Source organism: Pseudomonas sp. LLC-1 (genome assembly GCF_002992185.1).
GTDB lineage: Bacteria > Pseudomonadota > Gammaproteobacteria > Pseudomonadales > Pseudomonadaceae > Aquipseudomonas > Aquipseudomonas monteilii.
This window is the reverse complement of sequence record NZ_LUVY01000029.1, coordinates 1-57,671: the sequence shown is the minus strand read 5'-3', so window position 1 is coordinate 57,671 and position 57,671 is coordinate 1. Positions and strand designations below refer to the sequence as shown.

Genomic DNA, 57,671 nt, shown 5'->3' with positions numbered 1-57,671 from the left:
CGTTCCTGCGCTTCCGGGTAGGCGAAATTCTTGATGAGCTGTGCCAGGGCACCTTGCGCCCCGTGCTGCTCAACACCATCCTCGACCGCACGACCGGCGGCATGCTGATTACCCCGATCGGCCTGGATGACGTGAGCCAGGCCGAGGACATGGTCAAGTTCACCACCGCCTGTGCACACCTGATCGGCCGTTCCAACTACGACGCCATGAGTGGGCAGTTCTATGCGCGCTTCGTGGTGGTCAACAGTGACAACTCCGACAGCTACCTGCGCCAGCCGCACCGGGTCATGGAGCTGCACAACGACGGCACCTTCGTGAACCAGATCACCGACTACGTGCTGATGCTGAAGATCGACGAAAAGAACATGGAAGGTGGCAACTCGCTGCTGCTGCACCTGGACGACTGGGAGCAGTGCGAGGAATTCTTCCGCCACCCGATGGCACGCCGCGAAATGCGCTGGACTGCGCCACCCAGCAAAAAGGTTGCCGAGGATGTGTTCCACTCGGTGTTCGACACCGATGGCGAAGGCCGCCCGACCATGCGCTACATTGACCAGTTCGTGCAGCCGGAAAACTACGAGGAAGGTATCTGGCTGAACGCCTTGTCCGACTCGCTGGAAGGCAGCGAGAAGAAGGTGTCGGTACCGGTAGGTGTAGGCAGCTTCCTGCTGATCAACAACCTGTTCTGGCTGCATGGCCGCGACCGCTTCACCCCGCACGAGGGCCTGCGCCGTGAGCTGATGCGTCAGCGTGGTTACGTCGCCTTCCCCAAACCGCTGTACCAGCGCGGGCAATAATCAAGGGTGCCGGGCGGGCGCCCGCCCATGCGCTTTTGCAAAAAAACGATGCCACCAAGGCCCGCGCGGGCCTTGGTGAGCCAGCCAGGCAATGCCTGCGTGTGAGGTAAGGCTGTGTACGATTTCATCATTATTGGCGGTGGCATTGTGGGCATGTCCACGGCCATGCACCTGATCAAGGTCTACCCGGACGCGAAGATTCTCCTGCTGGAGAAGGAGTCCGGCCCGGCTCGCCATCAGACCGGCCACAACAGCGGCGTGATTCACGCCGGCGTGTATTACACCCCCGGCAGCCTCAAGGCGCGTTTCTGCCTGGAAGGCAACAAGGCCACCAAGGCCTTCTGCACCCAGCACGGCATCCGCTTCGATGAGTGTGGCAAGTTGCTGGTGGCTACCAACGACCTGGAAATGCAGCGCATGAAGGCGCTGTGGGAGCGTACGGAAGCCAACGGCCTGGAACGCTACTGGCTGTCAGCAGACGAGTTGCGCGAGCGCGAGCCAAATATCGTAGGTATGGGTGGCATCTTCGTGCCGTCCAGCGGCATCGTCAATTACGCGCAAGTGACCGCCGCCATGGCCGCAGACTTCCAGCGTGCCGGTGGCGAAATCCGCTATGGCGCCGAGGTGGTCGGCTTGCAGGAGCAGGCCAGCGAAGTGATCGTACGCACGCAGCGCGACGAGTTCCGCAGCCGTTTCCTGGTAACGTGCTCGGGCCTGATGGCCGACCGCGTGGTGAGCATGCTGGGCCTGCGCACCGAGTTCGTGATCTGCCCGTTCCGTGGCGAGTACTACTTGCTGCCCAAGCAGCATGACCAGATCGTCAACCACCTGATCTACCCGATTCCTGATCCGTCGATGCCGTTCCTGGGCGTGCACCTGACCCGCATGATCGACGGCACCGTCACCGTCGGCCCCAACGCCGTACTGGCAATGAAGCGCGAGGGCTACCGCAAGACCGACGTCAGCCCTGGTGACCTGTTCCAGACCCTGACGACCCCCGGCATTCTCAAGGTACTGGCGAAGAACTTCCGCCCGGGCCTGATCGAGATGAAAAACTCGCTGTTCAAGGGCGGCTACCTCAAGCAGGTGCAGAAGTACTGCCCGAGCATCACCAAAGCCGACCTCACGCCGTACCCGGCCGGCGTACGCGCCCAGGCGGTGTCGCGTGACGGCAAGCTGATCGACGACTTCCTGTTCGTCAACACCGCGCGCAGCGTCAACGTGTGCAATGCGCCGTCGCCGGCCGCCACCTCGGCCATTCCGATCGGCGCCTACATTGTCGAAAAGGTGTGCGAGCAGGTCAGCCTGCAAGGGGGCCACGTCCCCAAGGCTGATCGTGCAGCCAGCCAGCGGGCTGCCAGCTGACACACCCGTAATACGTTTTGCGGTCTCCTCTTACTCAACCCGAACTGCCCTACTCACCATTTAGGGCAGGGCGGGCTTTTTCGCGCCTGCGTCGGTGATCGTGCCAGCCGACGGCCCCTTCGCGGGCATGACAAAAACAACAAGGTAGCGCCATGCAAACCCACAAGAACAATTTGAGTCATGGATTGAAATCACGGCATGTCACCATGCTGTCCATTGCCGGCGTGATCGGTGCAGGCCTGTTTGTCGGCTCTGGCCGTGCCATTGCTGAAGCCGGGCCGGCCACCATTCTGGCCTATATCCTGGCCGGTGGCCTGGTAGTGCTGGTGATGCGCATGCTGGCCGAAATGGCGGTTGCCTCGCCAGATACCGGGTCGTTTTCCACCTATGCCGACCTCGCCATCGGCAAATGGGCCGGCTACACCATCGGTTGGCTGTATTGGTGGTTCTGGGTGCTGATCATCCCGATCGAAGCCAACATCGCCGCCACCATTATCAATTCCTGGGTCCCGCAAATGGAGATCTGGGTATTGTCGCTGGTAATCACGTTACTGCTGACCGCTACCAACCTGTTCAGCGTGAAGAACTACGGTGAGTTCGAGTTCTGGCTGGCACTGGTCAAGGTGGTGGCTATCGTCAGCTTCATTGCGCTTGGCGTATGCGCCATTTTCGGTTTGTTGCCGGGTTCCGGCGTCAGCGGCGTCTCGCGCCTGTGGGACACCGGCGGTTTCATGCCAAATGGCTTCGGCGCAGTGCTCAGCGCCATGCTGATTACCATGTTCTCGTTCCTAGGCGCCGAGGTGGTGACGATTGCGGCAGCCGAGTCTGACGAGGCGGGCAAGCATATTTCCAAGGCCACCAATTCGGTGATCTGGCGGATCACGCTGTTCTACATCCTGTCGATCTTCATCGTTATCGCACTGGTACCGTGGACCGACCCGCGCCTGGCCACCGAAGGCTCATACGTGACGGTGCTGGATACCCTGGGTGTGCCAAATGCCAAGGCCATCATCGACTTCGTGGTGCTGACATCGGTGACCAGCTGCCTTAACTCGTCGTTGTACACCGCCTCGCGCATGGTCTATTCGCTGAGCCGTCGCGGTGATGCTCCGGCTTGCGCCCAGGTGACCAGCCGCAGCGGCACACCAGTGGTAGCGGTGCTGCTGTCTACCGGCGCTGCGTTCCTGGCGGTGATTGCCAATTACCTGGTGCCGGCCAAGGTGTTCGGCTTCCTCATGGCAAGCTCTGGTGCCATTGCCCTGCTGGTGTACCTGGTAATCGCCGTTTCCCAGCTGCGCCTGCGCCAACGCTTGACTGCACAGGGCAAGACGTTGGGTTACCGCATGTGGCTGTTCCCGTGGCTGACCTGGGGCGTGATCCTGTTCATCAGCGGCGTATTGGTGCTGATGCTGTTCCGGCCGGATCACCGCCTTGAGGTGGTGTCGACCATGGTGCTGGCGGTGCTTGTGGTGTGTTCCGGCCTGCTGGTCACGCGGCGCCGGGCACGCGCTGTGCCGGTGAATAGCGTAGGGCAGGGTGCCTGACACGTCTGGTCTGAAGACAGACGAGCAAGTCGCATCAGGCTGTGAGAGGATGTCCGCCATTGCAGCCAGGACCCCGAACACAGCCTGATGAAGACACCCAAAAGAATCGAACCCCTGATCGAAGACGGCCTGGTCGACGAAGTACTGCGGCCGTTGATGAGTGGCAAGGAGGCCGCCGTGTACGTGGTGCGCTGTGGCAGCCAGGTACGTTGCGCCAAAGTCTATAAAGAAGCCAACAAGCGCAGCTTCCGCCAGGCCGCCGAGTACCAGGAAGGCCGCAAGGTACGCAACAGCCGTCAGGCCCGGGCCATGGCCAAGGGCAGCAAGTACGGCCGCAAGGAAGCCGAAGACGCTTGGCAGAACGCCGAAGTGGCGGCGCTGTTCCGCCTTGCCAGCGCGGGCGTGAGGGTGCCCAAGCCTTACGACTTCCAGGACGGCGTGCTGTTGATGGAGTTGGTAACCGATGCCGATGGCGATGCCGCGCCAAGGTTGAACGACGTGCACCTTGAAGCCGAGGATGCCCGTACGTTCCATGCCTTTGTCATTCGTCAGATCGTCTTGATGCTGTGTGCCGGGCTGGTGCATGGCGACCTGTCGGAGTTCAACGTGTTGCTGGGCCCGGACGGGCCGGTGATCATCGACTTGCCACAGGCGGTGGATGCGGCGGCCAACAACCATGCCTTCAACATGCTGCAGCGTGATGTTGACAACATGGCCCACTATTTCGGGCGTTTTGCGCCGGAGCTGAAAAGCACCCGGTATGCGCAGGAAATGTGGGCGCTGTACGAGGCCGGTGACTTGCTTCCCGACAGCCCATTGACTGGCGTGTTCGAGGATGACGAACATGAAGCCGACGTCACCGGGGTAATGCGCGAGATCGATGCTGCCCGCATGGATGACGCCCGCCGCCGTGCAGCGCGCGCTGAGGCCGAGCATGGGCCGGCCAAGGCAGAAGAGCCTACGCCGCCCTGGTTGCAGTAACAGGATGAAGGTATCGGTTTCCAGCTAGTCAAGCAATTGGGGCCGCTTTGCGGCCCATCGCCGGCAAGCCAGCTCCCACAAGTACTGTGCAAATCTTCAGCATGGCGCGGCCCCTGTGGGAGCTGGCTTGCCGGCGATGGGCTGCACAGCAGCCCGAAGCATTAACTATCTGCCAGTTGGGGCACATAGCCGTTACGCTGGTAGAACCGTTCCAGCTCATGGGCTGCCGGCTCTTCCCCGGTGAAGATGCGCAAGTACTCGGGGATGAAGCGCATGCGGTACTCCAGCGGCTCGATGGTCTTCATGCTGATGTAGCCGATCTGCGCCAGGTAGATCGAGCGCGCACGCGTGGCGGCAGCGTCCTCGCTGAAGCCGAACCGGTCGAACATCTGCTTCAGGGCCTCCATACGCACGGCATCGGCTTGCTTGATTTCTTCGGCCACTTGCTCTGACTGCAACGCCCAGCTGCGCATGGCGAATTCACACTGTGAGTCGAACAGCGCGCTGTTCAGCCAGCAGTCGAAAACATTCAGGATTGCCTCGGTAATCGAGGCGGCATAGGCCTGCGTCTGGTTCACCAGGTTGTGGGTGTTCTTGTGCTTCCACTGCTCGATAAGCGCCGCCAGCAACGCTTCGCGGTCTTCGAAGTACCAGTAGAAACTGGTGCGGGCAAGGTTGAGTTTTTTGGCCAGCGGTAGCACGCGCACCGCATCCACCCCCGATTCCTTGAGGGCTTCGAAGGCGGCGTTCAGCCAGCTTTCGATCGAGCCGCGGGCGCTGCTTTCTGGTGGGGTCGTGGTCATGTTCATAGGCGCATTGTTCCGTATCCATGGGGGCCTGGCAAGCTTAATGTACACCACTGTCGAATTTATTGACACCTGTGTACATGATGGCTAATGTCGATTTTGCCTGATGACCTGAATGCGAGAACGACCATGTCCAATGATCCGTTGCTTCAGCCGTACCAACTCAAGCACCTCACCTTGCGTAACCGCATCATCACCACCTCCCACGAACCGGCCTACCCGGAAGAGGGCATGCCCAAGCAGCTGTACCGTGCCTACCATGTGGAGCGGGCCAAGGCCGGCGTGGCCATGACCATGACGGCAGGCTCTGCGGCCATCTCCCGCGACAGTCCACCCGTGTTCAACAACGTGCTGGCCTACAAGGACGAAGTAGTCGGCTGGATGAAAGAACTCACCGACGAATGCCACGAGCATGGCGCGGCGGTGATGATCCAGCTGACCCACCTGGGCCGCCGTACCCGCTGGGACAAGGGCGACTGGCTGCCCGTGGTGTCGCCGTCGCACAACCAGGAGCCGGCGCACCGGGCCTTCCCCAAGCGCCTGGAAATCTGGGATATCGAGCGTATCGTCAAGGACTACGCCGATGCCGCCGAGCGCATGAAGGCCGCCGGGCTGGATGGCATCGAGCTGCAGGCATATGGCCACCTGATGGACCAGTTCTGGTCGCCGCTCACCAACGAATTGCAGAACGTTTACGGCGGCTCGCTGGAAAATCGCCTGCGCTTTACCTTCGAAGTACTCACGGCCATTCGCCAGCGGGTGGGTAATGAGTTCATCGTCGGTATCCGCTACACCGGCGATGAAGTACTGGCCGGTGGGCTGACCAAGGACGAAGGGTTGCAGGTTTCCCGGTTGTTGAAGAACAGCGGCATGATCGACTTCCTCAACGTGATCCGTGGCAACATCGCCACCGATGCCGGCCTGACCGATATCATCCCGATCCAGGGCATGCGCAACGCGCCGCACCTGGACTTTGCCGGCGAAATTCGCTCGTTGACCGGCTTCCCCACGTTCCATGCGGCGAAGATCCCGGACGTGGCCACCGCCCGGCATGCCATTGCCGCAGGCAAGGTGGACATGGTCGGCATGACCCGTGCGCACATGACCGACCCACATATCGTGCGCAAGATCATCGAGGGCCGCGAGGACGATATCCGCCCTTGCGTGGGCGCCAACTACTGCCTGGACCGCATCTACCATGGTGGCGCAGCCTACTGCATCCACAACGCCGCCACCGGCCGCGAAACCACCATGCCGCACGAAATCCCCAAGGCGGCGCAGCGGCGCAAGGTCGTTATCGTCGGCGCTGGCCCTGCGGGCCTTGAGGCAGCGCGTGTAGCGGGCGAGCGTGGCCACGATGTGGTGGTGTACGAAGTGGCCGACAAAGCCGGTGGGCAAATTCGCCTGACCGCGCAATCGGAGCGGCGCAAAGAGATGATCAGCATCATCGACTGGCGCCTGGCCCAGTGCGAACGCCTGGGCGTGACGTTCCACTACAACGTCTGGGCCGACAGCCAGATCATTCTTGATGAAGCGCCCGATGTGGTCATTGTCGCCACGGGCGGCCTGCCGCACACCGAGGTGCTGGAGCAAGGTAACGACCTGGTGGTATCGAGCTGGGACATCATCTCCGGTGACGTCAAACCCGGGCGCAACGTGCTGGTGTACGACGATGCAGGCGACCATGCCGCACTGCAAGCTGCGGAGTTCATCGCGCAAAGTGGTGCCCGTACCGAAATCATGACCCCCGACCGCACCTTCTCGCCCGAAGTCATGGGCATGAACCTGGTGCCCTACATGCGCGCCCTGCAACAACTGGACACCAACTTCACCGTGACCTGGCGGCTAAAAGCGGTCACGCGGAGCGAAGACGGCCTGCTGGCAACCATCGGCACCGACTACAGCGAGCTGCGCCAGACCCGTCTGGTGGACCAGGTGGTGGTCAACCACGGTACCCGGCCACTGGACGAGCTGTACTTCCAGCTGTGCCCGCTGTCGAGTAACGAAGGCGCGGTGCAGTACCTGGACCTGATCGCCGGCCGCCCGCAGGCCGTGGTACGCCGTGACGATGGCCGCTTCCAGTTGTTCCGCATTGGTGATGCGGTGGCCTCGCGCAACACCCACGCAGCCATTTATGACGCCTTGCGCCTGGTCAAGGACCTCTGACCCGCGCGCCGTAAAACAATAAAAAACAGCAACGCCTGATTTTCGCTTCCTTGTTACTGCCCTGGCTCCAACAACGACAACGATATCCAGTGGAGAGTGTAACCATGCACATCGGTACCCGACCGAGCCCTGCGTCATCCCTGCAGTTTCGTGACGACCCCAGCGTGACCGGCCACGCCTTGGCCCCTGTTGACAGCGAGTTGCTTGCCGCCCAGGCCGCAATCGACCGTAAAGCCCTGCGCCGCTACCGGCTGGAGCGCATTCGCCAGCAACTGCGTGCCCATGACTATGGCGGTATCCTGCTGGCCGACCCGATCAACATCCGCTATGCCACCGACACCAACAACCTTGGCTTGTGGGTCATGCATTCGCCCAGCCGTTATGTGTTCGTGCCCACCGAAGGCCCGGTGGTGCTGTTCGAGTTCACCAGCAGCCGGCATAACAGCGAGCATGTCGAAACCATTGACGAGATCCGGCCTGCGTTGCCCTGGCTGTACTTTCTCGCAGGCCCCCGCGTCGATGAAAAGGCGGCGTTGTGGGCGGCCGAGGTAGCCGAGCTGATGGTCCGCCACAGCGGCGGCAACCGCCGCCTGGCCGTGGACCGCTGCGACCCCTGGGGCGCCGAGAAACTCAAGGCCAGAGGTATCGAACTGTTCGATGCGCAACCTTTGATGGAGCAGGCGCGGCTGATCAAGTCGGCCGAGGAAGTCGCCAGCCACCGGGTGTCGATGGCCGTCTGCGACCTGGCCATCGCCCGCATGCGTGCCAGCCTGCAGCCAGGCATTACCGAAAACCAGCTGTGGAGCATCCTGCACGGTACCAACGTGGCCCAGGGCGGTGAATGGGCCGAAAGCCGGTTGCTGAGCTCTGGCCAGCGCACCAACCCGTGGTTCCAGGATGCGACCGACAAGGTCATCGAAGCGGGCGAGATGGTCTGCTTCGATACCGACATGGTGGGCCCCGGGGGGTACCTGTCGGACATCTCGCGCAGTTTCGTCTGCCCCGGCAAGCCGGTAACCGCGGCCCAGCGCGAGTTGCTGGACATCGCCAGCCAGCAAATCAGCCACAACGTCGAACTGCTGCGCCCCGGGTTGTCGTTCCGCGAGTTTGCCGAGCGTTGCTGGCCAGTACCGCACAAGTACGAACACAACCGCTACATGATGATGTTGCATGGCGTTGGCCTGGTCGATGAATACCCTAGCGTGGCCTATGCCGTGGATTTCGCCGAGTGGGGTTACGACGGCCTGTTCCAGGAAAACATGGTGGTCTCGGTAGAAAGCTACATCGGCGAGCGGGGTGGACGCGAAGGGGTGAAGCTGGAGGAACAGGTGCTGATCACCGCCCTGGGCGCGGTCAAGCTGTCGAGCACGCCCTTGGTCGATGACCAGCGGTCTTGAGCGGAGGATCTGCACATGAACCCGATGAGTGTTCCCCTGCGGCAGGTGCCGCCCGTGCCATCACCCAAGCCCGCATTCCTGCGCCTGGACTCGATCCATAAGCAGTTCGGCCCTTACGAGGTGCTGCACGACGTCAACTTCGAGATGAGCAAGGGTGAGGTGGTGGCCATCATCGGCCCCAGTGGCTCGGGTAAGAGTACGTTGCTGCGCTGCATCAACCAGCTGGAGCCACCGACCCGCGGGCGCATCCGTCTGGACGAGCTGGATATCGACGCTGCCATGCCCCTGCAGCGTGCCGATCTGCTGAAACTGCGCCGGCGCATTGGCATGGTGTTCCAGTCGTTCAACCTGTTCCCGCACATGACCGTGCTGCGCAATGTGAGCCTGGCGCAAATCCGCACGCTTGGGCGCAGCCAGCGTGAGGCCGATGCGCGCTCCATGCAGTTGCTGGAGCGGGTAGGGCTGGCCGACAAGGCCGGGCACTATCCAGCGCGCTGTTCCGGTGGCCAACAACAGCGCATCGCCATTGCCCGGGCGCTGGCACTCGAGCCTGAGCTGATGCTGTTCGATGAACCTACCTCGGCGCTAGACCCAGAGCTGGGCCTGGAGGTGTTGGCGGTGATGAAGGAACTGGCCAGCGAAGGCATGTCGATGATCGTTGTCACCCATGAGATGCACTTTGCCGAAACGGTGTCTGACCGGGTGGTGGTGATGGCGGATGGGCGCATCCTTGAGCAGGGGGCGAGCGCCCAGGTGATGCGCCAGCCGCGCCACGAGCGGGTGGTGAAGTTTCTCCAGGCCGTGAGGGACCGCTGATGAACGACATACTGCTGATGTTGCTGGCCGGTGTGCCGTGGACGTTAGGGGTGACCCTGTGTGCGTTTGCGACCGGTGTGGTGCTGGGCTTTCCGCTGTGTGCGCTTCGCATGGCCAAGGCCCGGGGACTGGCGGCTCTGGGTGCGGCCATCGTACTGACCTTGCGTTCGATCCCGCCGATTGTCTGGCTGTTCTTCATCTTCTTCGGCATTGGGGGTGGCTATGTCAGCCTGTCGCCGTTTGTGGCAGCAACGGTGGGCCTGGGCCTGATCACCGCGGCGCAGATGGCCGAAGTGTACCGCGGTGCGTTCGCAGCGATTCCCGATGGCCAGTACGAGGCGGCGCATGTGCTGAACCTGTCATCTGCGCAGCGCTTTTTCGATGTGGTGCTGCCGCAGTTGACGCGTATCTCCATTCCTACGGCGGCCACCTATGCCATTGGCCTGCTCAAGGATTCGGCGGTGGCATCGACACTGGGCGTGGCAGACATCAGCTTCCAGGCCTACCAGGTGTCGCAGCAGACCTTCCAGGGGCTGGGCGTATACAGCGCTGCGGCACTGGTGTACCTGGTGCTGAGCGTGCCAGTGGCGTTGGCGTCGCGCTGGTTGTCCGGCACCTTGCAACGGAGGATCAGCCTGTGAGCGAACTACTGAGCCTGTGGGCCGAATGGTTTCCGGAGTTGTGGAAGGGTTTTGTGCTGTCGTTGCAGGTGACGGCGATCAGCCTGGTGCTCGGTGTTGCGCTTGGCTTGCTGCTGGCCCTGGGCGTCAGTGCCAAGGGCAGGGTGGTGCGCTACCCGGCCTTGGTGATTGTCGAGCTGGGGCGCGGTGCGCCGGCCTTGATCCTGCTGCAGTATTTCTACTTCGGCTTGCCCTCGGCAAACCTCACCCTGAGTTCGTTCTGGGCTGCGGCATTGGCACTGGCCTACTGCACCGCCGCATACACCAGCGAGATCATCCGTGGCGGCCTGGAGGCGGTCGCCCGTGGCCAGCACGAGGCCGCCGAGGTGATCGGCCTGGACCGCGCCGACGCACTGCGCTACGTGATCCTGCCCCAGGCCTTGCGGGTGGCGCTGCCGTCGTTGCTGGGCTTCTCGATCATGATGTTCCAGGCCTCGTCACTGTGCTTCACCATCGCCTTGCCAGAAATCGTCAGCCGCGCGTCGGCCATCGGCTCTTCGACCTTCCAGTACATGCCGGTACTGGTGCTGGCGGGGCTGATGTATGCGGCCGTCTGCGCACCGGCAAGCCTGGGCGTGGCCGCCCTGGAAAGAAGACTGGCGCCCGGCCAGCACGCAAGCTCCTGAACCCTGCCTGCCCTCAACATTGCATAGGTACCCGTGATGAAACCATTCAAGCGCGTCACCCGTTGGTTGGCCCTTTGCGCCGCCGTTGCCGGCAGCGCCCAGGCCATGGCCGAGTGCAAGCCAAGCCACAGTTTCGAAACCCTTACACCTGGTGTGCTGACCGTGGCTGCGTGGGTGTTCCCGCCTTACTCCGTGCCTGGCCCGAATCAGGAACTGGGCGGAGTGGACGGGGAGATCATCAAGCAGATCGCCGCCCGCGAGTGCCTGTCCATCAAAGCCAGCGTGCTCGACCCGGCAGCGGCGATCCAGTCGGTGGTCACCCGCCGTGCCGACGTGGTCATCGGCGACTGGTACCGCACGGTGGAGCGCGGCAAGGTATTGGGGCTTTCGGCGCCGCTGTACCTGGATGTGATGGGCATTATCTCGAAGCAGGGTTATGCCACGGTCGGTGAGCTGGAGGGCAAACGGGTCGGCACCGTGCAGGGCTACCTGTGGGTCAACGACCTGAAGAAGGTGCTGGGTGATAACCTGGTGCTGTACCCCAACCCGGTGGCCATGGCGCAGGACCTGGCGTCCGGGCGCATTGAGGCCGGTATCGACAGCCATGCGGTGGCGGTGGTGTCGCAGCAGAAGGGGGCCTACCAAGGGGCGAGCATCAAGGTGTCTGCGCCTGACCCTCGGGTGAAAGCCACCGAGCAGCCGGGGCAAACAGCTATCCCTTATATGCTGAGCAATACCGAACTGGGCAAGGCGCTGGATGCCAACATTCAGGCATTGCATGGCAGTGGCGAGATTGCGCGGATTCTCGAAGCCCATGGGCTGGACCGGCAGGCCGCAGAAGTGGGGGCACCGCGGCTGGTGGAGTGAATTCTCCTGTGTCGACCTCTTCGCGGGCATGCCCACGAAGAGGCCCTTGCGGGCAAAACCCGGCCATTGCCATTGACGCAAGACACAATCTCGTCATTTAGCCTTTTCACTGGCGCGCGACAGGCATAAGGTATACGCCGTTCAAAATGCCCTGGAGCTGTCATGTCCAACCAATTCCCGTCCGTTCGTCCCCGCCGCCTGCGCCAGAACGAGTCCCTGCGCACGATCTTCCAGGAAACCGAGTTCCGCCTGGAAGACCTGATCCTGCCGATCTTCGTCGAAGAGGGCATCGATGACTTCGTGCCGATCACCAGCATGCCCGGTGTCAATCGCATCCCCGAAAAGCTGCTGGCCCAGGAAATCGAGCGCTACGCCCGTGCCGGGATCAAGTCGGTGATGACCTTTGGCGTATCGCACAACCTGGACGCTGTTGGCAGCGACACCTGGAACGAAAACGGACTGGTTGCGCGCATGTCGCGCATCTGCAAAGACACCGTGCCGGAAATGGTGGTGATGTCCGACACCTGCTTCTGCGAATACACCAGCCACGGCCACTGCGGCGTGCTGCATGACCACGGTGTGGACAACGACGCCACCCTGGCCAACCTGGGCAAGCAGGCGGTCATCGCCGCCGCTGCCGGTGCCGACTTCATCGCCCCGTCGGCGGCAATGGACGGCCAGGTACAGGCTATCCGCAGCGCGCTGGATGGCGCCGGTTTCCATGACACGGCGATCATGGCCTACTCGACCAAGTTCGCCTCGTCGCTGTATGGCCCGTTCCGTGAAGCCGGTGGTACCGCGCTGAAGGGCGACCGCAAGAGCTACCAGATGAACCCGATGAACCGTCGCGAAGCGGTGCGCGAGTCGCTGCTGGACGAGCAGGAAGGGGCAGACGTGCTGATGGTCAAGCCGGCTGGCGCCTACCTGGACGTGATCGCCGACATCCGCGCCGCGTCGCGCCTGCCGCTGGCGGCCTATCAGGTGAGCGGCGAGTACGCGATGATCAAGTTCGGCGGCCTGGCCGGTGCCATCGATGAAGGCCGGGTAGTGCGTGAAAGCATTGGCGCAATCAAGCGTGCCGGTGCTGACCTGATCCTGACCTACTTCGCCATGGACCTGGCCCGCGAAGGTATCTGACGCCAGGCCTTCAGGTATGAAAAAGCCGCTGCACATGCAGCGGCTTTTCTTTTTTACAGCGCTGCCGCTTCCTGCAGGCTCATCGACTTGGTCTCGGGTGCCAGCACCAGTGACACAGCCAGCCCCAGCATGGTGATCGCCGCTGCAGCGAACATCGTGTTGGCGATGCCGTAGTGTTCCAGCGAAATCGGTACCAGCCAGGTACCGATGGCCGAGCTGAAGGCCGCCAGGGAGGCGCCCATGCCCACCGCGAATGCGCGGATTTCGGTGGGGAACAGCTCGTTCGGGTAGACGAACTCCAGCACCTGGGCACCGCCAATGAACAGCGCGTAGGCACCGAACAGCGACAGCACCACCCAGCCCTGTGCATCCGGGAAAAGGCCCAGCCCCAGCAGCGCCAGCCCCGACCACAGGAAGCTGTGGAGGATGATGGTGCGTCGGCCCAGGTAGTTGATCAGCCAGGTGGCGATGATGCAGCCCAATACCAGGATCAGGGTGATGCCCATCGAGCCGTAGGCGGCCAGGTTACCGGTCAGTTGCAGTGCCTGGAACAGCTTGGGCACGAAGGCATACACGGCGAACAGCGGGATCACCGCGCAGGCCCAGAACATCACCACGAACAGGATGCGTTTGCCGTAGCCGGCGCGCAGGGCGCCGATGAATGACATGGCCTCGCCCGGGGCGCTGTCATCGCTGATGTTGCGCAGCGAGAAGTCACGCCCGTAAACCTTGCGGATGACTTGCTCGGCTTCTCTGCGGCGGCCTTTGCTCAGCAGCCAGCGTGGTGACTCCGGGGTCCCCAGGCGGGCGAGCAGCAGCAGGCCGGCAATGATTGCCGGGCTGGCCATGACCGTGCGCCATTGTTCCGGGCCTGCGTCGGCCAGCATGAAGTTGCCGGCAATGTATGCCAGCGCGGCGCCGACGAACCACAGCACGGTCAGCAGCGAGAGCCGCGAGCCACGGGACTTCTGCGGAATGAACTCGGTCAGCAGCGAACCGGCAGCGGTGTATTCGATGCCGACCGCCAGGCCGCACAGCAGGCGCAGCAGCGACAGGGCCAGCGGGTCTTGAACCCAGAGCATGGCCACGGACGACAGCATGACGATGGCCGGGGCGACGAAGAACAGCTTCTGCCGGCCCATGCGGTCGGTCAGCCAGCCGCCGAAGAAGCCGCCGGCGAATACGCCGAGCAGGGCCATGGCGGCGACCATGCCTTGCCAGAAGCCGCTCAGGTTTAGCGAAGCCGACATGGGAAGGGTAGCCACGCCGATGATGCTGAGGATGTAACCGACCATCACCCAGCCCAGCCCGGTACGCAGGGTGAGCAGTTGATGGAAGCTGTTGATTTCAACGTCGTCGATCATGACGGGTTGGGCAGTGGAACGCATGATTTTCTCTTGATCTGGTAATAGTGCAACGCAAGGCAGATGGCGGGCCTGGTAGCCCGCGTGGTCAGACTTCCAGGCCGGCGCGGAACTGGCCCCACTTGAGCACCGAGTTCACGCCGATGGACAGGAACGGCTGTGGCGGGGTCTTGTTCGGGCCTGGCGACGACAGCAGGAAGTCGATGTGCTCGTTACGTTCGCCAGCCAGCCAGTCGGCCAGCAGCTTGCCGGTGGCGGTACCGCGGGTGATGCCCAGGCCGTTGCAGCACAGCGCGCCGTACACGTTCGGTGCCAGCTGGCCGAAGAAGCCTTCGTGGTTTTCCGACAGGCAGATGGCGCCACTCCAGGAGTATTCGAACTCGACATTCCCGAGCATCGGGAAGCGTCGCTCGAACGATTTGCGATGGGTCGGCAAATGGCTCTGCAGGGCGTTGGCGCGGGGGCGGCCGTCCGGGTAGAAGTTGAAGCTGTTGCGGATCAGGATGCGGTTGTCGGCGGTGCGGCGCACGGTGCTGCCGAACGGGTGCGCGGGGATCACCCCCCACACCGGCTGGCCACCCAGGCGGGCTTGCTCTTGCTCGGTCAGCTGGCGGCTGAGGCTGGCGTACAGGAACGTCGGCAGCAGGCGGCCCTTGAGGAAACCGAATGCCGAGGCAAAGCCGTTGTTGGCCAGGATCAGCTTGTCAGTGACGATGGTGCCACGGTCATGCACCAGGGTGATCCTGTCGCCCTGGTCGATCGAGGTGATCGGCGTGTGTTCGTACAGGGTGACGTTGGCCGGCAGGTTGTCGGCGAGGCCCTTGACCAGCGCCGAGGGCTGCAGCAGCAAGGTGCCGGGGATGTGCAGGGCCTTTTTGTAGTACGAGGTGCCAATGTGTGCGGGCAGGTCCTGCTCGTCGATCAGGGTAGAGCTGCAGCCGATTTTCTCCAGGCCACTGCGGTAGGCCTCGAGGATGGCAATGCCCTTGGCGCCGACGGCGGCCTGGTATTTACCGGAGTCAGACATCTGGCAGTCGATGCCGTTGCGCTCGACGATGTCGCGCAGGTAGTCCTGACCGAGGGTATTCAGGCGCAGGATCTTGGTCGCGACGGTGACGTCGCCGATGTAGTCCTTGGCGCCGATGTCATGCGGCACATCGATGGCGAAACCGGCATTGCGGCCGGCGGAACCAAAGCCGACTTCCTGGGCTTCGACCAGCACGATCTCTTCATTGGGGAAGTTCAACGCCATCTGGCGCGCCGCTGCCAGGCCGGTCAGGCCTGCGCCGATGATGGTCCAGCGCGCTTCCTTGCGACCCGAATGGCCCGGGCGCGGCTGACGCTTGGGGCTGGTGTGGTACCAGCCCGGACGGGCGTCATCGCCAGGCAGCGAAGTTACTTTTTGCATTTATCTACTCCGGTTAACGATCTTGCACGGTGACATGCCGCAGGTGGCACATCGGCCGTCGAGTGCGACATTTTGTCATTGTCTATCGACATTATACAAATTGTCTACTATTCGTTTTCTCGCTCATGCCCGGATTCACCCGCGAGCGGCCAGCAAGCGGATTCACAAAAAATCGTTAAGCGCTGAATTATTTAGTGTCCCGTTGTATCTGAACCCTAAGAGCATTCATCGACAGGGATACGGGCATGAAACCTCGCAAGAAAAGCGTCCAGCCAATCGGCCTGAAGGACATCACGATCGTCGACGACGGAAAGATGAAAAAGGCGATCACCGCCGCAGCGCTGGGCAATGCCATGGAGTGGTTCGACTTCGGTGTTTACGGCTTCGTCGCCTACGCGCTGGGGAAGGTGTTCTTCCCCAATGCCGACCCCAGCGTGCAGATGATCGCGGCACTGGCCACCTTTTCTGTGCCGTTCCTGATCCGGCCGTTAGGCGGACTGTTTTTTGGCGCCCTGGGCGACAGGTTTGGCCGGCAAAAAATCCTCGCCGCGACCATCGTGATCATGTCGCTCAGTACCTTCGCTATCGGCCTGATACCGTCCTATGCCAGCATCGGCATCTGGGCGCCAATTTTGTTGCTGCTGGCCAAGATGGCCCAAGGGTTCTCAGTGGGCGGCGAGTACACGGGGGCGTCGATCTTCGTCGCCGAATACGCCCCCGACCGCAAGCGGGGTTTTCTCGGTAGCTGGCTGGACTTCGGCTCCATTGCCGGTTTTGTGCTTGGTGCAGGCGTGGTGGTGCTGATTTCTACCGTTCTCGGCGAGGAAAAATTCCTGGAGTGGGGCTGGCGCCTGCCGTTCTTCCTGGCCCTGCCGTTGGGCATCATCGGCCTGTACCTGCGCCATGCGCTGGAAGAAACACCCGCGTTCCAGCAGCATGTCGAGAAGCTGGAGCAGGGCGACCGCGAAGGGCTTGCCTCCGGGCCCAAGGTGTCGTTCAAGGAGGTGGCCACCCAGCACTGGCGCAGCCTGGTGACTTGCATTGGTGTGGTGATTGCCACCAACGTCACCTATTACATGCTGCTCACCTACATGCCCAGCTACCTGTCGCACAACCTGCATTACAGCGAAGACCATGGCGTGCTGATCATCATCGCGATCATGGTCGGCATGCTGTTCGTGCAACCGATGATAGGCTTGCTCAGCGACAAGTTTGGCCGCCGGCCATTCATCATCGTCGGGAGTGTCGGCCTGTTCGCCCTGGCCATTCCGGCGTTCATGCTGATCAACAGCGGCGAGCTGGCGGTGATTTTCGCCGGGTTGCTGATCATTGCCGTCATGCTCAACTTCTTCATCGGCGTAATGGCCTCGACGCTGCCGGCGATGTTCCCCACGCACATCCGCTACAGCGCCCTGGCCAGTGCCTTCAACATATCGGTGCTGATCGCCGGCCTTACCCCGACGCTCACTGCCTGGCTGGTGGAGAGCACCGGCAACCTGTACATGCCGGCTTATTACCTGATGGCGATTGCCGCCGTGGGCCTTGTCACTGGCCTGACCATGAAGGAAACCGCCAACAAGCCGCTGCGCGGTGCGGCACCGGCGGCATCGGACATCGAGGAAGCGCGTGAACTGCTGCAGGAGCACCACGACAACATCGAGCAGAAAATCGAAGACATCGACGCGCAGATCGCCGAGCTGGAAGCGAAACGCAAGGTGCTGGCTCAGCAGCACCCGCGCATCGACTGATCAGCGAGGCATGTAGCCGCGCTGCCAGGCGCGCGGGATGAACCGCGATACCAGGGCCAGCACACACGCCAGTGCGCAGCTGCCGGCCAGTGCCTGCAGGCCCAGGTGTTGTTGCAACCAGGCGCCGAGCGCGGCCCCCGACAGCATGCCGGCCCAAGGCACCAGCTGCACCCGCCAGCCGTTACGCCGCTCGCCCAGCAGCCAGCGCCCCAGGCCGCGGCCGAAGCGGGACAGGGCGCCAGTAACGTAGGTCAGGCCGATGGGCAGGCCGTTCACCTGTTCGACCACGGCGTTGATCATGCCCATGGCCAGTGTGGCGGCCAGTAATGCCGGGAAGGTGGCTGCCAACGGCCATACGGCTGCGAACCCCAGCAGTGCGGCGACCACCAGCAACACGGGCCAGGCCCGGCGGTGAAAGCCGCGTGCCAGCAGTACGCCCAGCGCATTGCCGGCGACAAAGCCCAATACCGCGCCACTCAGGCGCAGCACCAGGGGCAGGTCGGCTTCACTGATGGCCACCGCCAGGCGCGTGGTGTTGCCGCTCATGAATGACACGAAGTCACCCAGCGCCAGCAGGCCGATGGCATCGGTCATGCCAGCCAGCACCGACAGGGCGGCGACCAGGCCGAGGCCGACACGACCACGCAGGGTTTGCAGCCGCAGCCGCCTGGCCGTGCGCGCGGGGAGGGCATTGGGCAGCATGCGCAGGCCTCAGGGCAGCAGTTTTTCGCGGGCCAGGGTGCCTTTGATGGTGCGCTCCACCACGTCGACCAGCACCATGGTCTGGTGATCGACCTCGATATTTAGCAGCTCGCCGGCCTTGTAGCGGGCGAAGGTGGTCTGGCGCAGGGTTTCCGGGATCAGGTTGATGGTGATGACATTGTCGTCGACATCGGCAACGGTCAGGCTGCAGCCGTTGACCCCGATGAAGCCGCGCGGGAACACGTACTTGCCCCATTCCGGCGGCATGCGAAACGTGATGAATGCACCGGTTTCCTTGATGGACAGCTCGACGATTTCCGCAGTGGTGGCGATGTGGCCGGCCATCAGGTGGCCGCCGATTTCGGCATTCATTTTTGCCGAGCGTTCGATGTTGACGCCTTGGCCGGCCTTGAAATTGCGCAGGTTGGTGCGTTCCAGGGTGGCGTTCATGGCGTCGAACCTGACCTGCGTACCGTGAATTTCGGTGACCGACAGGCAAGTGCCCTCGACACTGACGCTGGCGCCGATCTTCAGTTCGTCGAGCAGTTCGGGGGGGAGGTCGATGGTGAACTGGTTGTGGCCCGGGTAGGAGGTCACATCAAGCAGAGGGCGGACGGCCTGGACGATGCCGGTGTACATGGAGTTGCTCCTGGGCACAAAAAGAAATCACCCGAACGCTATGCCTCTGGCGCTGCAAAATCAAGGTCGGCCTCTGCGCAGGTTTACAAATGCCCGCTGCTGTTGACGATCCGCAGGCACAGCGCCTCGTACGGGTCCAGGTTCACCATGAGGCGCCCGTCCTCGGTCAGGTCGCCTTCAACCGTCTCGTTGATCATGTCCACCACCGGCCCCGGCGTGAACCCGGTCAGTTGCAGTTCCTCCGCAATCACGTCCTGGCCAAAGTTCAACGCGCTGATCTGGATACCGCGCCCGGCCGGCAGTTCGTGCACCATCACCAGTAACCCCGGGCTGCTGACTTCAGGCACCAGCACCTGGCGGCTGGTGGCGATGCCATAGGCCTGGCGTACGGCCAACAGCTTCTTCACCTTGCAGGCAAACGAGTCGCTGTTTTCCAGCTGGCTGTCCAGGCTTCCATACAGGGCGCGTGCACGGGGCATGCCGCGCACCGATTGCTCGGCCTGCGTGTCCAGCCCAGCCAGGTCGTAACCGCCCCGGTGAATCCAGCGGGTGTCGCCATCGAGCATGCGCTCGGCCACCGCGTCGGCAGGCAAGGGCAGGGCACCGACCAGGTCCCAGCCGGACAACGCGACCACCCCCGGCTGCATGGCGTTGTACATGACCAGCAGCAGGTGCACTTTCTGGATCTGTTCGATGTCTGCCGCGCCGATCTGCTCCAGGTCGCGCAGGCCCAGTGCTGCGGCAATCAGGCTGGCCGTGGTGCAGGCGATGCCGTTGGTGACGAAGCGCAGGTTGTACGGCGCGTGCTCGCCCGATAGCCGTTCGTAAATCTCTTCACGGATGTGTTCGCGCAGGATGCTGCCGGGCAGCGTCTGGCCCTTGTACAGGTACATGTCGTGGGCGTGCAGGGTCCAGAAGTGCACCAGCTCTACGGTCAGCTCGTCGTGGTTCTGCAGGGCATGGATCAGCGAAGCCGGGTCGATGCCGAAGGTGTGCATTTCCTTGAGCATCAGGCGCAGGAATGCGGTGTCGCCGGTCAGCAGTGCATGCTGGTAGGCCGGCCGGGTAATGAAATCGTAGGACAGGTCGGCGCCGCCCTTGGACATCTGTGCGATGTCGTCCAGGGTGAGGTTAAGCTCCTGGAAGCTGAAGCCGCCGGCTTTGCGGATCATGCCGCCGATCAGCTGATTGCCGACAATCGACAGTGGGTGGCTTTCCGACCAGGCGGTGTCGTTGGCCCGTGTTTCCACGCCGAGAAATCCGTTGGCGTCCAGGCGCAGGCCTCGGGCGCCCAGGCAGTCCAGGGCGTGCAGGGCATCGCCAATGATCATTTGCTGGGCGGCGAAGGTCGGGTCCAGCCAGTTCAGAGACGGTTGGCCTTCCTTGAAATAGTGCAGGTATACCCAGCGTCGCGTCTTGCCGTCGACACCGGTAACCGGCGCTGTAGCGCTCCAGTCGGTTTCCTTCACACCTGGCTCGAAGAAGATGACACGTTGCAGTTGGCCGACGATGTAATGGCGGGCCCTGAGCTCGTCGCACTGGGCGGGCAGCAGGTTGACCGCGTCACGGCCGGCGGGCACCTCCGGCAATAGCGGCCAGTCTTCCTCGCGGATTTCGACCATGTGGTACAGCCCCGGGTACGGCCCGTGTGCCAGCTCTGCCAGGCGGAAGTCGGCACCCTTGCCGGTGTGTGAGGGGATCAGGTCGTCGATGGTCACGGCGTTGTGCGCCGCGGCCATGCGGCTCATCTGGATCAGTTCCTGTTCGCTGCCGTACAGCGGGTCGATGTCGAAGCTGATGCGGTCGAAGTTGCCGTCCACGCTGGGGGTGAGTTCGCGACCGCGAATCCCGCCTGACAACTTGATCGGGCCGGTGTGCAGGCCCTGGATGCCGATATCCGACAAGCGCTTCCACAGCGCTTCGTGGGCCAGGGCGCCGAGCACCGAGCAGCCTGGCGGGGCGATGATGGCGTCGGGGTACACCGTCAGCCAGACTGAGGCGATCTCGGTGGCGCGGCGGGGCTGGGCTTCGGCGTACGGCTGCTGCCACAACCGGGACTGGCCTGAATACAGCCTGGCGCGCGCTTGGGAGGCCTTGAGCATGGCGCGGTCTTCGAGCCATTTGACGTATGACGGGTCGGGCTGGGTCATTTCGCGTCCTCTTTGCGTGTCGGCACCGGCTCAGGTTATGACGGCATAGGTGGCTGATCGTTCGGCTCGAGATCGGTTTTGCCTTCATCGCCGGCAAGCCAGCTCCCACAGGTACTGCACAGGTCTGAATGCATGTGAAATACCTGTGGGAGCTGGCTTGCCGGCGATTAGGCCTTAACAGGCGCAGATGCTGGCCGAATAGGCACCCGGGCCGCCTCCCGCAGGCTTTCCAGCAAGTCCAGCACCGCGCCTTCGATATGCGGCTCATCACGCCAGCACATGCCAATCGACCCTTCCGCCTCCAGCTCGAAATCCAGCCGCTGCAGCAACCCGCGCCCATGGAAATGCTCGGCGACCCGCCCCGAAGCCACCGACAGCATGTCGCTGTTCTGCATCAACCACAGGTTGGCCATCAGCGATGACGACTCGATACGGCACGGCAGCGGTTTGCGCCCGGCGTTGCTCAGGGCGGTATCCAGGCGATTGCGAATCGGCGTGGCCGGTGGCCACAGCAGCCAGTCGTACTGGTACAGGTCGTCCCAGCTCAGGCCCGTGCGTGTGGCCAATGGATGGTCGGGGCGGGCGACCACCTGCATCGGTTCACGGAACAGCATTTCGCTGTGCAGCGCCTGGCTCGGCTGGTAATTGTCGACGCGCCCGACCACCACGTCCAGCTGGCCCAGCTGAAGGCGCTCCAGCAGCACGTTCATGGTGCTTTCCTGCAGTGATACCTGCGCTTTCGGGTGCTTTTCCAGGAAGTAGAGGATGGCATCCGGCACCAGGCTCGGCGCCGAAGCGGGCGAGGTGCCGATGGCCACGTTGGGCGTATTGCCTTCGCGCAGGGCATCGAGGTTGCTCTGCGCCCGCTCCATTTCGCTGAGGATGCGCCGCGCATGGTTGACCAGCAACGTGCCCTCTGCGGTCGGCCTCAGGCCGCGGGCATGGCGCTCGAACAGGAGCGCGCCGGCGTCTTCCTCCAGCTCCTTGAGGAACTTCGACAGGCCGGGCTGGGTGGTATAGGCCTGCCGGGCGGTGTCGCTGAGGTTGCCGGTTTCGGCCAAGGTCACCAGCAGTTGCAAGTGGCGCGGGCGCAGGCGGCGGGTCCAGTGCATGGCGTATCTCTCATCATCTTTTTTATATGGCTGCATATGAAAATATCATTTTTTTTGTATGTGGCGCGGGCGTTTAATCGGACCCACAACGGGGGCGCTGCCACGGCCATCCGCCCCTCCACAGCCCACCACAGGTGACGCGATGCATAACAACGACAACATCGACACGGCCCGCGCCGGCTTCTATCAACGCATCGACAGCCAGGCGTTGTTCCCGCTGTGGGAGCAACTGCACAACCTGGTACCGCCACAGCCCACCACAGCGTGCGTTGCCGCGCTTTGGCGCTTCAGCGAAGTGCGCCCGTATCTGATGGAAGCTGGCCAGCTGATCAGCGCCGAAGAAGCCGTGCGCCGGGTACTGGTGCTGGAAAACCCGGGTATTCGCGGCCAGGCCTCGATCACTCCCAGCCTGTACGCCGGCCTGCAATTGATCCTGCCGGGCGAAATTGCCCCCAGCCACCGCCACAGCCAATCGGCGCTGCGCTTCGTGGTCGAAGGCAAGGGCGCCTATACGGCCGTGGACGGTGAGCGCACGACCATGCACCCGGGCGATTTCATCATCACCCCGTCCTGGACCTGGCACGACCATGGCAACCCGAGCGAAGCCGAGGGCGGTGAACCGGTGATCTGGCTGGACGGCCTCGACATCCCCACGGTGCGTTTCTATGGCGCGGGCTTTGCCGAGAACTACCCCGAAGCGGTGCAGCCCGTCAGCCGGCCCGAGGGCAACAGCCTGGCCCGTTATGGCGCCAACATGCTGCCGCTGCGCCATGAGGTACAGGGCACCACCTCGCCGATTTTCAGTTACCCCTATGCGCGCACCCGCGAAGCCTTGGCCACGCTTGAACGCCAAGGCGAAGTGGATGCCTGCGACGGCGTGAAGCTGCGCTACGTCAACCCGGCCACCGGGGGCTGGGCCATGCCCACCATTGGCACCTGCATGCAACTGCTGCCGCGCGGTTTTGTCGGCAAGACTGCCCGTTGCACCGACGCCACCGTGTACTCGGTAGTCGAGGGCCGTGGCCGAGCGGTCATCGGCGGGCAGACCTTCCACTTTGAGCCCAAGGACACCTTCGTGGTGCCGAGCTGGGTGCCGTTGAGCCTGCAGGCCGACGACGAGTGTGTGCTGTTCAGCTATTCCGACCGGCCGGTGCAGGAAGCCCTAGGGCTGCTGCGCGAAGCCCGCGAACACCATTGATCCAAGGAACCCCTGCCATGACTTACCTGTTCGAACCTGCCGCCACCCCCAGCCTGCCGATTGCCGGCAGCGACCAGCGCTTCCCGGTACGCCGTGTGTACTGCGTCGGCCGCAACTACGCTGCGCACGCCCGGGAAATGGGCTTCGACCCCGACCGCGAGCCGCCGTTCTTCTTCTGCAAGCCTGCTGACGCCGTAGTGCCGGTGGCCGAGGGCCAGACCCTGAAGCTGCCGTACCCGGCAGAAACCAGCAACTACCACTATGAAATCGAGCTGGTTGCGGCCATCGGCAAAGGCGGGCGCGACATTCCGCTGGAGCAGGCCAACCAGCATGTGTTCGGTTACGCCGTTGGCCTGGACATGACCCGCCGCGACCTGCAGATGAAGATGCGCGAGATGGGCCGCCCGTGGGAGATCGGTAAAGCGTTCGATGCCTCCGCGCCAATTGCACCGTTGCACCCTGCAAGCCAGGTCGGCCACCCGGCGCAGGCCGGCATCTGGCTGCAGGTAGAGGGCGCGGACCGTCAGCGCAGCGACATTGACAAGCTGATCTGGTCGGTGCCGGAAACCATCGCCTACCTGTCGCGTTTCTTCGAACTGCAGCCCGGCGACCTGATCATGACCGGCACCCCCGAGGGCGTTGGCCCGGTGGTGGCGGGTGAGTTGATGGTGGGCGGGGTCGACGGTCTGGGCGAGCTCCACGTCCGCGTCGTCTGACTGCCCTGGGCCGGCGCCGTCGGCCCTTCCTCCCGGTTTACACGTGGCCTGCGCCAGGCGCCGGCCCGGAGGTTTCGCTCATGTCTTCCACTGACAAAAACAACACCGTGGATGTACAAGCCTTTATCGACAGCCAACCGGTTGCCACCTTCCAGTGGCGCATCCTGTTGCTGTGTTTTCTGGTGACCGCCATCGATGGCCTGGACACGGCGGCGATCGGTTTCATTGCCCCGGCATTGCGCGAGCACTGGCAGATCGGCGCCGCCGACCTTGGCCCGGTGCTGGGCGCTGCGTTGGTCGGTTTGATGCTCGGCGCGTTCATGGCCGGGCCACTGGCCGACCGCTTCGGCCGCAAGCGCGTGCTGTTGCTGTCGGTGGCCTGCTTCGGTGCCTTCAGCCTGGCCGCTGCGTTTGCCCAGGACCTGCACAGCCTGGCGGTGCTGCGCCTGCTCACCGGCCTGGGCCTTGGCGGGGCAATGCCCAACGCCATCACCCTGACCTCCGAGTACTGCCCGCAGCGGCGTCGTTCGCTGATGGTGACCGGCATGTTTTGCGGTTTCACCTTGGGCTCGGCCTTGGGCGGGGTGGTCGCTGGGCAGCTTCTGCCGATGTTCGGCTGGCGCAGCGTGCTGGCCCTGGGTGGGGTGCTGCCGCTGGCGTTGCTGCCAATCCTGGTACTGGCCTTGCCCGAGTCAGTGCGCTTTCTGGTGCGGCGTAACCCGGGCGATGCCAAGGCACTGGCTATCGTGCAGCGCATGGGTGCTTTGCCGGCGGGTTGCCAGGGCTTGCGCCTGGACGACGTGGCGGAAGGGCATTCGCCGGTCCGGCAGATTCTTGCCACACCGTTACGTCGCGGCACCCTGGCGCTTTGGCTGGCGTTCTTCATGAGCCTGCTGATCATCTACGGCATGACCAACTGGCTGCCACTGCTGGTGCGCGACACGGGCCTTAGCCTGAGCCAGGCAGCGCTGGTCAGCGCGCTGTTCCAGATCGGCGGCACGCTTGGCGCGCTGTGCCTGGGCGCAGCCATGGACCGTTTCGACCCACACAACGTGCTGGTGCTAGCCCTGCTTGGCGGCGCGGCGTGCCTGTTCGCCATCGGCCAATGCCACGGCGACTACGCAATGCTGGGCCTGAGCGTTGCCGGCATGGGCTTTTGCATCAGCGGCTCGCAGGTGGGCGCCAATGCCCTGGCGGCCGCGTTTTACCCCACCGCCAGCCGCGCCACGGGGGTGAGTTGGGCGCATGGGGTAGGGCGTATCGGTTCGGTGTGCGGCACCTTCGGCGGCGCGCTGTTGGTGGATGCCGGGTTGTCCTTCGAGGTGCTGTTCGGCGTGCTCATGCTGCCGGCTGTGCTGGCCGCTGCGGCGATCTTCTTCAAGGGCGCGCAGCCTGCCACCGCACTGCGCGCCAATACCCACGTCACGCTCTGATCGAGCAGGAATACTGCCATGCAGCTCTACAGTTTTTTCAACAGTTCCACGTCGTATCGGGTGCGCATCGCCCTTGCCCTCAAAGGCCTGGAGGTGGACTACCACGGTGTCAACCTGCGTGCCGGTGAACAACGCCAGGCGCAGCACCGTGAGCTCAGCCCGATTGGCGGCGTACCGGTGCTGGTCGGCAATGACGGCGTCAGCCTGACCCAATCGCTGGCCATTATTGACTACCTCGACGCGCTGTACCCCCAGGCGCCGTTGCTACCAAAGCAGCCGCTGCTCCGCGCACGGGTGCTGGAAGTCGCACAGTTGATCGCCTGCGATATCCACCCGCTGAACAACGTGCGCGTGCTGGGTTACCTGCAACGCGTGCTGGAAGTGGGGCCTGAGGAAAAAGACCGTTGGTACGCCCACTGGGTGGCCGAAGGCCTGGCTGCGCTCGAAGCCTTGCTGCAACGTCATGGCGATGGGCCGTATTGCTTTGGCGAGCACTCCACCCTGGCGGATTGCTGCCTGGTGCCGCAGGTGGCCAACGCCGAGCGCATGGGCTGTGACCTGCACGCCTACCCACGGGTGATGGCGGTGTACGAGCACTGCCAGGCACAACCCGCCTTCCAGCGCGCTGCCCCGGGTCGCCAACCCGATTTCATCCAATAAGAACCGCAGCCTGTACGGAGACCCTAACCATGACTGCCCAACAACAAAAAATCATCATCGTCGGCGGTGGCATTGGTGGCCTCGCGGCTGCCCAGGCCCTGACCGCACAAGGTATCCAGGTGCTGCTGCTGGAGCAGGCCGACCACATTGGCGAAATTGGCGCCGGCATTCAGCTTGGGCCCAATGCCTATGCCGCGCTGGATGCCCTGGGCGTGGGCGATGCAGCGCGCAATCGCTCGGTGTTTACCGATCACCTGATCATGATGGACGCCATCGATGCCCATGAAGTAGGGCGCATCGAAGTAGGCGAGCGCTTCCGCCAGCGCTTCGGCAACCCGTATGGCGTGATCCATCGCGCCGACATTCACTTGTCGATTCTCGAAGCGGTGCGGCAGAACCCGCTGATCCGTTTCCAGACTTCGACCCATATCGCCGGAATGGAAATGCACGACCACGGCGTGACCCTGACCGACAGCAAAGGCAACCGCTACCAGGCCGATGCGGTGATTGGCTGCGACGGCGTCAAGTCAGTGATTCGCGAGCGCATGGTCGGCGACCCGGCGCGGGTCACCGGGCATGTGGTGTACCGGGCCGTGGTGGACGTGCAGAACATGCCCGAAGACCTGCGCGTCAACGCACCGATGCTGTGGGCCGGCCCACGCTGCCATCTGGTGCATTACCCGTTGCGCGGCGGCCAGCAGTACAACCTGGTGGTGACCTTCCACAGCCGTAACGAGGAACAGTGGGGCGTGACCGACGGCAGCAAGGAAGAGGTGCTGTCGTACTTCGAGGGCATTCACGAGCGCCCCCGGCAGATGCTCGACCGGCCAACCTCGTGGCGCCGCTGGGCCACGGCCGACCGTGACCCGGTAGAGCAGTGGGGCGAAGGGCGGGCCACCTTGCTGGGCGATGCCGCCCACCCGATGACCCAGTACCTGGCGCAGGGGGCATGCATGGCGCTGGAAGACGCGGTGGTGCTGGGGCAGGCGGTGAAGGCCTGCGAGCATGACCTGCAGGCAGCGTTCCGCTTGTATGAGTCGATCCGTATTCCGCGTACCGCGCGGGTATTGTGGTCTGCGCGGGAAATGGGGCGGCTTTATCATGCCAAGGGTGTCGAGCGGCTGGTGCGTAACCAGTTGTGGGAAGGGCGTTCGCAGGATCAGTTTTATGATGCGGTGCAGTGGTTGTATGGCTGGAACATCGATACCTGCCTGAAACGCTGAGGCAATACCGGCCTCTTCGCGGGCACGCCCGCTCCCACAATGTCTCCTGCACTGGCCACGAATCCAGCAGGTGCTCTGTGGGAGCGGGCGTGCCCGCGAAGAGGCCGAGCCTGCAAACACATAATCAACGCCGCGCCGACAACTGCTGCGGCGCCAGAAACGCATCATGAAAGTAGTTACGCACGGCCTGCATCGCCGGGCTGAACGCCCGCTCCCGGTGCCAGGCCAACCCCACGCTCATCGGCGTAACCGGGTCGCTGATGGTCACTGTCTCGATGCGTTTGCCCTCCAGCGACCAAGGCCGATGTACCAGGTCTGACAGGATCGCCACGCCACTGCCATTGGCAACCATGCTGCGCACGGCTTCCACCGAACTGGTCCGCACCCGCACGCTTGGCCGTTGCCCGGCGTGTTCCCAGTAGCGCATGGCGCTTTGCTCGGCTTCGTCCACGGTCAGCAGAATGAACGGCTCACAGGCCACGTCGGCCAGGCTCACCGACGAGCGCTCGCACAGCGGATGGTGACCGGGCAGCCATAGCCGGCGCTCGGAGTTGAACAGCGTCTCCGAAACGATATCGGGGTGGGTGAGGTTGGCGGTGAGCACTACCGCCATGTCGAAACGCCCCTCCAGCAAGCCTTGCTCGATGGCGCTGCGCTCTTGCTCGTACAGCTCCAGGGTCACGTCCGGGTGCCAGTGTTCCAGGCGCTGCAGGTGGTGGGGCAGGAAGTAGCCGATCACGGTGTAGCTTGCCGCCAGGCGCAGCAGGCCGCTTGCACGCACGTTCGGCAGCGGGCTGTTCAACGCGTCATCGACACTGCGCAGAATCACATAGGCGCGGTTCAAAAAGTGCCGGCCAGCCTCGGTCAGGTTCATGCCCTGAGCCGAGCGCTGGAACAGCAGCACGCCGAGCATGGCTTCCAGTTCCTTGATGGCCGTGGTTACCGCCGACTGGGAGATATTCAGGTGGATCGCTGCCTGGGAAATCTGGCCGATCTCGGCGGTTGCGACAAAATAGCGGACCTGGCGCAGGGTCAGTGACACGGTTGGCTCCTGTGGTATCTGATTTTCCGAAGACACCCTATCTGTTTATAGATCTTCCCAAGGGGGTGTGGAGAATCTAACGTGGCTTGCATGCAGTCACAAGCGCCAGGAGAGACAGTCATGCAGGTGGTGGATTTCAACTCGGACATGGGTGAGGGGTTTGGCCCGTGGACCATTGGCGATGGCGTCGACAACGAGCTGATGGGCCATATCAGCACGGCGAACATCGCCACGGGCTTCCATGCCGGCGACCCCGGTACCATGCGCCGCACCGTAGAGCGGGCCAAGGCGTTGGGCGTTGCGGTGGGCGCCCACCCGGGTTTCCGAGACCTGGTGGGTTTTGGCCGCCGGCATATCAACGCCCCGGCCCAGGAGCTGGTCGACGACATGCTTTACCAACTGGGTGCACTGCGAGAAATTGCCCGTGCACAAGGTGTGCGCCTGCAGCACATCAAGCCGCACGGTGCGCTGTACATGCACCTGGCGCGTGACGAGGAAGCCGCGCGCCTGTTGGTGGAAAACCTGCGGGTGATCGAGCCGGAGCTGTTGCTGTACTGCATGCCGGGCTCGGTGATCTGCCGTATTGCCCAGGAACTTGGCCAACCGGTGGTCCGCGAGTTCTACGCCGACCGCGAGTACGACCTGAGCGGCTCTATCGTCTTTACCCGCAATGTGCGTGGCTACGACCCCACGGCTGTTGCAGAGCGGGTACTGCGTGCTTGCCAGCAAGGCGTGGTACGTACGGTCGAAGGCCAGGACCTGGCCATCGCGTTCGACTCCATCTGCCTGCACAGCGATACCCCCGGCGCGCTCGACCTGGTAGAAGCCACGCGCAAGGCGCTGGACGCAGCCGGTATCGTGGTGCGTGCGCCACGTTGAGCCCATGAGGCATCCGGCAGGCACAAGCCGGAGCCCGTATAGGTTGTTTTCGCCTGCCTTTCTATAAAGATTCCAAAAAAGGAACAGTCATGGCCGAATCGCTTGCTACAACCCCGATCCGCTACAGCTTCGGCGCCGACGAGCACCTGTTTGCCGAAGTCAGCGACAGCATGTCGCTGGAAGCCTTCTTCAAGGGCATGGCCGTCACCCGCGCCGTAGAGCGCCTGGCCCTGGAGGGCGTGCTGGACGTGTGCCTGGCCAACGCCTCGTTCCAGATCCGCTTCGACCCGGACCGTATCGCCCCCGATGCACTGCTTGAAGCCGTGCGCGGTGCCGAAGCGCAGGCCGTGGCCGAGCGTTCGTTGCAGACGCGAATCATCGAGATCCCGGTGCTGTACAACGACCCCTGGACCCACGAAACCCTGATGCGCTTTCGTGACCGTCATCAAGACCCGACCAGCACCGACCTGGAGTACGCGGCACGTATCAACGGCCTGTCCGATGTCGAGGCATTCATCGCCGCGCACAGCGGCGCGCCATGGTTCGTGTCGATGGTCGGCTTCGTTGCCGGCCTGCCCTTCATGTTCCAGATGGTCGAGCGCGAACGGCAGTTGCAGGTGCCCAAGTACCTGCGCCCGCGTACCGACACGCCCAAGCTCACCCTGGGCCATGGCGGCTGTTTCGGCTGTATCTACTCGGTGCGCGGAGCAGGGGGTTACCAGATGTTCGGCGTTACCCCGGCACCGATCTACGACCCGCAGCAGACCTTGAACTACCTGAAGGCACACATGGTGTTCTTCCGTCCGGGTGACATCGTGCAATTCAAACCCATCGACCGCCGTGCCTATGACCAGGCCGTGGCGGATGTTGAAGAAGGCCGCTTCGACCTGCGCATTCGCCCTGTGGAGTTTTCCCTGGACGCCTTCCTCGCCGACCCGGTCGGCTACCCCAAATCGCTGCAGGAGGTATTGGCATGATCAAGGTCCTCAAACCGGGCTTGGCGACGTCTGTGCAGGACCTGGGCCGCGAAGGCTACTACCACTTGGGTATCCCGCCGTCAGGCGCCCTCGACCAGTACGCCCTGAGTGCGGCCAACCACCTGGTGGGCAACCCGGCCGGCGCTGCAGGCCTGGAGTGCGCGCTGGTGGGGCCGGAGCTGGAGTTCCAGCAGGACACACTGGTGGCCGTGTGCGGTGCGCAGATGCCAGCGCTGCTCGATGGTCGCGAGCAGCGCCCGGACACGGCGTTTGCCGTACGTGCCGGGCAGGTGTTGCGTTTCGGCTTTCCCACCGCAGGCGCGCGGGCTTACCTGGCGGTGGCCGGCGGCATCGATGTGCCCGAGGTACTGGGTAGCCGTTCCACCTACGCGTTGGGAGCGTTGGGCGGCTTCCAGGGGCGCAAACTGATGGCGGGCGACCTGCTGCCGGTCGGCATGCCCAGCGGCAAGACCCGCGCGGGTGCAAGCCTGCCCATGGCCCTGCGCCAGGCCTTGGGCGGCGAAGTGGTGTTGCGTGTGGTGCCGGGGCTGTACTTTCACCGCCTCACCGAAGCTGCAGCGCAAAGCTTCTTCACCGAAGCCTGGACCGTCGGTTCCGAAGCGGACCGTATCGGCTATCGCTACAAAGGCGGCAGTGCCTTGAGCTTTCAGCCACGGGAACAACCGTTCGGTGCGGGGTCGGATCCGTCGAACATCGTCGACAGCTGCTACCCGATCGGCTCGATCCAGGTGCCGGCAGGGTTGGAGCCGATCATCCTGCACCGCGATGCCGTGTCGGGTGGCGGCTACGCCATGATCGGAACAGTGATCAGCGCCGACCTGGACCTGATCGGCCAGATGCAGCCCAACCAGCAGGCACGGTTCCTGGCGGTAAGCCTGGACCAGGCGCTGGAGGCGCGGCGTTCGTACAAGAAGAAGCTGGCTTGCCTGGCCAGGCTCTTCGGAAATGTTTAGAAACTAGACGAAGAGAAGGATCCTACAACCGTTTAGGAAGCCCCAGACTCCTTGAAGAATTGATTCCCCGATAGTGTTCCTGTCTTCAGCCTGCTGGAAGACAAGGACCACTTCATGCCCGGCCCACTCGATATTCCTCCGGTAAAACCCGAGGGCGCCTCCGATGCCCGCGATGTAACCGAAAACACCCTGCACGGGATGCTCGATGGCCCGCAGGAGACCGGCTCGCCTTACCCGGCCGACGAGGGAAGGCGAGCCGATCACCCGGATTACGAAGGCTACCCCGCGGACCCGGACTTCCAACTGCGCGGCGGCTTCGAGAACCTGATGCTCGACGCCGCCACCCCGCTGTTCGGCCTGGCCATTCGCCTGAGCACACTGGATGACCTGCCCAACATCGCCTATGTGCACAAGACCGTGCAGAACCAGGTCCGCAACATCCGCGAAGAAATCCGGCAGCACGGCTACCCCGTTGCCCAGCAGGAAGTCTACTCCTACGGCCTGTGCCTGTTCCTGGACGAGGCCGTGATGAGCCGCCCCTGGGGCAACAATTCGTGCTGGAGCCACGAACCGCTGCTCAGCATCTTCCACGACGAAACCCAGGGCGGCGAAAAAATCTTCGTGCTGCTCGAACGGGTCATGCAGTCGCCCAAGGAGTTCCAGGATGTACTGGAGTTCCTGTACTTCTGCATTTGCCTGGGCCTGCGCGGCAAGCACGCCCTCGACCCCAAGTGCGACGACATCATCAAGGCCCTGATCTCGCGCATGCACAAGGTCATCCGCGAACTGCGCGGCCCCACGCCGGAAGAGCTCTGCGACCCCTACACCAACGTCGTCGATCGCCCCTACCGCAGGCTGCGTTGGGAATGGCCCTGGTGGAGCCCGTTGGTGCTCTCGGCCATCGCCATGGTCTGCGCCTACAGCTATTACAGCTACCGCCTCGACCTGATCACCGCCGAGGTACTGGAGTCGCTTAACGCCATTTTGCAGCAGTAGCAGGGGATGCCACATGCCTAGCCAAACCGATTTGCGTTTTACCTTCCAGCCGCTGGTTGGCCGCAGCGAGTTCGAGGTCGTGTCGTTCGAGCTGGACGAGGCCATCAGCACGCCGTTCCAGTTGCAGCTGGAACTGATCAGCTTCGAAGACGATGTCGACTTCGGCCAGCTGCTCGACAAGCCGGTGCTGTTCACGATCTGGCGTGGTGAGCGCCCGCAGCGCTATGTGCACGGGCTGGTCAGCACCTTCAGCCAGGGCGAAACGGGCTTTCACCGCACCCGTTACCGTGCTCTGGTCGAACCCGTGCTGGCCCGCGCGGGGCTGCGCTCGAACTGGCGCATCTTCCAGCAGAAAACCGTGCCTCAGATTCTGCAGATGATGCTCGAGCGCCAGGGCATCACCGGCTACACGCTGAAGAGCATCGACAAACACGAGGTGCGCGAGTTCTGCGTGCAGGCCGGTGAAACCGACCTCGACTTCATCGCCCGCCTGGCTGCCGAAGAAGGCTTCGTCTACCGCTTCGAACACACGCCAAAAGGCCACACGCTGATCATCACCGACCGGTTGCTGGCGCTGGGGCAGATCAGCCTGGGCGCCATCCAGGCCGACGACGCGGACGACGGTTTCTTCGAGCCGGACGACATCGACCCCAACCAGGTGCTGTACCACGCCACCAGCGGCGGCAATCAGGCCAGGCCTTGCCTGCGCCGCCTGCGCTACAGCGAACAGGTGCGTACCGCCCGCCAGGTGCAGCGCGACTACACCTTCATCCACCCGGCGTACCGCCTGGAACAGCGTGCCCAGGGCAGCGACCTGACGCACCAGTCCACCGCCTACGAACGCTTCGACTATCCCGGTCGATACAAGCGTGAGGCGGTCGGCGTGCCCTTCACCGCCACCCGTATCACCGCCCTGCGCCATGACGCCCGTATGGCCGAGGTGGAAGGCGACGATGTGCGCCTGCAACCGGGCCTGAGCTTCACCCTGATCGAGCACCCGCGCGAAGACCTGAACCTGCATTGGCGGGTCAACCGCGTGCACCACGAAGGCGTCCAGTTCACCAGCTTGCAAGAGGAAGCCGCAGTTGCCCGGCAAGGCACACGCTACAAGCAGGAAGCCGTGCTGGTCCCCGGCAGAGCCGAATGGCGGCCGGCCCCGTTGCCCCGGCCGCGCATCGACGGCCCGCACATGGCCACGGTGGTCGGGCCGAAGGGCGAAGAAATCTATTGCGACCAATGGGGCCGGGTGAAAGTCAGCTTCCCGTGGGACCGTGAAAGCCAGAACAACGAGTTCAGCTCCTGCTGGGTACGCGTGTCGCAGGGCTGGGCCGGTGGCAGTTGGGGCTCGATGGCCATTCCGCGCATCGGCCAGGACGTGATCATCCAGTACGTCAACGGCGACCCGGACCAGCCGATGATCACCGGGCGCACCTACTGCGGTGATCAGTTACCGCCCTACGACCTGCCCGAACACAAGACACGCATGACCATCAAGAGCCAGACCCATAAAGGTGATGGTTACAACGAACTGCGTTTCGAGGACGAACTGGGCAAAGAGGAAGTGTTCATCCATGCCCAGCGGGACCAGAACAATGTGGTCGGCAATGATGAGACCACGCGTGTGGGGCGCAATCGTGTCGAGCAGGTCGGCAATGATGAGCAACTGAGCATTGGCAACAACTTCCGTCAGGAAACGGCATACAACCATACCCAGGTCATCGGGCAAAACAGCCTGTTGGATATCAAGTGTGACCTGGTCGAAAACGTGGCCAACAACCGCTCTGAGTCAACGGGTGGCAATCACCGCGTTGTCACGGGGAGCAACTGCGAGCTTGTGGTCAAAGGGGCTCAGTCGATCAGCGTCGGGCAGGGCGTGCAACAACGCACGACAGTATTTCAGTTGCTGGCCAGTGAGCGCATCGAATTGAGAAGCCCTGGCGGCAGCATCGTGCTGGATGCGCAGGGCATTACCATCAATGGCCTTGCACTCGACCTGAAAGGGCAGACCAAGGCCGTTGCGAAAGGGGATGGTGATAGCCCGTCATTTGAGCTTACGCCTGACGCCAGCAGCAAGTGTGAGGTCAAGGCATGAATGTCGAGAGCCTGATCAGCCGCATCGAAGGGCATCACGCGGCGCACCTGCATTGCCATGTATTGGTCGACCCGCTCGCGATAGCTGGCAAGAGTGACCATGCCTTGCTTGCACACCTGCGCGAAGCGTTGGGCGAGGCGGCATTGACGCGTGTGCACAGGGCCGATCTGGCCCATGCGCCCCACCTGCATCCAGTTCTGGCTTGCCTGGCTTCACCCGGAACATTGCCCAGCCGTGAGTTGCTGGCGCTGACTGCGCGTGCAGCGTACAGAGGGCTGCACCACCATCGGCGCTACCTGAGTGGCTGGCTGTTCAGTGAAGCCACCTCGGACACGGTAGCCGCCCATCTCACGGCCATTTGCCGAATACCCGATGTCAAACGGGCGTCCAGCTTCTATCCGGTGTACGAGCCGGTTCGCCTGGAGCTGCTCGCGGCGACGTTCAAGCAGGTCGAGCATGGCCCATGGTGGCCGATCAACAACTGGTTGTTCCTGAGTAGCGGTGGCAGGTTGGCGCACCTGAAAGGGCAGAGCGGGCAGCGGCATGCTTTGCCGGAGCCTGCCCAGCGTATTCAGGAGGATGTGAAGATGATCGAGCAGGTGCTCTCGGCCTGGAGGAAGTTGAGGGCAGGTCCTTCCGCAATGAATCAGCGCGAGATCCCGCCTTTCGCGGCCGTGCGCGCCTCCAACTTCATCGATGACGCACGCATGCTGGGCTTGAGCGCATCACATGACATTCAGGTGTTCGCCCTTTATCACCTTTGCCTTCACTCCCGCCTGCACACCGTACCCGCCGTACGCAGCATGATTGACGCGGCAGCCCAAGGACAACGTCCGCTCGCGTCGATGTTTGCCCAGTACTCCGATGAGCAATGGCAACGCACGGTTGACAGCCTGCCCGGATCCGAGGACCGCCGATGAATATCAATGAAGCCGTGACCCTTGCGCTGGCAGAAGCTGCGCTCCCGCACGACCAGTGTATGGCCTGCGAACGCCAAGGCCTGCCGATCCTGCCCCTGCGCCGCGCCCTGGTGCCGGATACCCGCCCGCAGTGCCTCACCACCGTGGCCGGTAGTCTGCATGTCTCGGCCAAGCTAGGCGTACGCACCTTGCGCATGGGCTACCTGTACGTGCTGCTCGACCAGCAGGTCTGGCATGCCTACGAAGTCAGCGAGCAGGGCCACCTGCGCCGTTTCAATCTCTACGAGCCGTCAGATGGCCTGCCGGCATCGCTGCCCGAGAAGTGCGTGAATGAAAACCACGACATTCCCTCGTCCTTCCTCAACATCGACACCGACCGCTATGGCAGCGCCTGGCTAGCCTTCTCCAGCGACCCTTGGCCGGTAAGTGTGCTGGATGCCTACAAGAAGGGCCAGGCGCCTGCCCATCGCTTCGAAGGGGTAGACCTGACTCAGGCGCGTCACAACCCCGAGTTGCTGGGCATCGCCATGACGCCCGACAATTTGCAGGTCGACAAGGAGGTTCTCGAATACGCGCAGTATGGGTGCTCGCCGTTCGACAGTGCGCATGGCTTCCATACCCGCTGGCTGCGCCGGTTTGCCTTGAAGGGATACCTGGTCAACGCGATGAACCGGCACAAGCTGGAGAACGGTGTGCTGGCGGTGGTGCTCGACGATACCGTGGGTTTGATTCAGGAGTTCAACCATCAGCGCTTGAACTGGGTGGTGAAGCGCCAGGTCTGGCGCGAAGACCCCATGCGAGCGTACCAGTTGCAAACCTCGCAGATCCTGCAGGTCATTCGTGCCACGCACCGGGAGTGGGCGGCGCAGAAAGTGCCGTCGCTGGAACCGATGGCGGGTCGAGGGCCGTTCGTTCCGATTGATCCGACGGTCGATCGGCAGCGGATGGTCGAGCAAGCGCTGAAGGACAGTGACGATAAACTCGAACAGCGCTACCACGAGCCGCAACGGGCGGCTTTTCAGGCCGAATACGACCAGCGAGAAACTGAGTTTCAAAGCTACATCGACAAGAACGCCCGTGCTTATGTTGCGATGTTCGACACACCCATGTTCAAGGTGGCCGAGCAGTACGACTACGACGGCGATCATCGTGAGTCTGGCGTGGCGTATGCCAAGACCATGGCGTTGTGCCTGGGCGGCGGTATCACCGAAGCCGTGGCACCCGATACGGCTCCCGCAGCCGGCACCAGCGAAATGCTCTGGTTGAAATGGCTGCAAGACCCGGATAGTCCCCCTTACCGCGCCTTGCTGATGCGCGACCGTGCGTTGTTGGCCGGGTTACTGCCCAGTTTTTCCGCCACCGACGTTATCAACTGGAACGACAGCGACAAGCTCTACGGCATGCTGAGCAAGATCATCGCCAGCGACGACGCCGGCTTGCGCATGCGCAACACACTCAAGCAGGCCATTGCCGAAACCCAAGGTGCTCTCAACGCCGCTAGCCAGCGCTTGGCGCCCAGCCTGCCGCCAGGCATTCAGAACGCTGTGCGGCACCTGAACAGCGCGACGCAGTATCTCTACAACGGCGTGCACCTGATCGAACTGGAAGTGAAGATGAAGCTGGGCGAGTACTACGCCCTGCAGAGTGCCCACTTGCGCGAATTGCAGCACAAGGCCAATGCCTCGATTGCCGAGGCCAGGGACCGCATGCATCGCAATATCGATGACTTCGACCTCCATTCAACCAAGGCCTGGAACAAGGTGCGGCCGATTATGCAGCACGGGCTAATGAGCTTGGCCGTGCTTGACCCGCGGTTTACCCACCACATGATCAGCGTGACGGTGTGGGTGGAGGGTACCGCTGAAGAAGTGCGTGGCCGGTTGCTTGAGGAAGCCACTAGGAAGGTGACCCAGGCGAGCAACAAAGCGCAGCGGACGTTGGTGGATATCTCGGTGGCGGCGGGCACGCTGGAAGCGAATGCGCGCAAGGTGTTGCAGGGGATGCAGATCACTTCGCAGCAGGCGGCGAAGTTGGTGCGGACAGGCTTTAGCGGATTGCGAGGTGTGGCGGCTAGCTGGGAGTTGCTGCTGGCGATAGGTGGGTTGTACTTGCAGCATGACAGCTTGAGCAGGAATCAGGAAAAAGCGGAAGTGGAGATTGGGCCAAAGGCGCATGAGGCCAAGCTGGCGTTGCAAGGATCATATTTGGGGATTTTGGGCGGGCAACTTGAGGTGGTTGGACTTGTATTGAGGTCAACTGCTGGCCGTATGGGGGGGACGTGGGTCAAAGGAGCCGTAGCCGCTGGAGGCACCTTAATAAGACTGGGTGCGGTAGTAAGTTCTGCTGCCGGATTTATTGAAGCTGCTCAGGCTATGTCTGCTGCTAAACGTGCCTCGGCAGCAGGAGACGGTGTAGCGATGACGTATTATTATTTATCTGCAGCGTCTTTCGGTGGTGGAGCCATTTTCTTTGCAGGAGCGGTATTGAACTCTGCTTTGCTTGGTCCATTAGGTATTGCTGTGATACTGGTGCTTTTCGCATATGCACTAAGCAAACAAGCTGAAGAAAACGAATCAAGCCCACTGGAACGTTGGGCAAGGCGATGTCACTTTGGAAAAGCAGATGAAGTGCCTGCTGTTCATTGGAGCACTCCAGAGGATGCGGACATTGCTTTTGCCGAACTTAATGCCGCTACGTTGGGCTTGCAGGCTAAGCTGCACTTTGAGTCAAGCATCTCAACTGACCCAGCCACTCCAAGGATAGGGGGATTGGTCGGGTTGGAAATAGAGCATAAACTGAAATTTCAGATAGTTTTGCCTAGGTATATGGGGCAAGACTCTGCGTATAGTTGGAGTTTAATAGTGCATCGCCATGGAGATGGGGATTTTCCAGATTTTTCAGGTGGGGAAGTCCTGGTTGGCGAAGATTGTCATGCTTCAGTTTTAAACGCCATGTCCAAATCGGTTGACTATTCTGGGTTCTCTCCGCCGCATTTGCCTGACTATAAAAACGATATTAGTTTTGATAAGAAGCAGCATGTCGTAGTGGTGGCTGATCAAGAGTCTTCTAGTCTCGAGATTTCCGGAGTTGTCGAGCTTATGCCGACGATAGGAAGTCACTCCATAGTAGCGGCGACATTGCTGGTGATGTACTGGCCAGATCGTAATATAGAAAGTGCGTACTCCGAAATATGTAACCGGGGGCAAAATGATTGAGCGTAGGTCAAGAGCTTTATGGAGGCGAGCATTGGGCTGGAGCCACGATCTGCCGCACGTTGATGAAGAGCCAGTCCACCGCTTCAGCCTAGATGACATAAGTCCGTCGCCGAACCATGTTGATGATGTTTATCTGGAGTTGCCTAGGGCTTCTCTCATATTGCGTGGTGTATTGGCCTTGCTTGGCGTTCCCTTTTTACTGTTCTTATTTGGTTTGACGTTGTGGTTGTACTGGGTTGTCATTGGTTACGGTTGGACGCGTGAGTGGATGATGTATGTTGTGCTAATAATTGGTCCGATTGTTTTGTTTGGGGCTGTTCTTTCGGTTGTCAAATTGGATTTGATGCTGCCAAGAGACGAGCCAATTCGCTTTAATCGTCTGCGAAAAAAAATATATATCTATCAATACCGATACCACTATGTTTACGTGTTCAGCCGCAAGCACTGGGGTGTAAAGCCTGTAGCCTACAACTGGGACGACGTTACCGCCGAGGTCTACCGCGTCTACGCTCCCGGTCACGGCGGTCTTATTGAAAATGTGATGCTGTCTGTCCGCAACCCAGAAACCAACGAAGTCATTGATCGGGTGGTGTTCACCTCCAACCTATATCGAGGCGAAGCCTACTGGGCCATCGCCCGTCTATTCATGCAACAAGGCCCCGACGCCTTGCCAACATTTGTGCACCCACCCCGCGACTGGAACGATGACGACGGTCTGAGCCACATGCACTGTCTGGCACCAAAGGTTGAATGGCCAGCGGACATTGACCGTGAATCCCGTACCGCACCGTCTGAAGGAGAAGCCCAATGAACCCGGTTGTCCTTGTAGGCCATCGACACAAATGCCCGCTGCATGGGGTTAACCAGGTAGAGAGCGGCAGTGCTGCCTACACATTCAATGGCAGGCCGGTTGCCAGGGTAGGGGACCGGACAACCTGTGGTGCAGTGATAGAGAGTGGGGCAGAGCATTTCCTGATCGAAGGCGCGGCGGTGGCGCGCAAAGGTGATCGAACGGATCATGGCGGTGTGCTGGATGAGGGCGATGTCGGGTGGTTGCTGTAGGACTGTGTGGGCTTGCAGATCTGTTTGCCGGCTTGGGAAGCCACTTCAAGGGCCTGGCCGTCCCGTTGCTTGCCTTGGCGGGCAAGGCCTTCAAGCTGCGGTATCAGCATGCCTTCCGGCAAATGCCGCCAGAACCGCCCGGGCATGTGCAGGCGCAGGGCATCCGGGTTGAGGCGGGCAGGGTTGAAGGTATGGCGGTAATAGGTGCGCCACAGTTCGGCGCCAGGGTCGTCGGCATTGCGTGCCCATTGCTGCCAATACTCAGGACACTGGCGTTGGTAATCGAAATCCTGGCCGTCGAAGCGAATGCCATCCCGTGGCGTGGCGATCAACCAGCGTAAACGCCCCAGACGGTCGGCAAAGTGAGGGCTGGCACTTTCCAGAACGTCATGCGCCGGTTCGTGATAGGCCACCAGATCAAGTTGCAGGCGATCAGCCAACGTCTCTGGCAGCGGTACGAAGCGCACAAAGGCATGCAGGTGATGCGCCTCCCGGGTGACTTGCTTGATACGCCGTTGCAACTCACTGCCCAACCGGTCACCCGCCAGCATGGCCGTCCGGTCGCCATGGGCAACACGCCAGAGCACTTCATACAGCAGGTTCCAGCGCTGTTCGCCACGATAACGGGCAGCCTGCTCCAACTGGCTCAGCAGCACGGCCGGGACTTTGGCACGAAAGGGGCCTGGACCTTCCGGGGGCGCTGCCGGTATTGCCAGCAGGTCGGCCATCGGGCCTTGCGACCAGGTGACCTCGGAGGGGTCGATGCCATGCCCTAGCAATACCCGGGCCTGATCCCGCCAGGTGGCGAACTGGTCATCACAATCGAGCGCGATCATCCCCACAACCCCATCTGCACGGGCGCCTGCGGCTCTCGCAAACGCGCCCGTAGCAGGCCGCTGCGCAGCTCGGCCTGGGCCGGGCGATAATCGCTGGTGACGATGAACGGCCGTGCCTTGTCCAGCACGCAGCGCAGCTGAATGAGGTCGTCATAGCGAATGCGCCGCTCTCGGCGCAGCGCAACCAGGCGCTGTACGCTACGCAGGCCAATGCCGGGAATACGCGCCAGCAGCGCGGGCTCGGCGCGGTTCACGTCCAGCGGGAATACCTCTCGGTTGGCCAGCGCCCAGGCCAGCTTGGGGTCGATGTCCAGCGCCAGGTTGCCGCTCTGGCCCAGCAGTTCACCCGCCTTGTAGCCGTAGCCACGCAGCAGGAAGTCGGCCTGGTACAGGCGGTGCTCGCGCAGTAGCGGCGGGGCAGCCAAGGGCACGCTGCCCGGGCTGTCGGGGATCGGGCTGAACGCAGAGTAATACACGCGCTTGAGGCCGTAGCCTTGATAGAGCGACTCGGCATTGCGCAGCAGAGTGCTGTCGTCGGTGCTGTCGGCACCGACAATCACTTGGGTGCTTTGGCCGGCAGGGGTGAAGCGCGGGGCCTTGGGTTCGTTGGCCACGGCTTGTTGGCCCAGGTGAATCACGCCCATTGCCTGGCGGATGGTATGCGCCTGTTTTTCCGGTGCCAGGCGCTTGAGGCTGGCGGCGGTGGGCAGCTCGATGTTGACGCTGAGTCGGTCGGCCAGGCGGCCGGCTTCTTCGATCAGCAGAGGGTCGGCATCCGGGATGGTCTTGAGGTGAATGTAACCGCGGAAGTTGTGTTCTTCGCGCAGCAACCGGGCTACGCGGATCAATTGCTCCATGGTGTAGTCCGCCGAACGGATGATGCCGGAGCTGAGGAACAGGCCGCTGATGCAGTTTCGCCGGTAGAAGTCCAGCGTCAGGCGGACCACCTCTTCGGGCGTAAAGCGCGCGCGAGGTACGTTGCTGGAGCGGCGGTTGACGCAGTACTGGCAGTCGTACAGGCAGAAGTTGGTCAATAGCACTTTGAGCAGCGACACACAGCGGCCGTCGGGGGTATAGCTGTGGCAGATGCCCATGCCGTTGGTGGCGCCCAGGCCGTCACCGCCGCGTGAATTACGCTTGGGCGCGCCGCTGCTGGCGCAGGACGCGTCGTACTTGGCGGCGTCGGCGAGGATGCCGAGTTTGGCGATGAGCTGCATGTGACTGACTCGAAATACTGACTATTCATACAGTATTTTGAGAATTCATGAATTGCAAGAGGCACGAAGCTTCGCATTGAACATACCCGAGTAAATCCGTCAGCTAAGCTTGTGCTGGACTAACGGACAGCAACGAGGCACGGGAGAGGTTATGAAGATCACCATCAAGCCGGAACTGGCGCTGGCCGGGCTGGCGCTGGCATTGGGCATGCTCAATGCCCAGGCAGCGGAAACCAGAAAGGTGGATGTGATGCTGGTGGGCGGCGGCATCATGAGTTCTACGCTGGCCGTCTGGCTCAACGAGCTGGAGCCAGGCTGGTCGATGGAGATGGTCGAGCGCCTGGACAAGGTGGCCGAAGAAAGCTCCAACGGCTGGAACAACGCCGGCACCGGCCACTCGGCCCTGGCTGAACTCAACTACACGCCGGAAAAAGACGGCAAGATCGACATCAGCAAAGCCGTGGAGATCAACGAGTCGTTCCAGGTCACCCGCCAGTTCCTGGCCTGGCAGGTGAAGCAGGGCGTATTGAAGAACCCCCATTCCTTCATCAATACCACGCCGCACATGAGTTTCGTGTGGGGGGACGACAACATCCGCTTCCTGAAAAAGCGCTATGAGGCGCTGCAGGCCAGCCCGTTGTTCAAGCCCATGCAGTATTCCGAAGACCACGAGCAGATTCGCAAGTGGGTGCCGTTGATGATGGAAGGGCGCGATCCCAACCAGAAACTGGCCGTGACCTGGACGCCAATCGGCACCGATGTGAATTTTGGCGAGATCACCCGGCAGTACGTGGGCTATCTGCAGACCCGGCCTAACTTTGACCTCAAGCTGTCGAGCGAGGTGCAGGAAATCACCCGTAACGATGACGGCTCCTGGCACGTCGAGTACAAGAATCTGAAAGATGGCAGCAAGTCGGCTACCGACGCCAAGTTCCTGTTCATTGGTGCTGGCGGTGCGGCGTTGCCACTGCTGCAGAAGTCGGGCATCGACGAAGCCAAGGACTATGCCGGCTTCCCGGTCGGTGGCTCGTTCTTGGTCACCGACAACCCGGCCATCGCCCAGCGCCACATGGCCAAGGCCTACGGCATTGCCGCGACCGGCGCACCGCCGATGTCGGTGCCGCACCTGGACACCCGGGTGCTCGATGGCAAGCGGATGATTCTTTTCGGGCCATTCGCCACGTTCTCGACCAAGTTCCTCAAACAGGGCTCGCTGCTCGACCTGCTTGCCAGTACCAGTGTGCACAATGCCTGGCCGATGGTGCGGGTGGGCGTACGTGAGTTTGACCTGGTGCAGTACCTGATCGGCCAGGTGCTGCAATCCGACAATGACCGCTTCGAAGCGCTGCGCACCTACTTCCCCGAGGCGAAGAAGGAAGACTGGCGGCTGTGGCAGGCCGGCCAGCGGGTGCAGATCATCAAGAAAGACGAAGCATTGGGTGGCGTGCTCAAGCTCGGTACCGAGGTGGTGACGTCCAAGGACGGCAGTATCGCCGGCTTGCTGGGGGCTTCGCCGGGCGCCTCGACCGCACCACCCATCATGCTCGATGTGCTGAACAAGGTGTTCAAGGACAAGGTGGCAACGCCGCAATGGCAGGCCAAGATCAAGGAGATTATCCCGTCCTATGGCATTCGCCTGAATGACCACCCGGACCAGGTACAGAAGGAATGGGCATACACCAATGAGGTGCTGCAGCTCAATCCGCCTGTGCCTTAGCCCATGTGAAACGGTAGATGTGGTTGGGCGCTGCGCTCTGGCATTGGCCGTTTTCGGCATCGGCGCCCACCACATACCATTCGGCCCGTGAGGTCTGGCCCAGCTTGCGGGCCTTGCTGGCACTGAAGCAGCGGCCCAGTTCGGTGGCTGGAATCAGGGCGAAAGCGGCAGGGTTCTGGCGTAACCAGTAGGCCGCCGTATCTGCCCTGGATTGGCCGGTGAAGCCGAAATGCACAATCGGTTGTCGGGCAAACAGCCAATGCCCCTCGCGCCAGTTCACCAACACCAGCTCAGCGCCACCGGTGGCGCGTTTCGCCTCGCTCATCAGCGTTTCATGCGGGTTGCGACCCTCCTTTAGCGGCTCGACAAAGCCACGTGCAAACCACAGGGCAAACCACATCAAGGCCACGGCAGTGAACACGCTGCGCCATCCCGGTCGGCGTTGAAACCAGTGTTTGAGTAACCATGGCACCAGTGGTGCGATGGCCAGCACCAGGCCTGGCAGCGCGGGGAAGATATACAGCTTGCGCTTGCCGCTGCTGAGGCTGAAAAACAGCAGCACCAGCGCCACCCAGCCAAGCAACAGCAGAAAGCGCCCATCGCGCTTCTGCAATTGCCGGCGCCAGGCGGGCACCAGCCAGGGCAGGGCGAGGATCAGTGGCAGCCAGTATTTGGGGATGACCTTGACGAAGAAGTACCAGAATGGCTCGCGATGGTCCCAGGCGTTGGCATAGCGGCTTGCGGTCTGGCGTAGCAAAATCTCCTTGAGGTACGCCAGCTCCGCCGCGCCACCGCCATGGGCGATCGACACCAACAGGGGCAGCAGCCACACCGCGCAACCGGCCAGCAACCACAGCAGCCCCAGGCTCCAGCGCCAGCACTGGCCAGGCATGGCGACTACACCGTGCCAGCGCCGGCGCACCGCCCAGGCATAGGGAAGCAACATCAGCGCCGGGACAAAGCCCACACCCTTACTGATAATGCCCAGCCCCATGGCCGCACAGGCCAGGTAGAACCAGCCCCAGGCTGGGCCCAGCAGCAGGTGGCGCACCATGCCGTAAAAGCCCAGTGCCACCCACAGGCACAGGAAACTGTCGATCTGCCCCGTACGCAGGATGCTGTAGCTCTGGTAGGTGGCCAGGAACAGCAACGCGGCGATTACGCCGATACGCCGGTTCCACAGGCGCCGCCCCAGGTCATGCAGCACCCAGGTGATGGTCGCCGCCGACAGCAGGCCCGGCAGGTAGAGGGCTATCCTGGGCGAGCCGGTCAGTTGGCTGAACAGGGCCACGGTCCACATGAACAGCGGCGGCTTGTCGCCGTAGATTTCCGCTGCCCGGTGGGGGATGAACCAGTTGCCGCTCTGAAGCATTTCCAGGGCGACGCCGAGAAAGCGTTCTTCGTCCACATTCATTGGCTGGCGCCAGCCAATACCGGCGCCCACCAACAACACCGCGAGGGCAATCAGGGCCAGGCGTTCGGCCCCAAGTGTCTTGAACCTGCGCAAGGGCTATTCCTTCTGTTCCTGATGGCGGGCGATGAGTTGCAGGTTGCGCAGGTAAACCAAGAAGCCGAAGCTCTGGCCGATGATGAATACCGGGTCCTGGCGGTAAATGGCGTAGGTCAGCAGCAGCGCGCTGCCGAGCATGCTCAGGTACCAGAAACCTACCGGGATGACACTGCGGCGTTTGAACTCGCTGTACAGCCACTGCAGCACGAAGCGCCCGGTGAAAACGGCCTGGCCGGCGAAGCCGATGATCAGCCACAGGGTTTCGCGGGTCATCCTTCGAGCTCCTGGGGGCGCGTGTCCAGACGGGTGCGGCGGATCAGCCACCAGACCCCGAACAGGTCGAGGATGCCGACCAGGGCGCGGTCCAGGTTGCCGTACTTGGACACCCCGGCGTGACGTGGTCGGTGGTTGACCGGGTGCACCAGCATGCGGCCGTTGTGGCGCAGGATAAGTGCCGGGATAAAGCGGTGCATGTGGTCAAAGTAGGGCAGGCGCAGGAAGGCTGCGCGCTCTATCAGTTTCAGCCCGCAGCCGGTGTCGGGCGTGGCGTCTTTGAGCAGGCGGCTGCGCAGGCCGTTGGCGAAGCGCGATGCCCAGCGCTTGCTGGCGCTGTCACGGCGGTTGACCCGGTGCCCGGCCACCAGCTTCACACCACCGCCCAGATCTTGATTGGCGCGTACCAGGGCCAGCATGCCCGGGATGTCTGCCGGGTCGTTCTGGCCGTCGCCATCGAGGGTGGCCAGCCATTGGCCGCGGGCAGCCTGCGCGGCATGCCACAGCGAGGTGCTCTGGCCCAGCGAGCGGTCGTGGCGCAGGATGCGCAGTTGCGTGTAACCCTGGCTTTTCAGGTGTTGCAGCACGCTCAGGGTGCGGTCGCTGCTGCCATCGTCAACCACCAGCACTTCATAGTGTTCTGTCGCCAGCGCGCTGCGAATTTCCATCAGCAGTGACGGCAGGTTGTCGACCTCGTTCCTGGCAGGTATGAGCACCGAGAGGTCAAGTGGATCTGTCATGAGGCTACCTGTGATCGTGTTGTGATTGCGTGGCTCAAACCCGGTAGAAATCCCGGTACCAGCCCACGAAAGCGTTTACGCCGTGTTCCAGCGACGTGCCCGGAGTGAAGTCGATCCAGCGCGCCAGTGAGCCCACATCGGCCCACGTCTCCAGCACGTCACCCGCTTGCAGCGGCAGGTAGTCGCGCTGCGCCTTGATGCCCAAGGCGTCTTCCAGGCATTCGATAAAATGCAGCAGCCGCACGGGTTGGCCACAGCCGATGTTGAACAGCTGGCAGGGCGGTTGCCCTTCGCCAGGCTGTGGTGGCCTCAGGCGCAGGCGCAGGACGCTTTCGACGATGTCGTCGATGTAGGTGAAGTCGCGTCCCATCAGGCCGTTGTTGTAAACCTCGATCGGGCGGCCTTCGAGCATGGCGCGGGTGAATTTGAACAGCGCCATGTCGGGCCGGCCCCAAGGGCCGTACACCGTGAAAAAGCGCAGGCCTGTGGTCGGTAGCCGGTACAGGTGCGCATAGCTGTGCGCCATCAGTTCGTTGGCGCGCTTGCTGGCGGCATAGAGCGACACAGGTTGCTCGACCGGGTCATCGACACTGAACGGCAGCTTGGCATTGGCGCCGTACACCGAACTGCTGGAGGCGTAGATCAGGTGGCGTGGCGGTTGTTGGCGGCAGGCTTCGAGGATATTGAGGAAACCGACCAGGTTGGCCTGGCCGTATACGCCGGGGTTTTCCAGTGAATAGCGCACCCCGGCCTGGGCCGCCAGGTGGATCACTTCACTGAATGCCTGCCCGTTGAACAGCTGCTGCAGGTCGGCAGCATTGGCAAGGTCGAGGGTCTGGAAGCGGAAGTTGGCAAAGCCGAACAGCTGCCGCAGGCGCGCCAGTTTCAGCTCGACGCTGTAGTAGGCATTGAGGTTGTCGATGCCGACCACGTCGATACCCGCCTCGCACAAGCGCTGCGCGACGTGGTAGCCGATAAAGCCGGCGACGCCGGTGATCAGTACGGGCATGCTGGCTGCACCTGGCCACGGCCGATGCCGTAGTACGTCAGGCCAGCGGTGGCCATGTGTTCGGGCTCGAACAGGTTACGCCCGTCGAACACCACCCGGTCGGCCAGCAACTGCGGCACCTTGTCCAGGTTGAGCACGCGGTAGTCTTGCCATTCGGTAACGATGACCAACGCGTCGGCACCCTCTAGTGCATCGTCCTTGCAGGGCACCAGTTGCAGGTCGGCACGCGGGCCGTAGTGCCGCTGGATCTCCTCCATCGCTTGCGGGTCGTGGGCCTGCACCCTTGCGCCAGCGGCCCACAATGCTTCCAGCAGGACCCGGCTGGAAGCCTCGCGGATGTCGTTGGTGTTGGGTTTGAACGACAACCCCCACAAGGCGAATACCTTGCCCTGCAGGCCACCGGGATAATGCCGCTGGATCTTGCTGAACAGCCGGCCCTTTTGATGTTCGTTGACCGACTCTACCGCGCGCAGCAACTGGGGTTCGAACCCTTCAGCCTCGGCGCTGCGGCGCAGGGCTTGCAGGTCCTTGGGGAAGCACGAGCCGCCGAAGCCGCAACCGGCGTAGATGAAGTCGTAGCCGATGCGCGGGTCGGAGCCAATGCCACGGCGCACCATCTCGATGTCGGCCCCCAGGTGCTCGGCCAGGTTGGCGATTTCGTTGATGAACGAGATCTTGGTCGCCAGCATGCAGTTGGCCGCGTACTTGGTCAGTTCGGCGCTGCGCGCATCCATGATCATCAGTTTTTCGCGGTTACGGCTGAACGGCAGGTACAGCTCGCGCAGCAGCTCTACCTCAGCCGGTTCTGCACCGCCGATGATGATGCGCTCCGGGCGCATGCAGTCGTCCACGGCAGAGCCTTCCTTGAGAAATTCCGGGTTGCTGATGACCTGGAATCGACCGGGTTCGGCGCCGGCCTGGGCAATACGCGACTTGATGCGGTGCACGGTGCCGACCGGTGCGGTGGATTTGTTGACGATCACCTTGGGGCCATCGGCATGTTCAAGGATGCTGTCGACCACGGCAAACACGTGCTTCAGGTCGGCGCTGCCATCCGCTTGTGGCGGGGTGCCGACGGCGATGAATTGCAACTTGGCGTATTGGGCTGCTTTCCCGGCATCGGTGGTAAAGCGCAAGCGACCGCAGGCCAGGTTTTTCTCCAGCATTGGCGCAAGGCCCGGTTCGAAGATCGGGCAATGGCCTTCATTGAGGATGGCAACCCGTTCGGCGTCGACGTCCATGCACAACACGGAGTGCCCCGCCTGGGCCAGGCACACTGCCTGGGTGAGGCCGACATACCCGGTACCGAAAACCGTGACCTTCATTGTTCAGCTCCTTGATAAGAAAGCTGAAAAAAAATGTCACATCGTTGTTTAGGAATTGTTACCTGATGGACGAATTCAACGGCTATGTAGCCTGGATCGCGTTTCATCCGGGCAGAAGATCTAAACTTACCAACAGCTCGCGGTAACGCGCTGTACCACGAGCCCAAACCCTTGAACCGACCACCGCCTCCCCGGAGCGGATGTCCCTCGCTGGCGATGGCCTTCTTGCAGAGGAGGGCAGGTCATGGACGAGGCAAGGCTTCATGATTTCATGGGCAAGCTGGTGGGCGACATGGGCGCCGCAGCGACGCTGGCAAATGTAATCTTGGGTGACGAGCTGGGCCTGTACCGGGCGATGGCCGACAGCCAGCCGACCACGCCCGAGGCGCTGGCGGCCAGGACCGGCTGTCACCCTCGGCTGGTGCGCGAATGGCTGAACGCCCAGGCGGCATCGGGCTACATGACGCACGACAAGGGCCTTTTTGTGTTGCCCGAAGAGCAGGCCATGGCCTTGGCGCTGGAGGACTCCCCGGCTTACATGGCGGGTGGCGCTGCAGTGATCGCGGCATTGTTCCATGACAAGGACAAGCTGGTCGCGGCCATGCGCGGCGATGGCGGGCTGGCCTGGGGCGACCACCACCCATGCATGTTCAGTGGTACCGAACGGTTCTTCCGGCCGGGTTATCGAACGTTCCTGGTGGCTGAATGGCTACCGGCGCTGGAGGGTGTGGTGGCTAAACTGCAAGCGGGCGCCAAGGTGGCGGATGTGGGGTGCGGGCACGGCGCCTCCACGCTGGTCATGGCCCAGGCATTTTCGGCGTCGACTTTTGTGGGCTATGACTACCACGGTCCCTCTATCACCACCGCCAATGAACGTGCGCGCGAAGCGGGGCTGGCGGAGCGGGTGAGTTTCCAGCAGGCAAGTGCCAAGGATTACCCAGGGCATGACCATGACCTGGTGTGCTTCTTCGATTGCCTGCACGACATGGGCGACCCGGTGGGGGCGGCCAGGCACGCCTACCGTGCATTGAAGCCTGACGGTACGGTGATGCTGGTAGAGCCTTATGCCGAGGATTCGCTGGACGGCAACCTGAACCCGGTCGGGCGGTTGTTCTATGCCGCGTCGACGTTCATCTGCACGCCGAATTCGTTGTCGCAGGAAGTGGGCTTGGGGCTGGGCGCACAGGCCGGGGAGGCGCGGTTGCGGGCGGTGTTCGAAGAGGCGGGGTTCAGCCAGTTCCGGCGGGCGGCGCAGACGCCGTTCAACCTGATTCTGGAGGCCCGAAAGTAGGGTGTAATCCTGTGCTGGCCTCTTCGCGGGCACGCCCGCTCCCACAGGATCATCACAGGCCTGAAACTGACGCATTACTTGTGGGAGCGGGCGAGCCCGCGAAGAGGCCTGGCCTGTAAAAGCAGAAGGGGCACCATGTGGCGCCCCTTCTGTTTGCTGCTTAGGCTTCAGCGTCCCAAGGACGATCGCCTTTTTCATCTTTCACGCGGGTCGGCAGGCCCATCACGTCCAGCGCCTTGAGGAACGGCTCGGCTGGCAGCTCCTCGACGTTGACCATGCGCTTGGCATCCCACTCGCCACGGGCTACCAGCAAGGCGGCAGCCACTGGCGGTACGCCGGCAGTGTAGGAAATACCCTGGCTGTCGGTTTCGGCGTAGGCCTCTTCGTGGTCAGCCACGTTGTAGATGAACACTTCGCGCGGCTGGCCATCCTTGGTGCCTTTGACCAGGTCACCGATGCAGGTCTTGCCGGTGTAGCCTGGGGCCAGCGAGGCTGGGTCCGGCAGCACGGCCTTGACCACTTTCAGCGGTACCACTTCCAGGCCTTCGGCGGTTTTCACCGGTTGCTCGCTGAGCAGGCCCAGGTTTTTCAGCACGGTGAACACGTTGATGTAGTGTTCGCCGAAGCTCATCCAGAAGCGCACGTTCGGCACGTTGAGGTTCTTCGAAATCGAGTGAACTTCATCGTGACCGGTCAGGTACAGGTTTTGCGAACCTACCACCGGCAGGTCGTCGGTACGCTTGACCTCGAACATGGTATTGCTGGTCCACTGGCTGTTCTGCCAGCTCCACACTTGCCCGGTGAACTCGCGGAAGTTGATTTCCGGGTCGAAGTTGGTGGCAAAGTACTTGCCATGCGAACCGGCATTGACGTCGAGAATGTCGATCGAATCAATGCTGTCGAAGTATTGCTGCTGCGCCAGCTTGGCGTAGCTGTTCACCACACCCGGGTCGAAACCGACACCAAGAATGGCAGTGATGTTCTTTTGTTGGCACTCTTCGAGGTGTTTCCACTCGTAGTTGCCGTACCACGGCGGGGTTTCGCAGATCTTGCCCGGCTCTTCGTGGATGGCGGTGTCCAGGTAGGCGACACCGGTATCGATGCAGGCGCGCAGCACCGACATGTTGAGGAAGGCGGACCCCACGTTGATCACGATCTGCGATTCGGTTTCGCGGATCAGTGCCTTGGTTGCCTCGACATCGAGGGCGTTGAGCGAGAAGGCCTGGATGTCGGCGGGTACCTTGAGGCTACCCTTGGCCTTGACGCTGTCGATGATGGCCTGGCATTTGGAGATGTTCCGTGACGCGATAGCGATACGACCCAGTTCGTCGTTATGCTGCGCGCACTTGTGGGCCACCACCTTGGCGACACCTCCTGCACCAATGATAAGAACGTTCTTCTTCAATTTACCCTTTGCTCCTTACTTGAGTAGCCAGTCTTACGACAGGCTGGAAACGTAGTCTTCGAAACCGAACTCGCGGACGACTTCGACGCTGCCGTCGAGCTGCTTGACCACGATGGAAGGCATTTTCAGACCGTTGAACCAGTTTTTCTTGACCATGGTGTAACCCGCTGTGTCGACGAACGACAGGCGATCACCAATGGCCAACGGACGATCGAATTGGTACTCGCCGAAAATGTCACCGGCCAGGCACGACTTGCCGCAGACCATGTAGGTGTGCTCGCCGTCATTCGGGGCCATCTTGGCATTGAGGCGATAGATCAGCAGGTCGAGCAGGTGCGCTTCGATGGAGCTGTCGACCACGGCCAGGTGCTTGCCGTTGTACAGGGTGTCGAGCACGGTCACTTCCAGCGAGGCGCTGTTGGTGATGGCCGCTTCGCCCGGCTCCAGGTATACCTGCACGCCGTATTTCTCCGAGAAGGCCTTGAGGCGCGCGCAGAAGGCGTCTACCGCATAGTCTTCACCGGTGAAGTGGATGCCGCCACCCAGGCTGACCCACTCGACCTTGTGCAGCAGGTGGCCGAAGCGCTCTTCGATGTGCGTGAGCATCTTGTCGAACAGGCCGAAGTCGCCGTTCTCGCAGTTGTTGTGGAACATGAAGCCGGAGATCTGCTCGATCACCTGTTCGATCTTGGCCGGGTCCCATTCGCCCAGGCGGCTGAACGGGCGGGCCGGGTCGGCCAGCAGGTAGTCGGAGCTGCTGACTTGCGGGTTGACGCGCAGCCCGCGTACCTTGCCTTCGGACTGTTCGGCAAAGCGCTGCAACTGGCCGATCGAGTTGAAGATGATCTTGTCGCAGTTCTCCAGCATTTCCTCGACCTCATCGTCGGCCCAGGCCACGCTGTAGGCGTGGGTTTCGCCGGCGAACTTCTGGCGGCCGAGCTTGAGCTCGAAGAGGGAGGACGAGGTGGTGCCGTCCATGTACTGCTGCATCAGGTCGAACACCGACCAGGTGGCGAAGCACTTGAGGGCAAGCAGCGCCTTGGCACCGGAGTGTTCACGCACGTAGGCGATCTTCTCCATGTTGCTGAGCAGCTTGGTTTTGTCGATGAGGTAATACGGCGTCTTGATCATTTAAAGGCCCCCGGCCAGGCCGGCCAAAAAAAGGACACGCATTGTGCCTTCACTTGCCGCAGACCGAAAGGGTGCGATACGCATTTCGTCAGGGTTGACGCCGTTGCGAGGGCATTTTTCCGGTTGCAGTGGGCTTAGTAGATCAGGTGTATGTGACTATCGTAATCACCACCCACAGGTATTGCCGCGCATTCAAGGGCGCTGCAATACCTGTGGGGGCCGTTTTTGCGCGAATGGGCCGCCAAGCGGCCCCGGTGAAACTCAGCCCAGGGCTGGGGTGCGTGGCGGGATCATGCGGCGCGAGCCGGTCGCCTCGAAGGCTGCACCAAAGCTCAACAGCGCATTGTCGCTGTAGGCCCGCCCGGCAAAGGTCAGCCCCACCGGCATGCCGATATCGGCCATCACGCCCATCGGCACGGTGACGGTTGGCACGCCCAGGTGACGGATCGCCAGGTTGCCGTTGGCCACCCAGATACCGTTGCTCCAGGCGATGTCGGCCGAGGCCGGGTTGACATCGGCGTCGGCCGGGCCCACATCGGCCACGGTCGGGAACAGCACAGCATCCAGGCCCAGCGTGTCCATCCAGTCTTCCAGGTCCATCTTGCGGGTTTTTTCCAGGCCACGCAGGCCGTCAGGCAGGGTCTCGATCTGGTCCCAGGTCTTCAGACCACGCTTGGCCATGTTGACGTATTCGTCCATGCCGGCAGCCAGGTCGTCTTCACGGTTGGGCAGGGTGCCCGGGTCGTGGGGGAAGATCTGTGGGCCATCGACATCAGCCAGGCGGTTGAGTTTGGGGTCGTCGTTGGCGCGCAGGAAGTCGTCGAAGCCCCAGCCGGACAATTCCCACAGTTCGTCGTGCAGGAATTCCTTGCTGACAATGCCACGGTTGTAGACAGTCGGGGCGCCCGGGCGGTCGCCCTCGCAGTTGGACACCAGCGGGAAGTCCACTTCCAGTACTTCGGCACCGGCCGCTTCCAGGGCCTGGCGCGCCTGCTGCCACAAGTCGATCACCGTGGCGCGGGTGTTGATGCGCTGGCCGGTCGGGCCGCCGATACCCGGCTTCTCGGAGGTGCCAGCTTCGGCATCCGCATTGATGTACATACGTGGCACACCAAAGCGCTTGCCTTTGAGGGCACCGGCATCCACGGCCAGGTCCAGGTAAGACTCAGGGCGCACCGTCGAGGCTGCCGGAATCGGCACCCAAGGCTGCAAGCGCCACAGGTCGCCGCGCGTGTCAGCGTCATCGGCTACCACCACATCGAGGATTTCCAGCAGGTCGGCCATGGTGCGGGCGTAAGGCACCACCACGTCCATGGTCGGCGTCAGCGGCCAGTTGCCGCGGACCGAAATCACCCCGCGCGATGGGGTATAGGCGCACAAACCGTTGTTGGACGCCGGGCCACGGCCGCTGGACCAGGTTTCTTCAGCCAGGCCGAAGGCGCTGAAGCTGGCGGCGGTGGCGGTGCCGGCACCGTTGGACGAGCCCGAGGCGAACGGCGCGGTCAGGTAGTTGGCGTTGTACGGGCTTTCGGCGCGGCCATACACGCCGCGCTGCATACCACCGTTGGCCATGGGCGGCATGTTGGTCTTGCCCAGGCACACGGCACCGGCGGCGCGCAGGCGCTCGATGGTGAAGGCGTCGCGCTGGGCGACCAGGTCCTTGAAGGCAGGGCTGCCGGAAGCAGCGGTCAAGCCTTTGACCAGGTAGCTGTCCTTGGCGGTGTAGGGGATGCCGTCCAGCGGGCTCAGCACCTGGCCCTGTGCGCGGCGGGCGTCGGAGGCCTCGGCTTCTTTCAGCGCCTCAGGGTTGCGCACCACCACGGCGTTCAGGGCCGTGGCGGTGTTGGCGCCATCGTAGGCGTCGATACGCGCCAGGTAGGCCTTGACCAGCTCGACCGCCGTCGTGCGGCCCGACTCGAGCGCGTCGCGCAGCTCGGCAATGGAAACCTCGGTTACCTCGATCATGCGTTCACCAAAAAAATGTGCAGGTGGGGGCTAATGCGAGGAGTGTACAAGAAGGGCTTGACGGACGCAGGTTTGCGCGGGGGCAAATGGTTTTATGCAGGCGGGCATTGTTGGGGTCGCGTAGCGACCCCGGCTAGCCCTCAATCCAGGTCCGCCGCACGATGCCGCTCGGGCACCTGGCTGTCTTCATCTCCCCAGGTCCGGTTCACCCGGGTACCGCGCTGCACCGCCGGGCGCTGGGCAATTTCCTCGGCCCAGCGCTGCACGTTGGGGTATTCGTCAACCGCCAGGAACTCCGCCGCGCCATACAGGTTGCCGCGCACCAACTGGCCATACCATGGCCACACGGCGATATCGGCAATGCTGTATTCGTCGCCGCCCAGGTAGCGGCTTTCGGCCAGGCGGCGGTCGAGTACATCCAGCTGGCGCTTGGCTTCCATGGTGAAGCGGTTGATGGCGTACTCGTACTTCTCTGGTGCATACACGTAGAAGTGGCCAAAGCCACCGCCCAGGTAAGGCGCTGCGCCCATCTGCCAGAACAGCCAGTTCAGGCTTTCGGTGCGTGCGGCCGGCGATTTCGGCAGCAGGGCACCGAACTTGTCCGCCAGATACAGCAAGATCGACCCCGATTCGAACACCCGCACAGGTGGCTCGACGCTACGGTCGAGCAGGGCAGGGATCTTCGAGTTGGGGTTTACCTGGACGAAGCCACTGGAGAACTGGTCGCCCTCGCCGATGCGGATCAGCCAGGCATCGTACTCGGCACCGCGATGGCCCAAAGCAAGCAGCTCTTCAAGGGCAACGGTGACCTTGACGCCATTGGGCGTGGCCAGGGAATACAGCTGCAGCGGGTGTTTGCCCTGCGGCAGGTCCTTGTCGTGCGTCGGGCCTGCAACCGGGCGGTTGATGCTGGCGAACTGGCCGCCGGATGCTGCGTCGTTGCGCCAGACCTTAGGTGGCACATAGGCGGGCTTGCTCATGCATGAATCTCCTTCAATGGCGCGAAACGGTCACGTAAAGACGTGGACCTGCATCTATGCCACGGGTTCGACGCCATGCGCAAATGCATAGGGCGCGCACGCCACATGCATGACGACGGTTTCATCCAGTTTTCATGCGGTTCCGGCCAGGCCGGCTCTATGCTGGGCTATCACTTCGCCCTGCAAGGAACCGCCGGCCGATGACCCTTCCACGCTGCATGTTGGCACTGGCGCTGCTCGGCGGCCTGCTGGCCCACGCCGAGGCTGCGCCATGGGTGGCCGGCCTGCACCACATGACACTGGCCGACCCGGTCGATAACCGGCCAATGCAAGCCCTGGCTTTTTACCCGGCCGTTGGTTCAACCCATCGCAGCCGTATAGACGGCTACCCGGTCGAGGTGGCTGAAGAGGCACCCGTTGCCATGGGCCAGTTCCCGTTACTGGTGTTGTCCCACGGCAACACCGGCAGCCCGTTGGCCTTGCATTACCTGGCCACGTCCCTGGCGCGCCAGGGGTTCGTGGTGGTAGCGGTCGTGCACCCGGGGGACAACGCCCGCGATCACAGTCGCCTGGGTACCTTGAGCAATCTTTATGGCCGGCCACTGCAAGTCAGCGCTGCCATCGGAGCTGCCCGTGACGATGCATTGCTCGGGCCTTACCTGAATGAAGGCAAGGTCGGTGTGATCGGCTATTCGGCCGGCGGCGAAACCGCGTTGATATTGTCTGGTGCGCGCCCCGACCTGGACCGCCTGCGCCAGTACTGCCTGGAACGCCCGAACGACGCCGACGCCTGCAAAACCCACGGGATTCTGATTGCCGACCGCAGCGAGCTGGCGCCGCAGGCAGACCAGCGGGTGGGGGCGGTGATGCTGATGGCCCCGTTAAGCTTGCTGTTCGGGCGCCATGCCCTGGCCGGGGTGCAGGTACCCGCCCTGATCTATAGCGGAGACAGCGATCAACTGGTGGCCGTGGACCGCAACGCCGAAGCATTGGCCCGCAAACTGCCGGTTACACCGGATTACCGCCTGCTGGCCGGCGCTGGGCACTTTGTGTTCATGGCCCATTGCGACGTCGAGCAATACACGCGAATGCCCGTACTGTGCAAAGATGCCGAGGGCGTGGATCGCCGCCATATTCATCATTCGCTGGAGCGCGAAACGGCGGCGTTCTTCAGCCAGGCACTGGGTGCACCGCAACCGGGCGAGCGGTCAGCCGAAGCGGGCGCGCCGCGACAGCAACAGCGTTAGGCCCACCCCGGCCAAAGCCAGCAGGGCCGCCACGCAGAAGATCGAGGCATAGCCGAAGTGCACGGCCACTGCGCCCATTACAGGCCCGGCGATGGCCAGGGCCATGTCAAAGAACACCGCATAGGCGCCTAGCCCCGCGCCACGGCTGCTGCTGGGGACCTGCTTGATTGCCTCGACGCCCAGCGCCGGGTACACCAACGACAGCCCGAAACCGGTAAGCCCTGCGCCGACCAGCGCCCAGGCCGGGGAAGGTGCCAGCCATAGCAAGCTCAGGCCAAGCACTTCGGTGGCCATGCAGGCGACCGCCACGTTGTAGCCACCAAAGCGGTTGACCGCATTGACGAACAACAGCCGCGAAATGATGAAGCACACACCAAACGCACTCAGGCACCAGGCAGCGCCGGCCCAGCCGCGCTCCAGGTAGTACAGGGTGACGAAGGTGGTCAGGGTGCCATAGCCGATCGAGGCGAGGGTCAGGCCCAGGCCACACGGGGCGACACGGCCGAACGCGGACCAGAAGGGCAGGCGCTCACCGCGCACCACCACCACGTCAGGACGTTTGCGCAGCACCAGCAGGGCAGCCACGGCCAGCACCAGCAAGGCGGGCCCCAGTACGCTGAAGTCCAGCCCGTCCACGGCCAGTACGCCCAAGGGGGCGCCTATCGCGATAGCACCATACGAGGCAATCCCGTTCCACGAGATCACCCTGGCGGTGTGTTCGGGGCCGACCTGGCTGATGCCCCAGCTCAATGTGGCTACACCAATCAACCCCTGGGCGATGCCCAGCAGCAAACGGCCTGCGAGCAGCAACGCAAGGCTCAGCAGCGGCAGCGTCAGGGTCCAGGCCGACAGCAGGGTCAACACCCCGCAGCCGGCAATCCCCAGCAGGCCGAAGCGGATGGCCTGCTTGCCCCCAAGCGTATCGGCAACGCGCCCGGCAAACGGGCGGCTGAGCAAGGTGGCCAGGTATTGCAGGCCAATGGTCACCCCGGCGATCACCGCGCCAAAACCCAGCTGGTCATGCACATAGCTGGGCAGTACCGCAATCGGCAGGCCGATGCAGAGGAAGGCAATGAAGGTGTAGAAAACGATCGACAGGATCTGCAGGGTGATGTGCAGGGTATTGCGGGTGGGGGCGGGTTGTTGCGCGGTCATGGGCTCTTTCGCGGGCGGGCGGTTGGGCGTGGTTCCATGATGGCTGTTACAGGAAGGAAATGAAAGCAGGCTAACGAATTATTCGTCGGGGAATGCCAGCCTGAGGGACTGGCGGTGGATGCTTCGCGGGCTCGCCCGCTCCCACAGCTACTGCACAGTACTCAAGGCCTGCGCAGTA

49 protein-coding genes (1 of these 49 running past the window's edge) are annotated in these 57,671 nt (G+C 62.6%); 29 read left to right on the top strand and 20 right to left on the bottom strand.

The window, feature by feature from the left end:
- The 4 genes from glaH to A0O30_RS27235 form a co-directional block, all read left to right on the top strand.
- Positions 1 to 797: the 3' portion of a glutarate dioxygenase GlaH gene (gene glaH, locus A0O30_RS27250; protein WP_105948795.1), read on the top strand. 181 nt of this gene lie to the left of the window's left edge; the window shows 797 of its 978 coding nt (coding positions 182-978); the start codon falls outside the window, past its left edge; its stop codon occupies positions 795 to 797.
- A 114-nt stretch (positions 798 to 911) separates the two neighbouring features.
- The gene (gene lhgO / locus A0O30_RS27245) at positions 912 to 2,162 is read left to right on the top strand and encodes an L-2-hydroxyglutarate oxidase (protein ID WP_105948794.1); all 1,251 of its coding nucleotides are present in this window, start codon (positions 912 to 914) and stop codon (positions 2,160 to 2,162) included.
- A gap of 152 nt (positions 2,163 to 2,314) precedes the next feature.
- Positions 2,315 to 3,706: a GABA permease gene (gene gabP / locus A0O30_RS27240; protein WP_019097041.1), complete on the top strand. Its 1,392-nt coding sequence runs from the start codon at positions 2,315 to 2,317 to the stop codon at positions 3,704 to 3,706.
- An 87-nt stretch (positions 3,707 to 3,793) separates the two neighbouring features.
- Entirely contained in the window at positions 3,794 to 4,687 is an 894-nt protein-coding gene (locus A0O30_RS27235) for a PA4780 family RIO1-like protein kinase (RefSeq protein ID WP_105948793.1), read from the top strand.
- Positions 4,688 to 4,848: 161 nt separating this feature from the next.
- Here A0O30_RS27235 and A0O30_RS27230 read toward each other — a convergent pair whose 3' ends face one another.
- Entirely contained in the window at positions 4,849 to 5,496 is a 648-nt protein-coding gene (locus A0O30_RS27230; RefSeq protein ID WP_105948792.1) for a TetR/AcrR family transcriptional regulator, read from the bottom strand.
- Between the two features lie 126 nt (positions 5,497 to 5,622).
- Between A0O30_RS27230 and A0O30_RS27225 the strand changes: the two genes are divergently transcribed.
- From A0O30_RS27225 to hemB, 7 genes are all read left to right on the top strand, one after another.
- Positions 5,623 to 7,659 (top strand): NADH:flavin oxidoreductase, encoded by a 2,037-nt coding sequence (locus tag A0O30_RS27225; protein ID WP_105948791.1) that lies wholly within the window; start codon positions 5,623 to 5,625, stop codon positions 7,657 to 7,659.
- 104 nt (positions 7,660 to 7,763) lie between these two features.
- Positions 7,764 to 9,056: a Xaa-Pro peptidase family protein gene (locus A0O30_RS27220; RefSeq protein WP_105948790.1), complete on the top strand. Its 1,293-nt coding sequence runs from the start codon at positions 7,764 to 7,766 to the stop codon at positions 9,054 to 9,056.
- Positions 9,057 to 9,080: 24 nt separating this feature from the next.
- On the top strand, positions 9,081 to 9,872 hold the full coding sequence (locus A0O30_RS27215; protein WP_177410321.1) for an amino acid ABC transporter ATP-binding protein: 792 nt from the start codon (positions 9,081 to 9,083) through the stop codon (positions 9,870 to 9,872).
- On the top strand, positions 9,872 to 10,513 hold the full coding sequence (locus A0O30_RS27210; RefSeq protein ID WP_105948788.1) for an amino acid ABC transporter permease: 642 nt from the start codon (positions 9,872 to 9,874) through the stop codon (positions 10,511 to 10,513). Before A0O30_RS27215 ends, A0O30_RS27210 begins: the two co-directional genes overlap by 1 nt.
- Positions 10,510 to 11,178 (top strand): amino acid ABC transporter permease, encoded by a 669-nt coding sequence (locus A0O30_RS27205; RefSeq protein ID WP_105948787.1) that lies wholly within the window; start codon positions 10,510 to 10,512, stop codon positions 11,176 to 11,178. Before A0O30_RS27210 ends, A0O30_RS27205 begins: the two co-directional genes overlap by 4 nt.
- A gap of 33 nt (positions 11,179 to 11,211) precedes the next feature.
- Positions 11,212 to 12,045: an ABC transporter substrate-binding protein gene (locus tag A0O30_RS27200; protein ID WP_105948786.1), complete on the top strand. Its 834-nt coding sequence runs from the start codon at positions 11,212 to 11,214 to the stop codon at positions 12,043 to 12,045.
- 162 nt (positions 12,046 to 12,207) lie between these two features.
- Complete coding sequence (hemB, locus tag A0O30_RS27195) at positions 12,208 to 13,182, top strand: porphobilinogen synthase (protein ID WP_013972900.1); 975 nt, start codon at positions 12,208 to 12,210, stop codon at positions 13,180 to 13,182.
- Between the two features lie 53 nt (positions 13,183 to 13,235).
- Here hemB and A0O30_RS27190 read toward each other — a convergent pair whose 3' ends face one another.
- Together A0O30_RS27190 and A0O30_RS27185 are read right to left on the bottom strand one after the other, a co-directional pair.
- Positions 13,236 to 14,570, bottom strand: coding sequence for an MFS transporter (locus tag A0O30_RS27190; RefSeq protein ID WP_105948785.1), 1,335 nt, complete (start codon positions 14,568 to 14,570; stop codon positions 13,236 to 13,238).
- Between the two features lie 64 nt (positions 14,571 to 14,634).
- A complete protein-coding gene (locus A0O30_RS27185) occupies positions 14,635 to 15,954 on the bottom strand; it encodes an FAD-binding oxidoreductase (RefSeq protein ID WP_105948784.1) in 1,320 nt (439 codons plus the stop codon).
- Between the two features lie 245 nt (positions 15,955 to 16,199).
- On the opposite strand from A0O30_RS27185, the gene proP reads away from it, so the two are divergent.
- Positions 16,200 to 17,702 carry a glycine betaine/L-proline transporter ProP gene (gene proP, locus A0O30_RS27180; RefSeq protein WP_060499019.1) on the top strand — a complete coding sequence of 501 codons (1,503 nt, stop codon included), beginning with the start codon at positions 16,200 to 16,202 and terminating at the stop codon, positions 17,700 to 17,702.
- Here proP and A0O30_RS27175 read toward each other — a convergent pair whose 3' ends face one another.
- The 4 genes from A0O30_RS27175 to A0O30_RS27160 form a co-directional block, all read right to left on the bottom strand.
- Positions 17,703 to 18,404, bottom strand: a complete 702-nt coding sequence (locus A0O30_RS27175; protein WP_105948783.1) for a YoaK family protein — start codon at positions 18,402 to 18,404, stop codon at positions 17,703 to 17,705.
- A 9-nt stretch (positions 18,405 to 18,413) separates the two neighbouring features.
- Entirely contained in the window at positions 18,414 to 19,043 is a 630-nt protein-coding gene (locus A0O30_RS27170; protein WP_105948782.1) for a riboflavin synthase subunit alpha, read from the bottom strand.
- An 83-nt stretch (positions 19,044 to 19,126) separates the two neighbouring features.
- Positions 19,127 to 21,193, bottom strand: coding sequence for a maltose alpha-D-glucosyltransferase (treS, locus tag A0O30_RS27165; protein ID WP_105948781.1), 2,067 nt, complete (start codon positions 21,191 to 21,193; stop codon positions 19,127 to 19,129).
- A 167-nt stretch (positions 21,194 to 21,360) separates the two neighbouring features.
- Complete coding sequence (locus A0O30_RS27160) at positions 21,361 to 22,305, bottom strand: LysR substrate-binding domain-containing protein (protein ID WP_105948780.1); 945 nt, start codon at positions 22,303 to 22,305, stop codon at positions 21,361 to 21,363.
- Positions 22,306 to 22,447: 142 nt separating this feature from the next.
- Here A0O30_RS27160 and gtdA point away from each other — a divergent pair, with 142 nt between their 5' ends.
- From gtdA to A0O30_RS27135, 5 genes are all read left to right on the top strand, one after another.
- Positions 22,448 to 23,503: a gentisate 1,2-dioxygenase gene (gene gtdA / locus A0O30_RS27155; RefSeq protein ID WP_105948779.1), complete on the top strand. Its 1,056-nt coding sequence runs from the start codon at positions 22,448 to 22,450 to the stop codon at positions 23,501 to 23,503.
- Between the two features lie 17 nt (positions 23,504 to 23,520).
- On the top strand, positions 23,521 to 24,219 hold the full coding sequence (locus tag A0O30_RS27150) for a fumarylacetoacetate hydrolase family protein (protein ID WP_105948778.1): 699 nt from the start codon (positions 23,521 to 23,523) through the stop codon (positions 24,217 to 24,219).
- A gap of 80 nt (positions 24,220 to 24,299) precedes the next feature.
- Complete coding sequence (locus tag A0O30_RS27145; RefSeq protein ID WP_105948777.1) at positions 24,300 to 25,652, top strand: aromatic acid/H+ symport family MFS transporter; 1,353 nt, start codon at positions 24,300 to 24,302, stop codon at positions 25,650 to 25,652.
- An 18-nt stretch (positions 25,653 to 25,670) separates the two neighbouring features.
- Positions 25,671 to 26,312, top strand: a complete 642-nt coding sequence (maiA, locus tag A0O30_RS27140; RefSeq protein ID WP_105948776.1) for a maleylacetoacetate isomerase — start codon at positions 25,671 to 25,673, stop codon at positions 26,310 to 26,312.
- Positions 26,249 to 27,535 (top strand): 3-hydroxybenzoate 6-monooxygenase, encoded by a 1,287-nt coding sequence (locus tag A0O30_RS27135; protein ID WP_146256333.1) that lies wholly within the window; start codon positions 26,249 to 26,251, stop codon positions 27,533 to 27,535. The genes maiA and A0O30_RS27135 overlap by 64 nt, the downstream gene beginning before the upstream one ends.
- A 124-nt stretch (positions 27,536 to 27,659) precedes the next feature.
- On the opposite strand, the gene A0O30_RS27125 is transcribed toward A0O30_RS27135, so the two are convergent.
- On the bottom strand, positions 27,660 to 28,577 hold the full coding sequence (locus tag A0O30_RS27125) for a LysR family transcriptional regulator (protein ID WP_016714094.1): 918 nt from the start codon (positions 28,575 to 28,577) through the stop codon (positions 27,660 to 27,662).
- A 120-nt stretch (positions 28,578 to 28,697) separates the two neighbouring features.
- On the opposite strand from A0O30_RS27125, the gene A0O30_RS27120 reads away from it, so the two are divergent.
- From A0O30_RS27120 to A0O30_RS27080, 9 genes are all read left to right on the top strand, one after another.
- Positions 28,698 to 29,456 (top strand): 5-oxoprolinase subunit PxpA, encoded by a 759-nt coding sequence (locus tag A0O30_RS27120; protein ID WP_105948773.1) that lies wholly within the window; start codon positions 28,698 to 28,700, stop codon positions 29,454 to 29,456.
- Between the two features lie 89 nt (positions 29,457 to 29,545).
- The gene (locus tag A0O30_RS27115) at positions 29,546 to 30,433 is read left to right on the top strand and encodes an allophanate hydrolase subunit 1 (RefSeq protein WP_105948772.1); all 888 of its coding nucleotides are present in this window, start codon (positions 29,546 to 29,548) and stop codon (positions 30,431 to 30,433) included.
- On the top strand, positions 30,430 to 31,407 hold the full coding sequence (locus tag A0O30_RS27110; RefSeq protein ID WP_105948771.1) for a biotin-dependent carboxyltransferase family protein: 978 nt from the start codon (positions 30,430 to 30,432) through the stop codon (positions 31,405 to 31,407). Before A0O30_RS27115 ends, A0O30_RS27110 begins: the two co-directional genes overlap by 4 nt.
- 114 nt (positions 31,408 to 31,521) lie before the next feature.
- Positions 31,522 to 32,403, top strand: coding sequence for a type IVB secretion system protein IcmH/DotU (icmH, locus tag A0O30_RS27105; RefSeq protein WP_105948770.1), 882 nt, complete (start codon positions 31,522 to 31,524; stop codon positions 32,401 to 32,403).
- A 13-nt stretch (positions 32,404 to 32,416) separates the two neighbouring features.
- Positions 32,417 to 34,495, top strand: coding sequence for a type VI secretion system Vgr family protein (locus A0O30_RS27100; RefSeq protein WP_105948769.1), 2,079 nt, complete (start codon positions 32,417 to 32,419; stop codon positions 34,493 to 34,495).
- The gene (locus tag A0O30_RS27095) at positions 34,492 to 35,415 is read left to right on the top strand and encodes a hypothetical protein (RefSeq protein WP_105948768.1); all 924 of its coding nucleotides are present in this window, start codon (positions 34,492 to 34,494) and stop codon (positions 35,413 to 35,415) included. Before A0O30_RS27100 ends, A0O30_RS27095 begins: the two co-directional genes overlap by 4 nt.
- On the top strand, positions 35,412 to 38,630 hold the full coding sequence (locus tag A0O30_RS27090) for a T6SS effector BTH_I2691 family protein (protein WP_105948767.1): 3,219 nt from the start codon (positions 35,412 to 35,414) through the stop codon (positions 38,628 to 38,630). The genes A0O30_RS27095 and A0O30_RS27090 overlap by 4 nt, the downstream gene beginning before the upstream one ends.
- A gap of 31 nt (positions 38,631 to 38,661) precedes the next feature.
- Complete coding sequence (locus A0O30_RS28100; RefSeq protein ID WP_256589830.1) at positions 38,662 to 39,441, top strand: DUF6708 domain-containing protein; 780 nt, start codon at positions 38,662 to 38,664, stop codon at positions 39,439 to 39,441.
- A complete protein-coding gene (locus tag A0O30_RS27080; protein ID WP_105948766.1) occupies positions 39,438 to 39,692 on the top strand; it encodes a PAAR domain-containing protein in 255 nt (84 codons plus the stop codon). The genes A0O30_RS28100 and A0O30_RS27080 overlap by 4 nt, the downstream gene beginning before the upstream one ends.
- Here the strand turns inward: A0O30_RS27080 and A0O30_RS27075 are convergent.
- Positions 39,647 to 40,534, bottom strand: a complete 888-nt coding sequence (locus tag A0O30_RS27075) for a TIGR03915 family putative DNA repair protein (RefSeq protein ID WP_105948765.1) — start codon at positions 40,532 to 40,534, stop codon at positions 39,647 to 39,649. The genes A0O30_RS27080 and A0O30_RS27075 overlap by 46 nt on opposite strands.
- Positions 40,525 to 41,745: a putative DNA modification/repair radical SAM protein gene (locus A0O30_RS27070; protein ID WP_105948764.1), complete on the bottom strand. Its 1,221-nt coding sequence runs from the start codon at positions 41,743 to 41,745 to the stop codon at positions 40,525 to 40,527. The genes A0O30_RS27075 and A0O30_RS27070 overlap by 10 nt, the downstream gene beginning before the upstream one ends.
- 151 nt (positions 41,746 to 41,896) lie before the next feature.
- Here A0O30_RS27070 and mqo point away from each other — a divergent pair, with 151 nt between their 5' ends.
- Positions 41,897 to 43,462, top strand: a complete 1,566-nt coding sequence (gene mqo / locus A0O30_RS27065) for a malate dehydrogenase (quinone) (protein WP_105948763.1) — start codon at positions 41,897 to 41,899, stop codon at positions 43,460 to 43,462.
- On the opposite strand, the gene A0O30_RS27060 is transcribed toward mqo, so the two are convergent.
- From A0O30_RS27060 to A0O30_RS27040, 5 genes are read right to left on the bottom strand one after another with little or no spacing between them, the layout of a single operon-like run.
- A complete protein-coding gene (locus A0O30_RS27060) occupies positions 43,443 to 44,969 on the bottom strand; it encodes a glycosyltransferase family 39 protein (protein WP_105948762.1) in 1,527 nt (508 codons plus the stop codon). The genes mqo and A0O30_RS27060 overlap by 20 nt on opposite strands.
- Positions 44,970 to 44,972: 3 nt before the next feature.
- Positions 44,973 to 45,245 (bottom strand): lipid-A-disaccharide synthase N-terminal domain-containing protein, encoded by a 273-nt coding sequence (locus tag A0O30_RS27055; RefSeq protein WP_016486575.1) that lies wholly within the window; start codon positions 45,243 to 45,245, stop codon positions 44,973 to 44,975.
- The gene (locus A0O30_RS27050; protein WP_105948761.1) at positions 45,242 to 45,985 is read right to left on the bottom strand and encodes a glycosyltransferase family 2 protein; all 744 of its coding nucleotides are present in this window, start codon (positions 45,983 to 45,985) and stop codon (positions 45,242 to 45,244) included. Before A0O30_RS27050 ends, A0O30_RS27055 begins: the two co-directional genes overlap by 4 nt.
- Before the next feature lie 34 nt (positions 45,986 to 46,019).
- Positions 46,020 to 46,994: an NAD-dependent epimerase/dehydratase family protein gene (locus A0O30_RS27045; RefSeq protein ID WP_105948760.1), complete on the bottom strand. Its 975-nt coding sequence runs from the start codon at positions 46,992 to 46,994 to the stop codon at positions 46,020 to 46,022.
- Positions 46,982 to 48,319: a UDP-glucose/GDP-mannose dehydrogenase family protein gene (locus tag A0O30_RS27040; protein WP_105948759.1), complete on the bottom strand. Its 1,338-nt coding sequence runs from the start codon at positions 48,317 to 48,319 to the stop codon at positions 46,982 to 46,984. Before A0O30_RS27040 ends, A0O30_RS27045 begins: the two co-directional genes overlap by 13 nt.
- Before the next feature lie 244 nt (positions 48,320 to 48,563).
- Between A0O30_RS27040 and A0O30_RS27035 the strand changes: the two genes are divergently transcribed.
- On the top strand, positions 48,564 to 49,610 hold the full coding sequence (locus A0O30_RS27035; RefSeq protein WP_105948758.1) for a class I SAM-dependent methyltransferase: 1,047 nt from the start codon (positions 48,564 to 48,566) through the stop codon (positions 49,608 to 49,610).
- 160 nt (positions 49,611 to 49,770) lie between these two features.
- Here the strand turns inward: A0O30_RS27035 and A0O30_RS27030 are convergent, their stop codons facing one another.
- From A0O30_RS27030 to yghU, 4 genes are all read right to left on the bottom strand, one after another.
- Positions 49,771 to 51,015, bottom strand: coding sequence for a saccharopine dehydrogenase family protein (locus A0O30_RS27030; RefSeq protein WP_016394970.1), 1,245 nt, complete (start codon positions 51,013 to 51,015; stop codon positions 49,771 to 49,773).
- Between the two features lie 33 nt (positions 51,016 to 51,048).
- Positions 51,049 to 52,146: a carboxynorspermidine decarboxylase gene (gene nspC, locus A0O30_RS27025; RefSeq protein ID WP_016715639.1), complete on the bottom strand. Its 1,098-nt coding sequence runs from the start codon at positions 52,144 to 52,146 to the stop codon at positions 51,049 to 51,051.
- A gap of 261 nt (positions 52,147 to 52,407) precedes the next feature.
- Positions 52,408 to 54,111 (bottom strand): amidase, encoded by a 1,704-nt coding sequence (locus tag A0O30_RS27020; RefSeq protein ID WP_105948757.1) that lies wholly within the window; start codon positions 54,109 to 54,111, stop codon positions 52,408 to 52,410.
- Positions 54,112 to 54,251: 140 nt separating this feature from the next.
- Positions 54,252 to 55,091, bottom strand: a complete 840-nt coding sequence (gene yghU / locus A0O30_RS27015) for a glutathione-dependent disulfide-bond oxidoreductase (RefSeq protein ID WP_105948756.1) — start codon at positions 55,089 to 55,091, stop codon at positions 54,252 to 54,254.
- A 200-nt stretch (positions 55,092 to 55,291) separates the two neighbouring features.
- Here yghU and A0O30_RS27010 point away from each other — a divergent pair, with 200 nt between their 5' ends.
- Positions 55,292 to 56,338 carry a dienelactone hydrolase gene (locus A0O30_RS27010; protein WP_105948755.1) on the top strand — a complete coding sequence of 349 codons (1,047 nt, stop codon included), beginning with the start codon at positions 55,292 to 55,294 and terminating at the stop codon, positions 56,336 to 56,338.
- Here the strand turns inward: A0O30_RS27010 and A0O30_RS27005 are convergent.
- Complete coding sequence (locus A0O30_RS27005) at positions 56,300 to 57,493, bottom strand: MFS transporter (RefSeq protein ID WP_105948754.1); 1,194 nt, start codon at positions 57,491 to 57,493, stop codon at positions 56,300 to 56,302. The genes A0O30_RS27010 and A0O30_RS27005 overlap by 39 nt on opposite strands.
- Positions 57,494 to 57,671: the final 178 nt, after the last annotated feature.

What these genes read in the sequence shown, in the direction of transcription:
- gabP (WP_019097041.1), top strand. Translation starts at nt 2,315, where the DNA reads ATGCAAACCCACAAGAACAATTTGAGTCATGGATTGAAATCACGGCAT.
- A0O30_RS27235 (WP_105948793.1), top strand. Translation starts at nt 3,794, where the DNA reads ATGAAGACACCCAAAAGAATCGAACCCCTGATCGAAGACGGCCTGGTC.
- A0O30_RS27230 (WP_105948792.1), bottom strand. Translation starts at nt 5,496, where the DNA reads ATGAACATGACCACGACCCCACCAGAAAGCAGCGCCCGCGGCTCGATC.
- A0O30_RS27225 (WP_105948791.1), top strand. Translation starts at nt 5,623, where the DNA reads ATGTCCAATGATCCGTTGCTTCAGCCGTACCAACTCAAGCACCTCACC.
- A0O30_RS27220 (WP_105948790.1), top strand. Translation starts at nt 7,764, where the DNA reads ATGCACATCGGTACCCGACCGAGCCCTGCGTCATCCCTGCAGTTTCGT.
- A0O30_RS27215 (WP_177410321.1), top strand. Translation starts at nt 9,081, where the DNA reads ATGAGTGTTCCCCTGCGGCAGGTGCCGCCCGTGCCATCACCCAAGCCC.
- A0O30_RS27210 (WP_105948788.1), top strand. Translation starts at nt 9,872, where the DNA reads ATGAACGACATACTGCTGATGTTGCTGGCCGGTGTGCCGTGGACGTTA.
- hemB (WP_013972900.1), top strand. Translation starts at nt 12,208, where the DNA reads ATGTCCAACCAATTCCCGTCCGTTCGTCCCCGCCGCCTGCGCCAGAAC.
- A0O30_RS27190 (WP_105948785.1), bottom strand. Translation starts at nt 14,570, where the DNA reads ATGCGTTCCACTGCCCAACCCGTCATGATCGACGACGTTGAAATCAAC.
- A0O30_RS27185 (WP_105948784.1), bottom strand. Translation starts at nt 15,954, where the DNA reads ATGCAAAAAGTAACTTCGCTGCCTGGCGATGACGCCCGTCCGGGCTGG.
- proP (WP_060499019.1), top strand. Translation starts at nt 16,200, where the DNA reads ATGAAACCTCGCAAGAAAAGCGTCCAGCCAATCGGCCTGAAGGACATC.
- A0O30_RS27175 (WP_105948783.1), bottom strand. Translation starts at nt 18,404, where the DNA reads ATGCTGCCCAATGCCCTCCCCGCGCGCACGGCCAGGCGGCTGCGGCTG.
- A0O30_RS27170 (WP_105948782.1), bottom strand. Translation starts at nt 19,043, where the DNA reads ATGTACACCGGCATCGTCCAGGCCGTCCGCCCTCTGCTTGATGTGACC.
- treS (WP_105948781.1), bottom strand. Translation starts at nt 21,193, where the DNA reads ATGACCCAGCCCGACCCGTCATACGTCAAATGGCTCGAAGACCGCGCC.
- A0O30_RS27160 (WP_105948780.1), bottom strand. Translation starts at nt 22,305, where the DNA reads ATGCACTGGACCCGCCGCCTGCGCCCGCGCCACTTGCAACTGCTGGTG.
- gtdA (WP_105948779.1), top strand. Translation starts at nt 22,448, where the DNA reads ATGCATAACAACGACAACATCGACACGGCCCGCGCCGGCTTCTATCAA.
- A0O30_RS27150 (WP_105948778.1), top strand. Translation starts at nt 23,521, where the DNA reads ATGACTTACCTGTTCGAACCTGCCGCCACCCCCAGCCTGCCGATTGCC.
- A0O30_RS27145 (WP_105948777.1), top strand. Translation starts at nt 24,300, where the DNA reads ATGTCTTCCACTGACAAAAACAACACCGTGGATGTACAAGCCTTTATC.
- maiA (WP_105948776.1), top strand. Translation starts at nt 25,671, where the DNA reads ATGCAGCTCTACAGTTTTTTCAACAGTTCCACGTCGTATCGGGTGCGC.
- A0O30_RS27120 (WP_105948773.1), top strand. Translation starts at nt 28,698, where the DNA reads ATGCAGGTGGTGGATTTCAACTCGGACATGGGTGAGGGGTTTGGCCCG.
- A0O30_RS27115 (WP_105948772.1), top strand. Translation starts at nt 29,546, where the DNA reads ATGGCCGAATCGCTTGCTACAACCCCGATCCGCTACAGCTTCGGCGCC.
- A0O30_RS27110 (WP_105948771.1), top strand. Translation starts at nt 30,430, where the DNA reads ATGATCAAGGTCCTCAAACCGGGCTTGGCGACGTCTGTGCAGGACCTG.
- icmH (WP_105948770.1), top strand. Translation starts at nt 31,522, where the DNA reads ATGCCCGGCCCACTCGATATTCCTCCGGTAAAACCCGAGGGCGCCTCC.
- A0O30_RS27100 (WP_105948769.1), top strand. Translation starts at nt 32,417, where the DNA reads ATGCCTAGCCAAACCGATTTGCGTTTTACCTTCCAGCCGCTGGTTGGC.
- A0O30_RS27095 (WP_105948768.1), top strand. Translation starts at nt 34,492, where the DNA reads ATGAATGTCGAGAGCCTGATCAGCCGCATCGAAGGGCATCACGCGGCG.
- A0O30_RS27090 (WP_105948767.1), top strand. Translation starts at nt 35,412, where the DNA reads ATGAATATCAATGAAGCCGTGACCCTTGCGCTGGCAGAAGCTGCGCTC.
- A0O30_RS27080 (WP_105948766.1), top strand. Translation starts at nt 39,438, where the DNA reads ATGAACCCGGTTGTCCTTGTAGGCCATCGACACAAATGCCCGCTGCAT.
- A0O30_RS27070 (WP_105948764.1), bottom strand. Translation starts at nt 41,745, where the DNA reads ATGCAGCTCATCGCCAAACTCGGCATCCTCGCCGACGCCGCCAAGTAC.
- mqo (WP_105948763.1), top strand. Translation starts at nt 41,897, where the DNA reads ATGAAGATCACCATCAAGCCGGAACTGGCGCTGGCCGGGCTGGCGCTG.
- A0O30_RS27055 (WP_016486575.1), bottom strand. Translation starts at nt 45,245, where the DNA reads ATGACCCGCGAAACCCTGTGGCTGATCATCGGCTTCGCCGGCCAGGCC.
- A0O30_RS27050 (WP_105948761.1), bottom strand. Translation starts at nt 45,985, where the DNA reads ATGACAGATCCACTTGACCTCTCGGTGCTCATACCTGCCAGGAACGAG.
- A0O30_RS27045 (WP_105948760.1), bottom strand. Translation starts at nt 46,994, where the DNA reads ATGCCCGTACTGATCACCGGCGTCGCCGGCTTTATCGGCTACCACGTC.
- A0O30_RS27040 (WP_105948759.1), bottom strand. Translation starts at nt 48,319, where the DNA reads ATGAAGGTCACGGTTTTCGGTACCGGGTATGTCGGCCTCACCCAGGCA.
- A0O30_RS27035 (WP_105948758.1), top strand. Translation starts at nt 48,564, where the DNA reads ATGGACGAGGCAAGGCTTCATGATTTCATGGGCAAGCTGGTGGGCGAC.
- nspC (WP_016715639.1), bottom strand. Translation starts at nt 52,146, where the DNA reads ATGATCAAGACGCCGTATTACCTCATCGACAAAACCAAGCTGCTCAGC.
- A0O30_RS27020 (WP_105948757.1), bottom strand. Translation starts at nt 54,111, where the DNA reads ATGATCGAGGTAACCGAGGTTTCCATTGCCGAGCTGCGCGACGCGCTC.
- yghU (WP_105948756.1), bottom strand. Translation starts at nt 55,091, where the DNA reads ATGAGCAAGCCCGCCTATGTGCCACCTAAGGTCTGGCGCAACGACGCA.
- A0O30_RS27010 (WP_105948755.1), top strand. Translation starts at nt 55,292, where the DNA reads ATGACCCTTCCACGCTGCATGTTGGCACTGGCGCTGCTCGGCGGCCTG.
- A0O30_RS27005 (WP_105948754.1), bottom strand. Translation starts at nt 57,493, where the DNA reads ATGACCGCGCAACAACCCGCCCCCACCCGCAATACCCTGCACATCACC.